39 protein-coding genes and 8 pseudogenes (2 of these 47 cut by a window edge) are annotated in these 57671 nt (G+C 62.8%); 28 read left to right on the top strand and 19 right to left on the bottom strand.

Annotation, left to right across the window (positions count from 1 at the left end; translation table 11 throughout):
• The 5 genes from LDP01_RS00515 to LDP01_RS00535 form a co-directional block, all read left to right on the top strand.
• Positions 1-1018, top strand: the 3' portion of a protein-coding gene (locus LDP01_RS00515; RefSeq protein ID WP_224089573.1) for a glutamine synthetase family protein. Its footprint begins 323 nt before the window's first position; only the last 1018 of its 1341 coding nucleotides appear in the window; the start codon falls outside the window, past its left edge; the stop codon is at positions 1016-1018.
• A gap of 9 nt (positions 1019-1027) precedes the next feature.
• Complete coding sequence (locus LDP01_RS00520; RefSeq protein WP_224089574.1) at positions 1028-4039, top strand: bifunctional [glutamine synthetase] adenylyltransferase/[glutamine synthetase]-adenylyl-L-tyrosine phosphorylase; 3012 nt, start codon at positions 1028-1030, stop codon at positions 4037-4039.
• A gap of 8 nt (positions 4040-4047) precedes the next feature.
• On the top strand, positions 4048-4620 hold the full coding sequence (locus tag LDP01_RS00525; protein WP_224089575.1) for a GNAT family N-acetyltransferase: 573 nt from the start codon (positions 4048-4050) through the stop codon (positions 4618-4620).
• Positions 4621-4682: 62 nt separating this feature from the next.
• A complete protein-coding gene (locus LDP01_RS00530) occupies positions 4683-4898 on the top strand; it encodes an AsnC family protein (protein ID WP_216923798.1) in 216 nt (71 codons plus the stop codon).
• A gap of 651 nt (positions 4899-5549) precedes the next feature.
• Positions 5550-5903, top strand: a complete 354-nt coding sequence (locus LDP01_RS00535; RefSeq protein WP_224089577.1) for a hypothetical protein — start codon at positions 5550-5552, stop codon at positions 5901-5903.
• A gap of 156 nt (positions 5904-6059) precedes the next feature.
• On the opposite strand, the gene glnA is transcribed toward LDP01_RS00535, so the two are convergent.
• The gene (gene glnA, locus LDP01_RS00540; protein ID WP_216923010.1) at positions 6060-7484 is read right to left on the bottom strand and encodes a type I glutamate--ammonia ligase; all 1425 of its coding nucleotides are present in this window, start codon (positions 7482-7484) and stop codon (positions 6060-6062) included.
• Positions 7485-7809: 325 nt separating this feature from the next.
• Here glnA and LDP01_RS00545 point away from each other — a divergent pair, with 325 nt between their 5' ends.
• Positions 7810-8247: an RDD family protein gene (locus LDP01_RS00545; RefSeq protein ID WP_224089578.1), complete on the top strand. Its 438-nt coding sequence runs from the start codon at positions 7810-7812 to the stop codon at positions 8245-8247.
• Positions 8248-8367: 120 nt separating this feature from the next.
• On the opposite strand, the gene LDP01_RS00550 is transcribed toward LDP01_RS00545, so the two are convergent.
• From LDP01_RS00550 to lipB, 3 genes and pseudogenes are all read right to left on the bottom strand, one after another.
• Complete coding sequence (locus LDP01_RS00550; RefSeq protein ID WP_224089580.1) at positions 8368-9129, bottom strand: DUF4191 domain-containing protein; 762 nt, start codon at positions 9127-9129, stop codon at positions 8368-8370.
• Positions 9130-9242: 113 nt separating this feature from the next.
• Positions 9243-10251, bottom strand: a pseudogene (gene lipA / locus LDP01_RS00555) (lipoyl synthase).
• Complete coding sequence (gene lipB / locus LDP01_RS00560; RefSeq protein WP_224089582.1) at positions 10248-10916, bottom strand: lipoyl(octanoyl) transferase LipB; 669 nt, start codon at positions 10914-10916, stop codon at positions 10248-10250. Before lipB ends, lipA begins: the two are co-directional and overlap by 4 nt.
• A 148-nt stretch (positions 10917-11064) precedes the next feature.
• On the opposite strand from lipB, the gene LDP01_RS00565 reads away from it, so the two are divergent.
• Positions 11065-12714, top strand: a complete 1650-nt coding sequence (locus LDP01_RS00565; protein WP_224089584.1) for a serine/threonine-protein kinase — start codon at positions 11065-11067, stop codon at positions 12712-12714.
• Between the two features lie 57 nt (positions 12715-12771).
• Here LDP01_RS00565 and LDP01_RS00570 read toward each other — a convergent pair whose 3' ends face one another.
• Entirely contained in the window at positions 12772-13671 is a 900-nt protein-coding gene (locus tag LDP01_RS00570) for a TIGR01777 family oxidoreductase (RefSeq protein ID WP_224089585.1), read from the bottom strand.
• Between the two features lie 97 nt (positions 13672-13768).
• Here LDP01_RS00570 and LDP01_RS00575 point away from each other — a divergent pair, with 97 nt between their 5' ends.
• The gene (locus LDP01_RS00575; RefSeq protein WP_224089586.1) at positions 13769-17278 is read left to right on the top strand and encodes a S41 family peptidase; all 3510 of its coding nucleotides are present in this window, start codon (positions 13769-13771) and stop codon (positions 17276-17278) included.
• 131 nt (positions 17279-17409) lie between these two features.
• On the opposite strand, the pseudogene LDP01_RS00580 reads toward LDP01_RS00575, so the two are convergent.
• The 5 genes and pseudogenes from LDP01_RS00580 to LDP01_RS00600 all read right to left on the bottom strand — a co-directional run bounded on the left by LDP01_RS00580 (position 17410) and on the right by LDP01_RS00600 (position 23691).
• Positions 17410-17840, bottom strand: a pseudogene (locus LDP01_RS00580) (OsmC family protein).
• Between the two features lie 186 nt (positions 17841-18026).
• Positions 18027-18380 (bottom strand): hypothetical protein, encoded by a 354-nt coding sequence (locus LDP01_RS00585; RefSeq protein ID WP_224089587.1) that lies wholly within the window; start codon positions 18378-18380, stop codon positions 18027-18029.
• 177 nt (positions 18381-18557) lie between these two features.
• Positions 18558-20370 (bottom strand): annotated as a pseudogene (sucB, locus tag LDP01_RS00590) (2-oxoglutarate dehydrogenase, E2 component, dihydrolipoamide succinyltransferase).
• A 114-nt stretch (positions 20371-20484) separates the two neighbouring features.
• A complete protein-coding gene (gene lpdA, locus LDP01_RS00595) occupies positions 20485-21867 on the bottom strand; it encodes a dihydrolipoyl dehydrogenase (RefSeq protein ID WP_224089588.1) in 1383 nt (460 codons plus the stop codon).
• Positions 21868-22166: 299 nt separating this feature from the next.
• Positions 22167-23691 (bottom strand): annotated as a pseudogene (locus LDP01_RS00600) (leucyl aminopeptidase).
• A gap of 334 nt (positions 23692-24025) precedes the next feature.
• Here LDP01_RS00600 and LDP01_RS00605 point away from each other — a divergent pair.
• From LDP01_RS00605 to LDP01_RS00620, 4 genes and pseudogenes are all read left to right on the top strand, one after another.
• Positions 24026-24964, top strand: coding sequence for a proteasome assembly chaperone family protein (locus LDP01_RS00605; RefSeq protein WP_224089589.1), 939 nt, complete (start codon positions 24026-24028; stop codon positions 24962-24964).
• Between the two features lie 35 nt (positions 24965-24999).
• Entirely contained in the window at positions 25000-26361 is a 1362-nt protein-coding gene (locus tag LDP01_RS00610) for an MFS transporter (RefSeq protein WP_224089590.1), read from the top strand.
• A 118-nt stretch (positions 26362-26479) separates the two neighbouring features.
• Positions 26480-27748: a DUF4192 domain-containing protein gene (locus LDP01_RS00615; protein ID WP_224089591.1), complete on the top strand. Its 1269-nt coding sequence runs from the start codon at positions 26480-26482 to the stop codon at positions 27746-27748.
• A 244-nt stretch (positions 27749-27992) separates the two neighbouring features.
• Positions 27993-29314, top strand: a pseudogene (locus tag LDP01_RS00620) (RNA polymerase sigma factor).
• 208 nt (positions 29315-29522) lie between these two features.
• Here the strand turns inward: LDP01_RS00620 and LDP01_RS00625 are convergent.
• Positions 29523-29744, bottom strand: a complete 222-nt coding sequence (locus LDP01_RS00625; RefSeq protein WP_021473125.1) for a DUF7455 domain-containing protein — start codon at positions 29742-29744, stop codon at positions 29523-29525.
• Between the two features lie 220 nt (positions 29745-29964).
• On the opposite strand from LDP01_RS00625, the gene LDP01_RS00630 reads away from it, so the two are divergent.
• Positions 29965-32073, top strand: a complete 2109-nt coding sequence (locus LDP01_RS00630; protein WP_224089593.1) for a DNA gyrase/topoisomerase IV subunit B — start codon at positions 29965-29967, stop codon at positions 32071-32073.
• An 18-nt stretch (positions 32074-32091) separates the two neighbouring features.
• Here LDP01_RS00630 and LDP01_RS00635 read toward each other — a convergent pair.
• A pseudogene (locus tag LDP01_RS00635) lies at positions 32092-33341 on the bottom strand (MFS transporter).
• A 34-nt stretch (positions 33342-33375) separates the two neighbouring features.
• Between LDP01_RS00635 and LDP01_RS00640 the strand changes: the two are divergent.
• Entirely contained in the window at positions 33376-33912 is a 537-nt protein-coding gene (locus LDP01_RS00640) for a Chromate resistance protein ChrB (protein ID WP_224089595.1), read from the top strand.
• 51 nt (positions 33913-33963) lie between these two features.
• Here LDP01_RS00640 and LDP01_RS00645 read toward each other — a convergent pair whose 3' ends face one another.
• Together LDP01_RS00645 and LDP01_RS00650 are read right to left on the bottom strand one after the other, a co-directional pair.
• Positions 33964-34965, bottom strand: a complete 1002-nt coding sequence (locus LDP01_RS00645; RefSeq protein WP_224089597.1) for a M56 family metallopeptidase — start codon at positions 34963-34965, stop codon at positions 33964-33966.
• Between the two features lie 5 nt (positions 34966-34970).
• A complete protein-coding gene (locus LDP01_RS00650) occupies positions 34971-35357 on the bottom strand; it encodes a BlaI/MecI/CopY family transcriptional regulator (protein ID WP_189016115.1) in 387 nt (128 codons plus the stop codon).
• Positions 35358-35637: 280 nt separating this feature from the next.
• Between LDP01_RS00650 and LDP01_RS00655 the strand changes: the two genes are divergently transcribed.
• From LDP01_RS00655 to LDP01_RS00670, 4 genes are read left to right on the top strand one after another with little or no spacing between them, the layout of a single operon-like run.
• Positions 35638-37233 carry a cytochrome ubiquinol oxidase subunit I gene (locus LDP01_RS00655; RefSeq protein WP_224089599.1) on the top strand — a complete coding sequence of 532 codons (1596 nt, stop codon included), beginning with the start codon at positions 35638-35640 and terminating at the stop codon, positions 37231-37233.
• A 17-nt stretch (positions 37234-37250) separates the two neighbouring features.
• A complete protein-coding gene (gene cydB, locus LDP01_RS00660) occupies positions 37251-38327 on the top strand; it encodes a cytochrome d ubiquinol oxidase subunit II (protein WP_224089601.1) in 1077 nt (358 codons plus the stop codon).
• A 7-nt stretch (positions 38328-38334) separates the two neighbouring features.
• Complete coding sequence (gene cydD / locus LDP01_RS00665) at positions 38335-41766, top strand: thiol reductant ABC exporter subunit CydD (protein WP_224089603.1); 3432 nt, start codon at positions 38335-38337, stop codon at positions 41764-41766.
• Between the two features lie 9 nt (positions 41767-41775).
• A complete protein-coding gene (locus tag LDP01_RS00670) occupies positions 41776-42798 on the top strand; it encodes a GNAT family N-acetyltransferase (protein WP_224089605.1) in 1023 nt (340 codons plus the stop codon).
• Between the two features lie 10 nt (positions 42799-42808).
• On the opposite strand, the gene LDP01_RS00675 is transcribed toward LDP01_RS00670, so the two are convergent.
• The gene (locus LDP01_RS00675; RefSeq protein WP_224089607.1) at positions 42809-43327 is read right to left on the bottom strand and encodes a DinB family protein; all 519 of its coding nucleotides are present in this window, start codon (positions 43325-43327) and stop codon (positions 42809-42811) included.
• Between the two features lie 128 nt (positions 43328-43455).
• Between LDP01_RS00675 and LDP01_RS00680 the strand changes: the two genes are divergently transcribed.
• Positions 43456-43839 carry a VOC family protein gene (locus tag LDP01_RS00680; RefSeq protein ID WP_224089609.1) on the top strand — a complete coding sequence of 128 codons (384 nt, stop codon included), beginning with the start codon at positions 43456-43458 and terminating at the stop codon, positions 43837-43839.
• 113 nt (positions 43840-43952) lie between these two features.
• On the opposite strand, the pseudogene LDP01_RS00685 reads toward LDP01_RS00680, so the two are convergent.
• Positions 43953-46479: pseudogene (locus tag LDP01_RS00685) on the bottom strand (DNA gyrase/topoisomerase IV subunit A).
• A 54-nt stretch (positions 46480-46533) separates the two neighbouring features.
• On the opposite strand from LDP01_RS00685, the gene LDP01_RS00690 reads away from it, so the two are divergent.
• The 4 genes from LDP01_RS00690 to LDP01_RS00705 all read left to right on the top strand — a co-directional run bounded on the left by LDP01_RS00690 (position 46534) and on the right by LDP01_RS00705 (position 52011).
• Positions 46534-49221, top strand: coding sequence for a bifunctional acetate--CoA ligase family protein/GNAT family N-acetyltransferase (locus LDP01_RS00690; protein ID WP_224089610.1), 2688 nt, complete (start codon positions 46534-46536; stop codon positions 49219-49221).
• 81 nt (positions 49222-49302) lie between these two features.
• On the top strand, positions 49303-50028 hold the full coding sequence (locus tag LDP01_RS00695; RefSeq protein WP_224089611.1) for a DUF5998 family protein: 726 nt from the start codon (positions 49303-49305) through the stop codon (positions 50026-50028).
• Positions 50025-51254 carry an alkaline phosphatase family protein gene (locus LDP01_RS00700; RefSeq protein WP_527249046.1) on the top strand — a complete coding sequence of 410 codons (1230 nt, stop codon included), beginning with the start codon at positions 50025-50027 and terminating at the stop codon, positions 51252-51254. The genes LDP01_RS00695 and LDP01_RS00700 overlap by 4 nt, the downstream gene beginning before the upstream one ends.
• Positions 51247-52011, top strand: coding sequence for a thymidine kinase (locus LDP01_RS00705; RefSeq protein ID WP_224089613.1), 765 nt, complete (start codon positions 51247-51249; stop codon positions 52009-52011). Before LDP01_RS00700 ends, LDP01_RS00705 begins: the two co-directional genes overlap by 8 nt.
• Positions 52012-52052: 41 nt before the next feature.
• Here the strand turns inward: LDP01_RS00705 and sepH are convergent.
• A pseudogene (sepH, locus tag LDP01_RS00710) lies at positions 52053-53445 on the bottom strand (septation protein SepH).
• A 305-nt stretch (positions 53446-53750) separates the two neighbouring features.
• Between sepH and LDP01_RS00715 the strand changes: the two are divergent.
• Entirely contained in the window at positions 53751-54050 is a 300-nt protein-coding gene (locus LDP01_RS00715) for a DUF4193 domain-containing protein (RefSeq protein ID WP_224089614.1), read from the top strand.
• 3 nt (positions 54051-54053) lie between these two features.
• Here the strand turns inward: LDP01_RS00715 and LDP01_RS00720 are convergent, their stop codons facing one another.
• Positions 54054-54545 carry a DUF3093 domain-containing protein gene (locus tag LDP01_RS00720; protein WP_497960800.1) on the bottom strand — a complete coding sequence of 164 codons (492 nt, stop codon included), beginning with the start codon at positions 54543-54545 and terminating at the stop codon, positions 54054-54056.
• A 79-nt stretch (positions 54546-54624) separates the two neighbouring features.
• On the opposite strand from LDP01_RS00720, the gene dut reads away from it, so the two are divergent.
• The 4 genes from dut to LDP01_RS00740 are packed head-to-tail and all read left to right on the top strand — an operon-like array spanning position 54625 to position 57107.
• Positions 54625-55134 (top strand): dUTP diphosphatase, encoded by a 510-nt coding sequence (dut, locus tag LDP01_RS00725; protein WP_224089615.1) that lies wholly within the window; start codon positions 54625-54627, stop codon positions 55132-55134.
• Positions 55135-55190: 56 nt separating this feature from the next.
• On the top strand, positions 55191-55958 hold the full coding sequence (locus tag LDP01_RS00730; RefSeq protein WP_224089616.1) for a DUF3710 domain-containing protein: 768 nt from the start codon (positions 55191-55193) through the stop codon (positions 55956-55958).
• Positions 55951-56328, top strand: coding sequence for a hypothetical protein (locus LDP01_RS00735; protein ID WP_224089618.1), 378 nt, complete (start codon positions 55951-55953; stop codon positions 56326-56328). Before LDP01_RS00730 ends, LDP01_RS00735 begins: the two co-directional genes overlap by 8 nt.
• Positions 56325-57107 (top strand): DUF3159 domain-containing protein, encoded by a 783-nt coding sequence (locus LDP01_RS00740; protein WP_224089619.1) that lies wholly within the window; start codon positions 56325-56327, stop codon positions 57105-57107. The genes LDP01_RS00735 and LDP01_RS00740 overlap by 4 nt, the downstream gene beginning before the upstream one ends.
• Here LDP01_RS00740 and LDP01_RS00745 read toward each other — a convergent pair.
• A protein-coding gene (locus LDP01_RS00745; protein WP_224089620.1) for a potassium channel family protein crosses the window boundary here: on the bottom strand, positions 57077-57671 show its 3' portion. The gene runs 140 nt beyond the window's last position; 595 of the gene's 735 nt are visible here — the last part of the coding sequence; the start codon falls outside the window, past its right edge; its stop codon occupies positions 57077-57079. The genes LDP01_RS00740 and LDP01_RS00745 overlap by 31 nt on opposite strands.

Here is a 57671-nt window from a genome sequence, read left to right on the forward strand (position 1 = left end):
GAACGTCCTCAAGCGGACCCTTGCCAAGGCCGCGGACATGGGTTTCACCTGCTACACGCACCCTGAAATCGAGTTCTACCTGCTCAAGTCAAAGGAGCTTGGCCCCAACGGTGCGCCGGTCCCTGTTGACGAAGGCGGCTACTTTGACCACGTCCCGGGTGGTGTCGCGCAGGACTTCCGGCGTACCGCCGTGACCATGCTGGAATCCGTGGGTATCTCGGTGGAGTTCAGCCACCACGAGGGCGGTCCAGGCCAGAACGAGATTGACCTGCGCTACGCGGATGCCCTGCAGACCGCGGACAACATCATGACCTTCCGCACGGTCATCAAGGAAGTTGCCCTGCAGCAGGGTACCTACGCAACGTTCATGCCCAAGCCGTTTACGGACCACCCCGGCTCCGGAATGCACACACACTTTTCGCTTTTCGAGGGGGACACCAACGCATTCTTTGAAGCCGGTGCGGAGTTCCAGCTGTCCAAGACTGCCCGCCAGTTCATTGCCGGTATCCTCAAGCACGCACCCGAATTCACCGCGGTCACGAATCAGTTCGTGAACTCCTATAAGCGGCTCTGGGGCGGCGGTGAGGCACCGAGCTATCTGAGCTGGGGCCACAACAACCGCTCCGCGTTGGTGCGGGTGCCGTTGTACAAGCCCGGCAAGGGCCAGTCGGCGCGCATTGAGTACCGCGGCATCGACTCCGCAACCAACCCGTACCTGGCCTACGCCGTCCTTCTGGGAGCCGGTTTGAAGGGTATCGAGGAAGGCTACGAACTTCCGGCAGCTGCCGAAGATGACGTTTGGTCGCTGACCACCGCGGAGCGCAAAGCCATGGGCCACGCTCCGCTGCCAGCCAGCCTCCACGATGCCATCCGTGCCATGGAGGAATCGGAGCTGGTGGCCCAGATCCTGGGTGAGCAGGTCTTCGAACACTTCCTGCGCAACAAGCGCGCGGAATGGCAGGACTACCGCCTCCAGGTCACGCCGTACGAGCTGCAGCGCAACCTCGGCATTCTGTAGGCAGGGCCAATGAGCCTTGCACGTCGGCTCATCTCAGCCGGATTCAGCGACCTGGAAAAGGGCGAGCGCTTTCTTGCTGCCCCCGAACTGGAAGGCATCGAACAGGATGCCCTGTTCGCCGGGCTCTCCTTGGCGGCGAGCCCGGATACAGCGTTGCAGTCACTCGTCCGGCTGATTGAGAAGAACCCCGGCCTCAAGAAGTTGGCGGGCGCCGACCCCGACACGAGCGAATCCCTGTACCGGCTGTTGGGGGCATCGGAGGCGCTGGGTGAGTTCCTCATGCGCAGGCCGGAGCACCTGGACGTTTTCGATGCCAGGGTAAGCCCGGAGCCACTCCCGGCATCAAGCGAAGAACTCAGGTCCCTGCTTCTTCGTTCGGTCAAGGCCGAGCCAGGTGCGCAGCGCCCGGTGGCTGGGTTGACGGGGCTTCCGGCGTACGCGGCCTTGCGGACGGCGTACCGCCGCGGCCTTACGGAGCTTGCCATAAAGGACCTCTGCGCTGCGTCGCCGCAAGACTTCATGCCCGCCGTGGGTGCAGAGCTTGCAGACCTCGCTGGTGCGGCCATTGAAGCCGCCCTTGCCGTTTCCCGGGCCGAGGCGGCGGCCCAGTTCGATGCCTCGGAGGTCGCCGACGTCGGACTCGCTGTCATTGGCATGGGTAAATGTGGCGCCCGCGAGCTGAACTACATTTCCGACGTCGATGTCATTTACGTCATCGAGGCAGAGGAGCTTGACGACGCCCGCGCAGCGACTATCGGGACCGCCCTGGCATCGGGCATCTCGAGGGCGATTTCCTCCTCCGCACCCGAGCCGGGTTTGTGGGAAGTGGACCCGAACCTCCGCCCTGAAGGAAAATCCGGGCCGTTGGTGCGGACCCTCCCTTCGCATCTGAGCTACTACGCCCGATGGGCTGAGAGCTGGGAATTCCAGGCGTTGCTGAAGGCCCGCACGATTGCCGGCGACAGGGAACTGGGCCAGCGCTATGAAAAGGCCGTTGAGCCTCTCGTGTGGGCTTCCGCCGGCCGTGATGGCTTCGTCGAGTCCGTCCAGGCCATGAGGCGCCGGGTCACGGATTACATTCCGGCCGCCGAGGAACAGCGGCAGATCAAACTTGGCCGCGGCGGACTGCGCGACGTCGAATTCACCGTGCAGTTGTTGCAGCTGGTTCACGGCAAATCGGACGAGTCTCTTCGCTGCCGCGACACCACTTCGGCCATCGCGGCATTGTCCGCCGGCGGCTACATCGGACGTGCCGACGCCGCCGGTTTCGATAACGCGTACCGCTATCTCCGGCTTCTGGAGCACAGGATTCAATTGTTCCAGTTGCGCCGGACGCACCTCATGCCAACGGCGGAAGATGCCCAGCGGGTGTTGGCAAAGGCTGTCCTGGGGCCCTTCTCGCTCGAACGCCCCCATCCTGACCAGCTGATGGCGACCTGGCAGAAGACCAAGCGGTCTGTTCGGGAACTGCACGAGCGTATTTTCTACCGGCCGCTGCTCAATACCGCCGCTAAACTCAGCAGCGAAGACGCTAAACTGAGCCCGGAAGCAGCACAGGGCCGTCTTGCAGCCCTCGGTTACCTCGATCCCAAGGGCGCAATGCGTCACATTGAGGCGCTGACTGCCGGTGTCAGCCGACGTGCGGCACTGCAGCGGCAACTGTTGCCCATTCTTCTTGGCTGGCTTGCCGAAGGCGTGGACCCCGACGCCGGGCTCCTTGCATTCCGAAGGGTCAGCGAAGCGTTGGGCACCACGCACTGGTATCTGGGGATGCTTCGTGATTCCCAGGCGGCAGCCGAACGCCTCTGCCAGGTACTTGCCAATTCCCGGCTCATTTCGGACCTCCTGGAAGTTTCACCGGAGTCCGTGGCGTGGCTTGGCAGCGACAAGGACCTGGCTCCCATCTCCTTTGAGGCGCAATGGCAGGAAATCCAGTCCAAATTGTCCCGGCATCCGGATCCGGAGAGTGCCATGCGGCTGATCCGGTTGATCCGTCGGCGGGAGATTCTGCGGACCGCGATAGCCGATAGTGCGGGTTTGCTTGACCAGGACGCAGTGGGACTGGCGTTGGCCGAAACAGACCGGGCGGCCGTTCTCGGAGCCCTGCATGTGGCAGAAGCCATAGCTACCCAGTCCGAGCCTCTGAAAACCGAGGTTCTGGTGGTAGCGATGGGCCGGCAGGGTGGCCGCGAAATTGGCTACGGCTCTGACGCTGACGTCATGTACGTTCACCGCGCCCGGCCTGGATTCAGTGACGAGGAAGCGCAGGAGCAGGCGACGACGATCGTCGCCAAGGTCTCCAGCCTTCTTACCCAGCCGCTCAAGCCCGCAATCATGGCCGAGCGGGTGTTGATGGTGGATGCGGACCTGCGGCCCGAAGGCAAGAACGGCGCCATGGTCCGGTCCTTGGAGTCCTATGCCGAGTACTACCGCCGGTGGTCATTGATATGGGAAGCGCAGGCGCTGCTGCGGGCGCGTCCCATGGCCGGTTCAGACGATTTGGCAGTGGACTTCCTTCGGCTTATTGATCCCATCCGCTACCCGGCTGAGCTCTCCGAACAGGATGTCAGGGAAATCCGGCGCATCAAGGCCCGCGTGGAATCGGAGCGGCTGCCTCGTGGGGCTGATCCGGCCCGCCACGTGAAGCTTGGCCGCGGTGGATTGAGCGATGTCGAATGGCTTGTCCAGCTCATCCAGTTGCAGCATGCGGGCAAGCAGCCTGCGTTGCGCACTACGTCTACCTTGGAGGCACTTGCCGCGGCCGAGAACCTTGGCCTTCTTGGCAAGGACGACGCCGGGCTCCTGCGGGAGGCGTGGAAGCTCGCCAGCCGCATCCGGTCGGCGAACGTCATCGTGACAGGCCGGGCCTCGGATGTACTTCCATCGTCGCGGAGGGACCTTGAAGCTGTGGCACGTTGGTGTGGCTATGCGCCCGGAGCCGCAGGTCAGTTCGAGGAGGACTACTTGCGCCTGAGCCGCCGCGCCCGGGCTGTCTTCGAAAAAGAGTTCTACGGCAACTGAGGACTGGAATGCCCGATGATGCCCCGGAGCTGAATCTCGTCCCTCGTGATGGTCGCGCGTTGGCGAGCGTTTGGCTTATACCGCTCAAGATGCTGGACGATGACGCGCGCGCCATCCACTTGGGGGCGGTGGCCGAAATGGCCGTGGCGGCGAATCAAACGGACTTCGTCGGCGACCCGCTTCGCATGATGCTGATCAGTCTTGAAGAGGAATCCCGCTCTCCCTATGTGATCGAGGCCAACGGGGTGGGTGTGGGAGTCCTGACCCTGCAACGTGGAGCTGCGGGCCTGGCTGGATGGCAGGACGACGATTCCGCGTGGCTTCTCAGGGGTTTCCTCATCGACTCGAAATCCCAAGGCCAGGGCCTCGGGGCTCTGGCGGCAAGGGCTGCAGTGGGGGAAGCCCGCAAACTGACGGCCAGGCAGGGCGGCGGCCAGACCGGCGTCGTGCTTTCCGTCAACGAGCGCAACCCCGCGGCCATTGCGGCTTATGCAAAGGCTGGTTTTGTGGACACTGGCCGCTACCTGGGCGGGAACTCCGGTCCGCAGCGCATTATGTACAGGGCCTTCGAGGGCGCTTAGGTCTCTCGGGTTGCCGTCAACGTAGGTTGACGGCAACCATGGCGTCAACTATGGTTGACGCCATGGAGGTGGACAGAATGAAAACACTTGTTGGATCGATGGACGGCATGGGGCCCGCGGAGGCGCTATACGCCGTCGCTGAACTTCACAAGGAAGTTGGCAGGGCCGAGGCTTCCCTTGTACGTGCAGCCAGACAGGCCGGTTTGTCGTGGGAGGCGATCGCACTTTGCCTCGGAGTCACCAAGCAGGCGGTACATAAGAAGTACGGGAAGCAGTAGGACCAGTTCCGGCGACCAGCGTTGGGGAGCATCCCTTGGGGTCTGTTCGTTCGGGCACGATGTCCTTTAGGATTCTCGCGTGACAGTCAAGCGGGATTCGGAGGGGGCGCCCTTCTCAGATGCGACGTGCTTCCGGTGTGAACAGGCGGGGCCGCACTGGGCTTCCCGGCACGGCAGTGGCGACGTCTATGCGTGCCGGCGCTGTTTCGCCACTTTTGCTGACGCCGAATGGCGGCAGGATGACGGGGGAGCGCAGGGCCTTTCACTCATGTCTTCTCGTGCCTCTGCCGCTGGCTCTGTCGTCGGAGAGGCTGCGGCCCCCGGAGGTGCTGGGCGTTTTCGAAACCAAGTAGTTTGCTGTGCCGGAAGGGTCAAAAACGAGTACACACTACTCGTGCGCTGACCTGCGGCCGGTAGGCACCATATCTGCTATGACAACCTATGTGATTGAACAAGCGGCATTGATTCACCGCTGTCAGTGCTGCGGTGAGGAAACTGATCGGGTCTTTTGTGCGGACTGCGCAGCCCCGCAGCAACCTGGGGAAGTCCCGAAAACCAGGCACTGAAGACCAAAGGCGAGATGCTGGTTCATCCGTTGAAGAGCCTTATAGACTCGGTTCCGTAACTACTCTCGATGCTTAGGAGAAGTACATGGAATACAACGGAAGTTCGTTTGAGAAGGCTATTCCCGCCGGAGAGTTGGATCGCCGCCACGTGGGTCAATCCATTAGCTTTCAGCCCAACGATTTCACGGTTGTCTTCGGGACGATCGCTGGCATCGCAAGAACTGAGGCGCTTGTATATTTGTCGCTCGATGGCGTTTCCGGCGGCACGCATCTGAAGGACGAGTACGACCTCCCGATCGATCAGCACGTCTACCTTCAACTCGATCCCCTGAGCACTGCGGAAAAGGGTCTTGCGGATGCCGCGAAGGCTGTCAGGGAGAAGCTGGACGAGTTCGGGAAAAACATCCGGGACCGTGATCAGGGCAAGGAATCCGAATAGGGCCCAGTTCGCCAGAGCCTGGGGATCTTGCCGACCCGGGCGGCAGCGGGAGCAAAAAGAAGGCCGGCAACAGGTACAAACCTGTTGCCGGCCTTTCTTAACCGGGAACCTCGATGGGTTCCGTGCGGACTAAACGTGGTTTAGCCGCCGGTGTTGCTAGACGCCGTAGTAGAGCTCGAACTCGTACGGGTTCGGGCGCAGCGACAGCGGGCGAATCTCATTCTCGTACTTGTATTCGATCCAAGTATCGATCAGGTCCTGAGTGAAGACACCGCCGGCCTGCAGGAACTCGTTGTCCTCGCGCAGGGCCTCGAGGGCTTCTTCCAGGGAACCCGGAGCCTTGGGGATGTCCTTGGCTTCCTCGGCCGGGAGCTCGTAGAGGTCCTTGTCGATGGGAGCCGGGGGCTCGATGCGGTTGCGGATGCCGTCAATGCCGGCCATCAGCTGGGCAGCGAAGGCCAGGTACGGGTTGGACGAAGGGTCCGGAGCGCGGAATTCGATGCGCTTGGCCTTCGGGTTGGAGCCAGTGATGGGGATACGGATACCAGCAGAGCGGTTGCCCTGCGAGTAGACCATGTTGACCGGAGCTTCGAAGCCCTTGACCAGACGGCGGTACGAGTTGACCGTCGGGTTGGTGAATGCGAGCACTGCCGAAGAGTGCTTCAGCAGGCCGCCGATGTACCAGCGGGCGGTGTCGGAGAGGCCAGCGTAGCCCTTTTCGTCGTAGAACAGCGGGTCGCCGTTGCTCCACAGCGACTGGTGGCAGTGCATGCCCGAGCCGTTGTCACCGAAGACGGGCTTCGGCATGAAGGTTACGGACTTGCCCCAAGCGTCTGCAGTGTTCTTGATGACGTACTTGAACTTCTGGAGGTCGTCAGCAGCTGCAGTCAGCGTGGTGAACTTGTAGTTGATCTCTGCCTGGCCGGCGGAGCCAACTTCGTGGTGGGAGCGCTCGACCTCGAGGCCGGCCTTGTCCAGTTCAACGCACATGGCGTCGCGGAGGTCAGCCTGCTTGTCGGTGGGGGAAACCGGGAAGTAACCGCCCTTGACGGGGGTCTTGTAGCCGAGGTTTCCGCCTTCTTCCTTGCGGCCGGTGTTCCAGTGGGCTTCTTCGGAGTCGATCTTGTAGAAGCTGCCCTGCGGGGAGGACTGGTACTGGATGTTGTCGAAGACGAAGAACTCGGCCTCGGGAGCAAAGAATGCCGTGTCTGCGATACCGGTGGAGGCCAGGTACGCTTCAGCCTTCTCCGCTACGCCACGGGGGTCGCGGTGGTAGGGGTCGCCAGTGCGGGGGTTCACGATGGAGAAGTTCAGCGCAAGCGTCTTCTCAATGCGGAATGTGTCGATGAAAGCCGAGGTCACATCCGGGATGAGCTGCATGTCGGACTCAGCGATGCCCTGGAAGCCGCGGATGGAAGATCCGTCGAAGAGCTGACCGTTCACGAAGAAGTCGAGGTCTACGCTCTTCGCCGGCACGTTGAAGTGCTGCTGGACGCCCGGAAGGTCGGTGAAGCGGATATCGACGAATTTGACGTCTTCGTCTTTGATGAACTTGAGGACTTCGTCCGCAGTCTTGAACATCTATGCTCCTTATGCATATCAAGTAACAGGCCCGGAAGGCCGCGTGAGCCAGCCCATGCCGGAGGCCCGGAGACACAAAAAATTCCCCTTGCCGCGGTGGCTGGCAACTCATACCACCATAGGGAGATGGGATTTCCCGGGAGTGTCAGTATTGTTTCGGGCAGGTTACAGAATGATCTGTTGTGTAAACGGTAGTCGGCTTTCCGGTGTCAGGTCCATGCGGGTCCAGTGGGCGAACACTTTGGCGCCATACAGGCGCACAGGCGGGCACGAAAGGCGGCCGCCGTCGTCGGACTGTCGGTCCGCCAGCCGTTAGGCTTGGAGAGTGGTTGATCGAAAAGACATAGGCTCCTGGTTGAGCGGGCCGGACACCTCCGGCATCTCCAAATATCCGGGCGAGAGACTCGGACTTCCTGAATCCGGACCAGGCTCCATGGCACGGGCCGGGCGACGAATTCTGGGCATCGTGATCGACTGGACGATTGCACTCGTCATTAGCAACTTCGCATTTGGGGGCAACCAGTGGGCAACGCTCGCAGTTTTTGCGGCTGAGCAGATTCTCCTGATCGGCACCCTCGGCTACAGCATCGGCCACAGGATAGCGGGCATTCATGTGGTCCGCTTAGGGGGAGGTCCCGCAGGCCCCCTGGCCGCTGTTGTGCGCACCCTGCTCCTATGCCTGGTTATCCCGGCAGTCATCTTTGATCCGGACCAGCGTGGACTTCACGATAAAGCCATGAACACCATCCTCATTCGGATGTAGCGTCTTCAGTCCTCACCGGTTGGAACCAACTCCAGAGCAAGCAAGCACCAATAAAAACCGCCCCTGTCTCCTTTGAGACAGGGGCGGTTTTCGTAGGGCCAAACAAACACCTACGGACAATCAGCGTCCGCGTGCAGCCTTGCGGTCCGGGCGGGCCTTGTAGGGATCGATGCCCTTGGGGATCGGCAGGCGGGTACCAAGGGAGTTGATGCGCTTGGACACCGCGTTGACCTCAACCTTGGTGAGTTCGTTCTTCATCTTGCCCATGGTCTTGGCGAGTTTGTTCAGAGGCACCTGGCCCTCGCCGCGACCGGATTCCAGCACGTGGATGGTGACGTTGGGCAGGATGCGCGTGAGGCGCTTGCGCTCCGCTTCCACCAACGGCTTGACGCGATGCGTGGGTCCTTCGGTAACCAAAACGACGCCGGGACGACCAATTGCCATGAACACGGCGTCCTGAGTGCGGGGGTTAACCGCGACAGGCTGGTCCTGGGTGACCCAGCCGCGACGTAGAGTACCCAAGGCCGCTCCGGACGCACCGGGCTGGTTCTCGATCTGCGCGAAGGCGGCCTTCTCTGCGCGACGGGAGAGGATGAAAACGGCGGCCAGGAGACCCAACGGAATACCGATGATGAGACCGGTAACCCAGTTTTCCAGGAGGTAGCCGATGAGGAAGGCCACGGCAACTACCGCCAGGAATGCCAGCAGCATGATCCACACGACCTGGGGATCATTGCGCCGCGTCATCTTGAAGACTTCAGCGATCTGCTTCAGCTGGCTCGGCTTCTTGGCCTTGGCTTCCTTGGGCTTGCGCTGGAACAGCCCACGCTTGGGGGCGTCGGCCGAGGGGGTCGATTTGCTGGAATCAGAGGAATTCGCCATAGTGCCTTAATTCTACGTGATGGACGTCGAAGGACCGGACGCCATTACGCTTGGCATCCGGCCCTTCGATACTGCTTCGTGGTGTTGCTGGTGAAGTGTTTACCGACCCGGGCTTAGGCGTGGGCGGCGAGGATGGTGGAGGCTTCCTGGCGGGTGGTGCCGGAGGACTCGATGTGGGCCAGGGCGGCGGGGATTTCCCAGCCCTTCTTGCGCATCGCGGTGGCCCACAAACGCCCGGCGCGGTAGGAGGAGCGGACCAGGGGCCCGGACATGACACCGAGGAACCCGATTTCCTCGGCCTCGTGCTGGAGGTCCACGAACTCCTGCGGTTTGACCCAGCGGTCCACGGGCAGGTGACGTTCGGACGGGCGCAGGTACTGGGTGATCGTGATCAGGTCACACCCGGCGGCGTGCAGGTCCCGGAGCGCTTCGGAGATTTCCTCGCGGGTTTCGCCCATGCCCAGGATCAGGTTGGACTTGGTCACCATGCCAAGGTCCCGGCCCTGGGTGATGACATCCAGGGAGCGTTCGTACCGGAACGCCGGGCGGATCCGCTTGAAGATCCGGGGCACGGTTTCGACGTTGTGCGCGAACACCTCGGGCTTGGAATCGCAGATTGCCTTGATGTGTTCGGGTTTGCCGGAGAAGTCAGGGATGAGCAGCTCCACCCCGGTGCCCGGGTTCAGTTCGTGGATCTTGCGGACCGTTTCGGCGTACAGCCAGACACCTTCATCGGCGAGGTCGTCACGGGCCACCCCGGTGACGGTGGCGTAGCGCAGCTGCATGGCCTGCACGGACCGGGCCACCTTGGTGGGTTCGAACATGTCCACCGGGGAGGGTTTGCCGGTGTCGATCTGGCAGAAATCACAGCGGCGGGTGCATTCGGACCCGCCGATCAGGAACGTCGCTTCCTTGTCTTCCCAGCACTCGAAAATGTTCGGGCAGCCGGCCTCCTCACACACGGTGTGCAGGGCCTTCCTTCTTCACCAGGTTCTTCAGACCGACGAACTCGGGCCCCATCTGGACCTTGGCCTTGATCCACTCGGGCTTGCGTTCAACCGGGACAGCCGAATTACGCTGCTCAACGCGCAGCATCTTACGGCCTTCAGGTGCCAGGGTCACTGGAGTGCTCCTTCTGGGGTGGAAACGAGTGCTTCTTCATGCTTGCGGAACTCTTCCACGAAGCGGTCAACGATGTCTGCCGGGTTGATGGTCCGGCCAGTCTCCAGCGACATGGTGGTGACGCTGGCGTCGGTGATTCCGCACGCGATAATCTGCGCATACGGCGCGAGGTCGTTGCTGCAGTTGATGGCGACACCATGCATGGTGACGCCGTCAAGGACGCGGATGCCGATCGCGGCAATCTTGCGGTCCGGGCCCTTGTCATCGGCGAGGATCCATACGCCCGCCCGGCCCTTCACGGTGACTGCCGGGATGCCGTAGTCCGTCATGACGGCGATCATGGTGGCTTCGAGCCGCTCGACATAGTCCCGGATTCCCGCGCGGTTCTTGAGTTTGAGGATCGGATAGGCGATAAGTTGGCCCGGCCCGTGCCACGTTAACTTGCCACCACGATCCACGGGGACCACGGGGGTGCCGTCAAAGGGGCGTTCGTGGTCTTCAGTGAGCTTGCCTGCCGTGTAGACGGCGGAGTGCTCAAGGAGCAGGACGGTGCTGTTTTTCTCGCCGGCAACAACTTTGTTGTGGATCTCGCGCTGTAGGTCCCAGCCCTGCACGTAATCAACGAAATCCGGGGCAAGACCCAGTTGTGAAAACTCAAGAGTCATGGGTTCAAGCTTAGACCCAGCAAGTCACTCACCATGATTTTGTGGTGAACCTCTCAGTCGCATCCGTCGGCGTAGCCCTTGCCCCGCAACCTGGACCTGCCTGTGGATAACTTCTGCGGGAAATCGGATCATCCGGTAGACCTTGGGTATGGAAACTACGGATGTTCCCGCCCCCTTGATCCCGCACATACCGGGATACACGCCATTACGCCCACTGGGCAGCGGTTGCTCTTCGACAGTCTGGCTTGCCAGCAGGGACAAGGACGGCGCCCGATTCGCCATCAAATGCGTCACTGGCGGTTCCGGTGGTTCGACGGGACCAGATTCCGAACATGGCTTCCGTGAGGGCCGGATCCTGTCCGGGCTCCAGCATGAGCACCTTATCCGCCTTCACGACGTCGTGAAGCTGCCCGGCGTGGGTACGGGCAGCGTTGGCCTGGTCATGGACTTTGCCGCAGGAGGTTCCCTTGCGAATCTGGTGGGCGGCCGGCGCAAGCTTGGAGTCGGAGAAGTCGTGACGATTCTGACCCCTGTTGCCCAGGTCCTGGCTTACCTGCATGCCCAGGGAACGGCCCACGGGGATATTTCCCCGGGCAACGTGCTGTTTACGGCACAAGGGAAGCCCCTTGTGGCAGACCTTGGCGTGGCCGGCGTCGTAGGTGAGAAGAATCAAAGCCTCGACGTCGGCACGGACGGCTTCGTTGATACGTCTGTCAGCGCCCGGGGCGCCCCTGGTAATGGTGCCAGAGAAGCCTTGCAGCCGGAACGGGATGTGTATTCGCTGGCGGCACTTGGGTGGTATTGCTTGACCGGCAGGGCGCCGGAAATCGCCAAGCACCGCCCACCACTGCCTCTCTTGGTCCCCGAGGTCCCCAAAGGGCTCGCCGCTGCCCTTGAAGCGGGACTGGACCCCGATCCCCGGGCGCGTCCCACCGCCCGGGAACTGGGAACAGCTATATATCGCAGCGCTGCGGCGCAGCCCGTGGACCTGGCTGGTTCCGTCCATTCCTCCGTGATTCCGGAGCTGCTCACGCGGCGGCAGGCCGGGGGCCGACCCCAGCGGAGGAATCCACTGAGCAGGATTTCACTGGGCAGGATTCCACAGACGGACGCTGTGTCGCGGCTTTGGCCCGTGCGGACAGCAATGACACCGCGCCCTGAACGCCGAAAGCGAAAAGGGCAACCGCAGCGGAGAAGGCAACCGCAGCGAGGGCCACGTTTAACTATCCGGGTCGGCTTGCTGGTGGCTGGCGTGGTGTCGGTTGGTGCGGTGGGGTGGGCCTTCTGGCTGGGGATCCAGGAGCCCGCGTCGGGTTCGACGTCCTTGGTAAATCCAGGGACAACGACCCAGGCCACGCAAACCACCCAAACCAACCAGCCCATTCCGGCAGCGCGTTTGGATGCGCTCCGCTCCGAGGATCCGACAATCGCCGTGCACGCGTTATCGGCCGTGCGCGACATGGCGCTGGGACTGGATCGTCTTGAATTGCTCGCAAGCGTTAACGCAGCAGGCTCACCTGCCCAAGCGGCAGATGAGACGTTGGGGGAGCAGCTAAGGGCTGACGGTATCCACTTTGCCGGACTCACCACCAGCTTGAGCAATGTATCGGTGCTGGGCCCACAGGAGGTTGATCGCGCCGTCGTTGCCCTGACCGCCACGACCTCCGGCTATGAGGAGCGCGACCGGTCGGATCGCCTGGTGAAGTCCCGGCCCGCCGGGGAGCCGCAGCAGTTACGCCTGGTCCTTGTCAGATTGGCTGGGCAGTGGAGCATCTCGGAGATTCTCGGTCCTGCTTAGCGGCATTGCCAAGGATGTTCGTTGACGTGGGTGTTGCCGTCCTGGGTTCGGAATGGTTTAGCTGGAAGGGTTACCCGTCAGCCACTCCATGGCTTCATCGAGCCCGGGGTGTTTCCAGTGAAAACCGGCGGCGGCAAGCTTTGCCGGCTCCATTCTTTGGTTCGCCAGGACGAGTTCGTCAGCAAGCCGGCCAAGGACGAGCCGGAGGGCGGGCCGGGGGACGCGCACGAAGGCCGGGCGGTGGAAGGCTTTCGCAAGCCGCCCGACGATGGTGTTGACGTCTGCGCTTTCCGGGGCGCACACATTAACCGCACTTTCCAGATCGGACTTGAGGAGGAAGGCCAGTGCAGCGGCTTCGTCGGCAAGGGTGATCCACGGCCAGAATTGTCGCCCATTTCCGAAGGGTCCACCAAGCCCAAGCCTGAGCAGGGGAAGCATCGGTCCTAGCGCGCCGCCGGAAGTGCTCAACACCACTCCGGTCCGGGGTGTCACTACCCTCACGCTGGAGGGAGCGGTTCTGGCGGTTTGCTCCCATTCGACACATAGCGCGCCCAGCACTCCTTGACCTGGACCCGAGTCCTCACGGAGCAGGCCTTGCCGGGAGGCGCCGTAGTAGCCGGACGCTGACTGGCTGACGAAGGACAACTCCGGCTGGCCAAGGCGACGCATGGCCGCCGTCAGTGTCCGGGTGGCCTGAAGGCGCGAGTCACGAATGACAGCAATCCGGTGCCCGGTCCAGGGTCGGTCCCCTATTCCGGCGCCGGACAAGTTGATCACAGCATCCGCGCCTTCCAGGACGGCCTCGTCCAAGTCTCCCGTGGCTGGATCCCATGTCCTTTCGTCCTCAGTCTTTGCAGGCCGGCGCACCAGCCGGATGACGTCGTCACCTGTACTTTTCAGATGCTCGGACACTGCCGTCCCGATCATCCCTGAGGCTCCGGACATTACGATTCGCATGACTCATCTCATCACGACCCAAGCATGAGTCAGAAACGGCGTGCGAAGCGCGGGGCGGGTGCCTCTTGCCACGGCGCCTCTTGACTATGATCGAACAATGACCTCCTCCAGCTACCTCCGTTTCCCGCATGTGCATGGCGAACTGGTCACGTTCGTGGCCGAAGACGACATCTGGATCGCCCCCGTCTCAGGTGGCCGCGCCTGGCGTGTCTCGTCCCAGCAAATGCCGGCAAGGAACCCCCGCTTCACTCCTGATGGCAAGCGGCTGGTGTGGACTGCTGTTGTTGGTACCTCACCGGAGGTTGTCACCGCGGACGTCGACGGTGGTGGGTACAAGCAGCTGAGCTACTTTGGACACGCCACAACCCGGGTCAAGGGTTTCACGCCTGCGGGGAACGTCCTGGTGACCAGCGCGTTCCAGCAGTCCGAGAGCCGGCACACGTACGCCTATAGCCTCCCCCTGGAGGGAGGTGCCGCCGTCGAACTTCCCTTCGGACCGGTGGAGGGCGTTGCCTTTGGACCCGAAATCGGTGACGAGAAGCCCGTCGTCCTGGCGAGCGTCCTTTCCCGGGAGCCGGCCTGGTGGAAGCGTTACCGGGGTGGCACTGGCGGCAAGTTGTGGATCGACTCAGACGGCAACGGTGAGTTCGAGCGCTTGATTCCCGACATTGAGGGCAACCTGACGGACCCGTTGTGGATCCAGGGGCGCATCGCCTTCCTTTCAGACCACGAAGGCTACGGAAACCTTTACTCCGTTCTTCCTGACGGGTCAGGACTGCGCCGCCACACGGACCATGAGGACTTCTATGTCCGGCACGCCAGCACGGACGGACAGCGGATAATCTTCGAATCCGCCGGTGAACTCTGGATTCTGCCCTCGCTTGATGCCGATGCTGAAGCGGTGAAGCTGGAGATCACACTCGGCTCCGCATCACCGGCGCGGCGTCCCGCCCCGCTGAAAGCATCCGCGCATTTGGGCGATGTATTTCCGAACGTTGCAGGAACAGCCAGCGCCGTGGAGTCACACGGCACCATCCACTGGCTCCGGCATAAGGACGGGCCATCGCGGGTGGTCGAAGCGACGCCGGGCGTCCGGGCCCGCCTTCCGCGTCCTTTGACGGATGGCCGGATCGCCTATGTGGCCGACCATGGGGGAGTGGAGGCTCTGTACGTCAAGCGCATCGCCGCACGCTTGTCCGGAGTTGTGGAAGTGCCGAAGGCCACCGAACCCGCTGTTGTTTCCGGTGAAGCCGACGGACTCCCCAAGCCGGTCTCTGCATCCAACGTCGTGGGGGAAAGTTCCCCGGCAAACCAGCCAGCCACCCAATCCGTTGAAACGGGCAAGGCGGCCGGACCCTCCGACGAAGCCGCCCACGCAGATCCCTCACCCGACACTGTGGGGGGAACGGCGGTAGCTGGCGCACCGGGCGGAGATGATCAAGCCGGCGATCTCCGGCTGGACTTCCCCGCACCTACAAGGACGAGCGCACTGGAGGCCAGCCCCGATGGCCGTTGGCTGGCCATCGGCACGGCTTTCGGCGACGTTTTCGTAGCCGACACCGCTTCCGGGGCATTGACTCGTTTGGTCAGTATTGGCGAAGGAAGCGTCGATCAATTCTCGTGGTCCGCTGATTCGCAGTGGCTTGCCTGGTCTGAGCCTGTGACGTCCTTCGGTTCCCGCAGCAAACTTCGCCTGGCAAGGCCCTCGGCATCCGACGCCGGAATCATCGATGCCACCGACGGGCGCTTCTGCGATGAATCACCCCGGTTCACCCCCGACGGGAAGTTCCTGGCGTTCCTGTCCAACAGGAGCTTCGACCCCGTCTATGACGGCCATTCGTTCGACCTTTCCTTCCCGAGCCCGATCAAGCTGTACCTGCTGGCACTGGCCGCTGATACACCGTCTCCTTTCGGGCCGTCCGTGGACACCCTTGAGGACGCGCAGGCTACAACAGCAAAGCACGACGGCGACGACGCGCCAGTTGTGCGGGTCGACGCGGAAGGCCTTGCACACCGGGTCATTACGGTTCCAGTGCCACAGGGAAACTACTCCGGGCTCGCTGCCGCCGACGGAGCGCTGCTGTGGCTTGATACTGAGCTATCCGGTGTCACCGGCGAAGGAAAGGGCACCCTGCAGGATAAGAAGACAGCCCCGTCGCTGGTGCGTTTTGACCTTGCCAAGCGCAAGGAGACCACCCTCGTCCCTGCTGTGGACAGTTACCGCTTGTCGGGTGATCGCAAGAGGGTTGTCTACGTCCTTGATAAGCAAATCATGTCAGTTCCCTCAGACAGCAAGGTGGACGAGGAATCCGGGGAACTGGTCAAAGTGGACCTGAACAGGATCCGCGTGATCCTGGATCCCGTGGCTGCCTGGGGCCAGGCCTTTGATGAAGCATGGCGCCTGCAGCGGGACTTTTTCTGGGCTCCGGACATGGCTGGCCAGGATTGGGATTCCGTCTACAAACGCTACCGTCCGATCGTGGACCGCCTAGGGTCCCACGACGACCTCGTGGACCTGTTGTGGGAGATCCACGGCGAACTGGGAACCTCGCATGCTTATGTGCGGCCCGCCGCTGTGGCTGAACCTGGCCGCAATGGTCAAGGCAGGCTGGGCGCTGAGTTGCAGCTCGGCAGCAAAGGCTGGGAGATAACCCGGATCCTGGCTGGAGAGTCTTCCGATCCCCTCGCAACCTCGCCCTTGACGCGTCCCGGCGCGGATGCGAAGGTGGGCGACGTCCTCCTGGCGATTGACGGCGTCGAGCTTTCCGCGGCGCTGACGCCTGCCATGCAATTGGTGGGGGCAGCAGGGCGAACTGTTGAATTGACACTCTTGAATGGGCCAGGGCATGGCGGAGCTGCGGGTGCCCAGCGCCGCGTTGCCGTTGTCCCCATCCCGGACGAGGAGCGGTTGCGCTACCAGGACTGGGTCCGGGCCAACCGGCGCACGGTGCGTGAGGCATCCGGCGACAAGTTCGGCTACCTGCACATCCCGGACATGATGGCCAATGGTTGGGCACAGTTGCATCGTGACCTCGACACCGAAACGGCCTTGGACGGGTTGATCGTAGACGTACGGCGTAACCGTGGGGGCCACACCTCGCAACTCGTGGCTGAGCTCATTGGCCGGAAGGTCACTGGGTGGAGTATGCCGCGTGGCGAGAAGCCACGGACTTATCCCCACCATGCTCCGCGGGGTCCAGTGATTATCCTGGCAGACGAATTTGCCGGATCAGATGGCGACATCATCACCCAAGTGTCCAAACTGAGGGGCATCGGTCCCGTGATTGGGGTACGGACATGGGGTGGCGTGGTGGGCATTGACAACCGTTTTGCGCTGGCCGACGGCACCGGGGTGACGCAGCCCCGCTACGCTACGTGGTTTGGCGGTGGGATCGGCTGGGATGTTGAAAACCGCGGTGTGGAGCCGGACATCGAGGTGATCTTCCCGCCGCACGCCTATGCCGCAGGCAGCGATCCGCAACTCGAGTATGGCATTGGCGCCCTTAAGGAGATGATCCAGGAGCTGCCTACTGACCGCCCGCCGCTGCGTGAAGGCTATCGTCAGGTGCGGCCCGCGCCGTTGCCCGCCCGTCCGCAGGAGGGCTAGCAGCGCGCCGCTACATCCGGTTGGCTTTGCACCAGGCCGGCAACAGCAAAGGCCTCGCAGCCTTCCCTGAAGGGAGGCCGCGGGGCCTTTGCTTGTAATGGGGTCTCTGTGCCGTGAAGCGAAGCCCGAGGCTATGCTTCGAGCGTTGCGTCCAGCGTGATGTCGATGCTGGCCAGCGCACCGGAAACCGGGCAACCGGTCTTTGCCGCTTCGGAGATACGGCGGAAATCCTCTTCGGAAATGCCGGGGATCCTGGCGGTCATCGTCAGGTGGCTGCCGGTGATACCGGTGCCGGGGACGAAGGTCACGTCGGCCTTGGTCTGGATTTCCTCAGGGGTAAAGCCCGCCTGTGCGAGCTCGTTGCTGAAGGCCATGGAGAAGCACGCGGAGTGCGCTGCAGCGATCAGTTCTTCCGGGCTGGTCTTGCCGCCGGACTGCTCGGTACGTGCCTTCCAGGTGACATCGAACGTGCCCAGGGCCCTGAGCTATCCAGCGTCGTGTTTCCAGCACCCTCGATCAGGTTGCCGTTCCAAACCGTGTGTGCGGTGCGTGTTGCTGCCATGTCCACTCCTTGGGGTCGTTTGTGCGTCGGCAACCAGCCATCGCCGGGTGCCACCGGGATCAATCCTATGGATTTGCCGGCTGCGCTGCACTGTCATTCCGCTGAGAGTGGATTGTGACCCCTGGCTTGCCTTGAAGAAAGCAGCCTACCCGCCTGACAAAGGGGGGAGGCTGCTTCTGCGTAGGTTCAGTTCCAGAGCGTTGCGATGGCGATGTTCACCAGGGCCAGTCCGCCAACACCGTGAGCCAAGCCGGTGGAGACGGGTTCGCCGTTCTTGACCTTGCGGGAGCCGATCACGGCAAGAACAGCAACAGCCACGCCGATGGCGAACTTGATGCCGAGCTTGAAGTAGTTGGGATCGGCATCCGGCATCAGTGGCAGGAGGCCCATCATGGCAATGCCTGTGAGCAGCTGAAGGAATGCGCCATCCCGCTGGCGGGGGTGGACGGTAGGTGTCTTGATGGTGGCGATCCAGTAGCCCACAATCATGGCTGCGCCGACGATGTGCAGGAACACCAGGATGCTGAAGAGAATACTCATGGCCCCAGCTTATCCAGTTGGTTCTACGTCCCGTAGCAAAGCCACGCTTAGGTGGGCAAACAGAGCGACTGACACAACGGACAACGAAGCGGGGCAGGCCGCCGGGTTTCCCCGGAGCCTGCCCCGTTTGGTTGATCAGGCGCCCTCCGTACGGAGGGCGCCTGCTAACGCTTTGGCCTAGAGACCAAGATCTGCTTCGAAAGCACCTTCCTCAAGGCGGGCCCTTGAGTGTCTGGAGGAAACGGCCGGCGTCCGCGCCGTCCACCAGGCGGTGGTCGTAGGTGAGGGACAGGTACATCATGGAGCGGATGGCAATCGAGTCGTCGCCGTTTTCGTCGGCCACCACTACTGCGCGCTTGACGATTGCGCCCGTACCCAGGATGCCTACCTGCGGCTGGTTGATGATCGGGGTGTCGAACAGTGCGCCAACAGAACCGATGTTGGTGATGCTGAACGTACCGCCGGACAGCTCATCCGGGCCGATCTTGCCGTCGCGGGTGCGTCCTGCGACGTCGGCGATCTTACCGGCGAGGCCTGCGAGGTTGAGGTTGCCGGCGTCGGAGATGACCGGAACCAGCAGGCCCTTGTCGGTGTCTACCGCAATGGCCAGGTGTTCGGCGTTGTGGTAGGTGATTTCCTGCTTGGACTCGTCGTAGGCAGCGTTCAGCTTGGGGTGCTGCTTCAGTGCTTCAGCCACAGCCTTGGCGATGAACGGCAGGAACGTCAGCTTCACGCCGTTCTGGGCCTGGAACGAGTTCTTGGCTTTGAGGCGGAGCTTGGCGATCTTGGTCATGTCGACCTCGTGCACCTGGGTCAGCTGGGTGGAGACTTCCAGCGACTCGCGCATGCGGCGTGCGATGACCTGACGGATACGCGGAGCCTTTTCGGTGGTGCCTCGCAGGGAGGAAGCAACAACGGGTGCAGCGGACTTGGCGGCGGGAGCTGCGGCAGGAGCCGGGGCCGGCGCTGCTGCGGCGGCCTGCTTGGCTTCGGCAGCGGCCAGGACATCCTGCTTGCGGATGCGGCCACCGACGCCGGTGCCGGACACGGATGCGATGTCCACGCCCTGCTGGTTTGCCAGCTTGCGCACCAGGGGAGTGACGTAACCGGACTCGGAGGACGAGCCTGCTTCTGCCGGTGCAGCAGCAGGTGCGGGTGCGGCGGCGGGAGCGGGTGCGGCAGCTGGTGCCGGCGCAGCAGCCGGAGCGGGTGCAGCAGCCGGAGCGGGTGCAGCGGCAGGTGCCGGTGCGGCGGCAGGTGCGGGTGCAGCGGCAGGTGCCGGTGCGGCGGCAGGTGCGGCCGGAGCTTCAGCGGCAGGAGCGGCGGGAGCCGGAGCCGCAGCGGGGGCTGCCGCGCCGGAACCGATAACTGCCAGAACCGATCCCACTTCGGCGGTTTCGTCTTCGTTGACGCGGATCTCCTGCAGGGTGCCTGCAACCGGGGAAGGAATCTCGGTATCGACCTTGTCAGTGGAAACCTCAAGAAGCGGCTCATCGACCTCCACGGTGTCGCCAACAGCCTTGAGCCAGCGGGTGACGGTGCCTTCGGTAACGCTCTCGCCCAAGGCCGGGAGGGTTACTTCGTGGCCTTCGCCACCGGAGGCGGCAGGAGCTTCAGCAGTGGCTTCCTCAGCAGGGGCCTCCTCAGCAGCCGGCGCAGCCGGAGCCTCTTCGGCGGGGGCAGCCTGCTCGGCAGCAGCGGGTGCTTCCTGAGCGGCGGGTGCTTCCCCAGCAGCCGGTGCGGCGGAGCCGGAGCCGTCGCCGATGCGTACCAGTGGGGCACCAACCTCTGCAGTCTCGTCTTCAGCGACGAGGATTTCTTCGATGACGCCTGCGATCGGAGAAGGGATTTCGGTGTCTACTTTGTCGGTGGAAACCTCGAGCAACGGCTCGTCGATCTCTACCCGGTCACCAACCTGCTTGAGCCAGCGGGTGACGGTTCCTTCGGTGACACTCTCACCGAGGGCGGGCAAGTTAACGGATTCAGACATGTCGTCCCCGTTCTCCTTATTGATCTTTTGTGCGGATGAATTCTGCTGGTCCGGGCAGGGTGCATGGGGCAGATTCCGCCGCATGCACCCTATCCGTTTGTCTTGGGTAAAGACTTAGCCGTGGAGCGGCTTGCCCGCGAGGGCGAGGTGGGCTTCGCCCAGGCTTTCGTTCTGGGTGGGGTGGGCGTGAACCAGCTGGGCCACGTCCTCCGGGTAGGCTTCCCAGTTCACGATGAGCTGGGCTTCACCGATCTGCTCACCCATGCGGGAACCGATCATGTGGATGCCGACGACGGGGCCATCCTTCTGGCGGACGAGCTTGACGATGCCACCGGTACCGAGGATGGAGCTCTTGCCGTTGCCGGCCAGGTTGTATTCCTGCGTCTCCACTTGGTCGTCCCCGAACTTTTCCTTGGCGCCCTTTTCGGTGTAGCCGACCGTTGCGATTTCAGGCTCGCAGTAGGTGACCTTGGGGATGTTGATGTCTTCGACGATCGCGGGGTTCAGGCCGGCGATTTCCTCTGCAACGAAGATGCCCTGCTGGTAGCCGCGGTGTGCGAGCTGGACGCCGGGTACGATGTCGCCGACTGCATAGATGTTGCCTACGCCTGTGTGGAGGCGCTCGTTGGTAATGACAAAGCCGCGGTCGATGGTCAGACCTGCTTCTTCGTAACCAAGGTTCGCGGTGACGGGACCACGGCCGACTGCAACGAGCAGGAGTTCGGCTTCGAACGTCTGGCCGTCCACAAGGGTGACCTTGACGCCGTCGTCGTTCTGTTCCACGCCCTGGAAGAAGATGCCGGTGGTGAACTTGATGCCGCGCTTCTTGAAGGCGCGTTCGAGGTTCTTGACGATCGAGGCGTCCTCGTTGGGAACCAGGGACGGCAGGCCTTCGATGATGGTGACGTCCACGCCGAAGGACTTCCAAACGGAAGCGAATTCGACGCCGATTACTCCGCCGCCCAGGACGATCGCACTCTTGGGGATGTAGTCCATGGTGAGGGCCTGGTCAGACGTAATGACCCTGCCGCCGATTTCCAGGCCCGGGAGGGAGCGCGAGTACGAACCGGTTGCCAGGACAATGTTCTTGCCCGTGTACGCGGTGCCGTTCACGACGATGGTGTTGTTGCCCTGGAGCTTGCCTTCACCCTCGATGACGGTGATGCCCTTGGACTTGATGAGTCCCTGGAGGCCCTTGAACTTGCCGGCAATAATGCCGTCCTTGTACGCGTTCACGGCCGACATGTCGATGCCGTCGAGCGTGACGTTCACGCCATACTTGGCGGAATCGCGTGCGTGATCGGCCAGTTCAGCCGAGTGCAGGAGTGCCTTGGTGGGGATACAGCCGTTGTGCAGGCAGGTTCCGCCGAGTTTTGCCTTTTCCACAAGGCCAACGGTGAACCCAAGCTGTACGGCCCGCAAAGCCGTGGCGTAGCCGCCGCTGCCGCCACCGAGTACCAGGATGTCGAATTCTTGCGCAGTTGCCTGATCGGCCACTAAAACGCTCCCTCGCGTGAATGATGACACGGGACTGCGTGTCATCGGGTCTTTGGAACTTGTTCTGCCGTGATTATGCCAGCACCTAAGTTCTCTTGCATTTGTGACTATCGAGTTCACCTTAGCGAACCACCTACCCATGCTCCACCCTCCACGGGCGTTTGTGGAGCGCTTGTGTCCAGACTCACGTTCACTTGTGACACAGCGCTACACACCGCATAATTCCGGGGTTGTGCGGGTAGCGCGGACCCATCCGCCCTACCCGCACTGTCCGTCTTAACCGCAGTGGAGTGGGTTGCTTACGCGGAGGCTGCCAACAGATCCTCTGCGTAGGCCACCAAGGTACGGACTGTGCATCCGGTTCCTTGTTTCGGGGTGTACCCGTAGGGGCTGCCGTTGTTGAACGATGGGCCGGCAATATCGACGTGGGCCCAGGGGATCTGCTGGCCGTCGCCGTTCTTACCCACGAATTCACGCAGGAAGACGGCGGCCCGTCATCATTCCGCCGTTACGTTCGCCGATGTTGGCAAGGTCCGCGACCTGGGAGTCCAGGCTGGGGCGCAGTTCCTCGGGCAGCGGCATCGGCCAGACAAGCTCGCCTGCCCTGTCAGCGGCGGACTTCAACGCTGATGTCACGGAATCGGAACCCATCACTCCTGCCGTGCGCAATCCGAGCGCGATGAGCTGGGCACCTGTGAGTGTTGCGACGTCGATGATTGCGTCCGGCATTTCCAGGCTCGCGGCCACCAGGCCATCGGCCATGACCAAGCGGCCCTCGGCATCGGTGTTCAGGACTTCGACTGTCTTTCCGCCATAAACGGTGAGGACATCGGCGGGCCGCTGGGCGGCGCCGGAGGGCATGTTCTCCGCAATGCAGAGCCACGCGGTCGCCTTGATGGGCAGGCCGAGCGAGGCGATCGCAAGGACCGTATTAAGAACGACGGCGGCGCCGGCCATATCGCTCTTCATGTCACCCATGCCGAGGGCGGGCTTGATGGAGATACCGCCGGTGTCGAAGGTAATGCCCTTGCCAACGAGCGCGATCTTCCGGGTGGCCTTCGCCGGAGCGTATTCGACCTTGACCAGGCGTGGCTGGCGGGTTGAACCCTTTCCAACGCCGAGGATGCCGCCGAAGCCTTCCTTTTCCAGGCGCTTTTCGTCCCAGACGGTCACCTTTACGGGAAGACCCTTTGCGAGTTCCTTGGCAGATTCGGCGAACGACTCGGGGTACAGATGGCTGGGCGGCTGGTTCACGAGCGTACGCGTTGCGTTGACGGCCCTGCCCAGTACTGATGCCCGGTCAAGTGCAGGTTGGGCAGTTTTGGCGTCAACGCCGGTGAAGATCAGAACCTTGGCAACCGGGTCCTTGAGCCCGTCCTTGCTGGAACGGTGTTCGGTGTAGGAATAGGCGCCCATGGCGGCACCTTCGGCGACTGCTGCGACGTCCGTGACGGACGCCGTCGGGAACGCCAAGGTAGCTGAGGGGACTCCGGCAAGTTGCCTGACCGCGGACCCTGCCGCCCGGCGCAGCGCTTCTTCCGGGATAGTGCCGTCCTCGGACAATTTGCCCACACCTGCCAGGACCAGGATCCCCGAGCCCGTTTCCGGCAGACCCGGAAGGCGGTGCGATTGGTCGGGGGCACCCGAAACTCCAAGGAGTTTCAGTGATCCCTGCACGGATTCGGCGGCCTTGGCACTCAGCGGGTTCTCCAGCAGCACTGGCCCGTCCGAGCCCTGGGCAACTCCGATCACAAGTGCGTCGCTGGGTGACTTTTTCAGGTCCTTGGCGATGACGCCGAGGATGATGTCAGTAGTCTTGACCACGAGGATGTTTCCTCACTTCTCTCTGCATTGCATGGCGGGGCCGCATGTTTGGCGGGCCTGCCCCGGTACGCGCCCGACGTCCTGTACCGACGGCGGCCTTGGTCTTCAGGTCCAGCGTCGCAAAGGACGTCGGCCCGTTTCGATCGTAGTCTCTCGCAGGCTGCTGACAGCAATTAAATGAGAGCTGCGGCACACCAAGGGCAGGAATGCCTACTGGAGGTGCAGCGTTGTACAAAGAGACACAGAGTCCCCACACCACATTCATGGAGTCAGCGACGCCATGACCAGTGGCGCATGGGGGCACCGAACTTTGCCACTGCGAAAGGAACATGCCGTGTTTGAACGGATATCCGGCTCCCTCCTGGACCCCGAGGCGCTCTACGCGAGCAACATCGAGATATTCCACAGCCCGGAACTGCGGGGGCTGAATATGGTCATGGGTTTCACGGGCTTTGCCGATGCCGGTCATGTGGTCAGGCAGATCAACGCGGAACTCCTGGACCAGCTCGACGCTGAAGTGGTAGCCATGTTCGACGCCGACCAGCTCATCGACTACCGCTCGCGGCGTCCCCACATCAGCTTCGTCGAAGACCATTTGCAGGACTATCAGGCACCCAAGCTGGCGCTCTACAAGCTCGCCGACGGGCTGGGCCAACCGTTCCTCCTGCTCGCCGGTTTCGAACCCGACTTGCAGTGGGAGCGGTTCTCCCGTGCCGTCGTCGGAATCGTGGAGAAGCTCGACGTCAACCTGGTCACGTGGATTCATTCCATTCCCATGCCCGTACCGCATACGCGGCCAGTGGGAGTCACCGTCCACGGCAACCGGCCCGAACTTATCGAAGGCATTTCGAGTTGGAAGCCAACGGTCGAAGTTCCGGCCGCCATTGGCCATATCCTCGAACTCCGGCTCACCGAGGCCGAACGCCATGTGGCTGGTTACGTCATTCACGTGCCCCACTACCTCGCCGAGGCCGAATATCCTCCAGCGGCGGTGGCGGGGCTGGAGTACCTCGGGGCGGCAACCTCCCTGATGCTTCCCACTGACCGGCTCCGGGAGGCCGGCAGGGAAGTAGGCCGCCAGATTGCGGAACAGATTGAAGCCTCGGAGGAAGTGCAGGCTGTCGTCGCCAACCTGGAGGCCCGGTACGACGAGAAATCCGAGGGCATCGTCCGGCGTTCGCTGCTCGCCGATGAGAACGACGAACTGCCCAACGCGGAGGACATCGGGGCGGCAGTGGAGGCATACCTGGCGCGTAAAGACTCGCCTCAATAAATCAGCTTTGAACCGTTGGCGGGCATAATTGAGGAGTGACTGCTCCCCGCGCCTGGCTCATCTGGACGATCGGCGTCTTTGCCTATCTGGTGGCCGTAGCACAGCGAACCTCATTTGGTGTCGCGGGTTTGGAAGCAACAGAACGCTTCCATGCCAGTGCTTCGGCCATCTCCTTTTTCACCGTATTGCAGTTGCTTGTCTACGCCGGCTTGCAAATTCCGGTAGGCGTCCTGGTGGACAGGTTTGGATCACGGGTCATGATTGCCGGCGGTGCCATCCTGATGGGACTGGGGCAATTGCAGCTCGCTTTCGCCGACAGCATCCCTGGAGGTGTTTTGGGGCGTGTCCTTGTGGGAGCCGGGGACGCTATGACATTCATCTCCGTCATCCGTCTGGTTCCCTTGTGGTTCAGTCCGGCCAGGGTCCCCGTGGTTACCCAGCTGACCGGAATGTGCGGGCAGTTGGGCCAGCTCTTCAGCGTGGTGCCTTTCGCCTTGCTTCTACACTCTGCCGGCTGGACGCCGGCATTCATGTCACTTGCGGCGATGTCCGTGCTGGCTGTCATCCTGGTCCTCGTGCTGTTGCGGGACCAGCCTCCCGGTCATCCGCCGCGGGAAACCGGGCAGGGTCTTCGGGCTACCGGAGTTTCCCTTTCCCGCGCTTGGAAGCAGCCAGGCACCCGGCTTGGCTTGTGGAGCCATTTCACCGTCCAGTTCAGTGGCAACCTCTTTGCGATGACATGGGGTTATCCGTTCCTTCTCTCCGCCCAGGGACTTGATGCGGGAACGGTCTCAGCTTTGATGGCTTTGTTCGTAGCAACCGCCATCGTCTCGGGGCCTGGATTTGGGCGGTTCGTCTCCAAACACCCAATGCGCCGCTCAGCTATGGTCCTGCTGATCACGGCGTCCACTGCGCTGGCTTGGGCGGCAGTCCTCATCCTTCCTGACCGGGCGCCGCTGTGGCTCCTCGTGATCCTGGTGGTGGTGTTGGCAGTTGGCGGCCCGGGCTCCATGATTGGCTTCGACTTCGCGCGGACCTTCAATCCTTCCCACCGTATTGGTACCGCGACAGGGATCGTCAACGTGGGTGGGTTCATCGCTGCCTTGGTGGCGATCTACCTCATTGGCCTGGTCCTGGACGTCCTGAACGCGAGCGGATTCTCAGGCGGGGATTTGTACGGCCTTGATCCCTTCCGTGTAGCCCTCAGCGTCCAGTTTGTCCTGCTGGGCATCGGGACGGTCCTCATTATGCTGACCCGCCGGAAGGTGCGCTTGCAGATGGCCGAGCAGGGCGTCCATGTGCCCCCGTTGGCTGCAACCCTGGCCCGGCAGCGCCGCGAAAGGATTGAGCGCCGGCGTGCCGCCCGTGCACAGCCGGATGAAGGAAACAAGGCATAACGGCAAGGACCAAACTACGGTACGGGGCAGCTTTGTGTTTGCCCGGATGTGGCCACCTTTATCCACATAAGCGTGATGGTCCCTGTTTTCAACCATTGGCGTTGCCCAAGCTTGAACCATGACCACCAAAGAGACGCTGAGCATCCATCAACCAGAGGACATCCTGGGTTACATCCCGCATTTGTTGGGCTATTGGCCCGAGGACAGCCTTGTGGCTATCACGATGCAGGGGAATACGCTCGGGGCCGCTCTCCGCGTCGACCTGCCGGCCCGGGCTTCGGGCCGCGTGCTTGCTGCCTTTGCGGAGCATGTACGTCGTTACCTGGCGTCGGACACCCTTGCCGACGGCGTGGTGCTTGCCCTTTACACCGACGACGGTTGGGACGACGGCATGGTTGTCCACAGAACACTCCCGCTGCTGGCTGAACTTCACGAAACACTTGACCACGCTGATTTGCCTGTCCGGGATGCGTGGTTGGTTGGTCCTGAGTATTGGCGCGGCGCATTCTGCGCCGACCAGGAGTGCTGCCCGGTGCCGGGCCTGCCGATAGAACGCATCAGGAACAGCCGGCTCAGTGCAGAGATGGTCTATCGAGGCAGCACCATCGGGGCTTCTCCGAGGAGCAGGCAAAATCCACCCGTTCCCGGACGTCCCGGTGCCCTGGACCCCGCAGTGTCGGAAGCCGAATCGGATTTTGCACAGCGCATGAGGACGTCCTGGCGAAGTGGGAAATGCCTTGATGCCGTACTGGAGGTGTGGAGCCAGGTGCTGGATGACGCCCGGATCCATCCCGACAGTGAACCGGCAGATTTGCCAACCCCGCAACTCGCGGGTTTCCTCAGGTCGACCCTCGGCGTCCCCGGATGGCGGGACGCCGTAATGATCATGGCGGCTGCTGGCATCGGTTCCGCGAAGGCCGGGGCAGCAGCGTTCGGATTATGCAGCAGGAACGATGATTCCGACCCACTTCCTTTCGACGCCGGAGAGCTGGCATTGCCGCCGACGGACACCCGGGAAGGGGCTGGCAAGGCCTATGAAGCAAAAGGGGTGCTCAGCATCTTTGCTTACGCAGACGTCCTTCTAGGTGTTGAACCAGCTGTTCCTGACTGGGGGCAGCTTGATGCCCTGCACCGCGTCCTGTCGTACTTGTGTGTCCAGGGAGAAATGGGGGACGTAGCTGCTGCTGCCTTGACCCTGCAAGGCTGGATTGCCTGGTGCAAGGGCAGTGGATCCGTCGCACACGCCTGCCTGACGCGCGCCAATTCGGCCAGCCCTGGCTACAGGCTCGCCGAATTGCTGGACGAGGTTCTCGGGCAAGGAAGCATCTGCGCTTGGGCAAGCCGTCCAGAGTCCGCATGGGGAACCTACAAAGGATCCCTTCGGTAGCCATTACGCTTCATCAAGCGTGGGATTCATAAAACCGTGAGACAATGGATGCCGAGACCCGGTTGGGTCCGCGTTTGAATGCCTGTAATGAGCCCGGAATCCGGGAACATTACGGTGTCGTTGGCAGTTGTACATAGTGACTCTGCAGACGGCGATCGCATTTGAAATTGATCGCGGACTTGACAGGGTCATAGTGGTGTTGCCCGCATGGTGATTCCACAGACCGCCGCTAGAAAGGTTTTCTGTGACCCCGTCTTCCGTCGAGAAGGAACCCGCCGCCCAGGCCGAACTGTCCGCTGAGGAAAACAAGGCGGCCACTTCGGCAAAGCGTGCGGCGACACGTGTTGCCACCAAGGCCTCAGAGGACACCTCTGACAAGCCGGCACCAAAGAAGCGTGGACCCAAGCCCGGCGCCAAGGCCGCGGCCGAAGCCGCGAACCAGTCTTCAGACCCCGAGGCCGACGCCGAAGAAGTGGTTGTCGAGGACGAAGATTTCGATCCCGCAGCAGCTGAGGAAGTTGAAGTCGGAGACGACGATGTCGAGGACGGCGCCGGAACCGGCAAGGACAAGGCAGCGCCCTCCGGATCCGGATTCGTCTACTCGGACGCCGATGACGACGACGCCCCTGTCCAGCAGGTCATGTCGGCCGGTGCCACGGCTGACCCCGTAAAGGACTACCTGAAGCAAATCGGTAAGGTCGCCCTGCTGAATGCTGAACAGGAAGTCGATCTGGCGCTTCGCATCGAAGCCGGCCTGTTTGCCGAAGAAAAGATCAACGCCGACGACGGTTCCATGGACCCGAAGCTCAAGCGTGAACTTGAATTCGTTATCCACGATGGCAAGCGGGCCAAGAACCACCTGCTCGAAGCCAACCTTCGCCTCGTTGTTTCCTTGGCCAAACGCTACACCGGCCGTGGCATGCTCTTCCTGGACCTCATCCAGGAAGGCAACCTGGGCCTCATCCGCGCCGTGGAGAAGTTCGACTACACCAAGGGCTTCAAATTCTCCACGTACGCAACGTGGTGGATCCGCCAGGCCATTACACGCGCCATGGCTGACCAGGGCCCCGCACCATCCGCATCCCGGTGCACATGGTGGAAGTCATCAACAAGCTCGCCCGTGTCCAGCGGCAGATGCTTCAGGACCTGGGCCGTGAACCTACGCCGGAAGAATTGGCGCTGGAGCTGGACATGACGCCTGAGAAGGTCGTGGAGGTCCAGAAGTACGGCCGTGAACCGATTTCGCTCCACACGCCGCTGGGAGAGGATGGCGACTCCGAGTTCGGTGACCTCATCGAGGACTCTGAAGCTGTTGTCCCGGCTGATGCCGTGAGCTTTACGCTCCTCCAGGAGCAGTTGCACTCGGTTCTGGACACCCTGTCCGAGCGTGAGGCCGGAGTCGTAGCAATGCGCTTTGGCTTGACCGATGGCCAGCCTAAGACTTTAGACGAAATCGGCAAGGTCTACGGCGTTACCCGTGAGCGCATCCGCCAGATCGAATCCAAGACCATGTCCAAGCTGCGGCACCCGTCCCGCTCGCAGGTCCTGCGGGACTACCTGGACTAAAAAGAGGTCCTGGTGGACTAAAGAGGTCCACTGACAACGGTATTGGCCCGGTCGGAGTATCCGACCGGGCCAATGCTGTTTCGGGCACTTTGTCACTAATGCGGATCAATGGCTTCAAACGAAACAGGGCCCCTCCCGGATGGGAGGAGCCCTGTTCTTGCTCGAAGTGATGTGGCTGGATAGTGTCCGGCCTTACCGCCAGTCCTGTCTAATCGACCGGGACGGGTGCCTTCTCGTTGAGGCGCTCGGTCTCGTCGTGCCAGTCGGAGGTCAGGGGCCGGAGCGTGGCCTCAACTGCGCGTGCGTGGTGGCCGCAAAACAGCAGCTCACCGCCGGAGGACTCGAGTACAACGCGGACATATGCTTGAGCCCCGCAACGATCGCATCGGTCAGCTGCGTTCAGTGTGCGGTCTGCAACTGCTGTTGTCATGTCGGCCTCCTTAGTAGTTCTGTACATCCATATAACCAGTATTCGGAGCAGAACCATGGCAAGGATGGATCACTTTCGCTGTCCGCGTATCACATGTGCGTAACGTAACGAAGTAGAATGCCGGTTTCCGGGAGTGGCAACCGGTGCCGATGGGGGACCGCGACTAGCCTAAGATGGGCAGTGTTTGCCTTGAGATATACCCCGAAGGAGCACACCGCGAGTGGCACCGAGTTCTGAATACAACGCCCGGCATCTATCTGTCCTGGAGGGCCTGGAGGCCGTTCGCAAGCGCCCGGGCATGTACATCGGTTCCACCGACTCCCGTGGCCTTATGCACTGCCTGTGGGAGATCATCGACAACGCTGTTGATGAGGCACTGGCGGGCTTCGGCCATGACATCAAAGTCATCCTGCATGCGGATAATTCGGTCGAAATCCATGACGACGGCAGGGGCATCCCTGTTGACGTCGAACCGAAGACGGGACTTTCCGGCGTCGAGGTTGTCTTCACGAAGCTGCACGCAGGCGGCAAGTTCGGCGGCGGTTCTTACACCGCCTCCGGTGGCCTCCATGGTGTGGGCGCCTCCGTGGTCAACGCGCTGTCCAGCCGGCTGGATGTCCAGGTCGACCGCGGCAGCAAGACGTACCAGATGTCCTTCCGCCGTGGCGAGCCGGGACGTTTCATTGATGCCGGCGCCAAGCCCAGCCCCAACGCGCCCTTCGAGCCTTTCGTTGAAGACTCTGTATTGGACGTGGTTGGCAAGGCCAAACGCGGGGTCACCGGCACCAGGGTGCGTTACTGGGCCGACCGCCAGATCTTCACGCCGGACGCCAGATTCTCTTACGATGACCTCGCCTCGCGCGCACGCCAGACGTCGTTCCTGGTCCCCGGGTTGAAGATCACTGTCCGCGACGAGCGCAAGCTCGCGGGCACCCCTGGCGAGAACGGTGTGCACGAGGAAGTCTTCCACCACGACGGCGGTATTTCGGAATTCGTGGAGTTCCTCGCGGCCGACTCCGGAGTCACCGACGTGTGGCGTCTCCACGGTTCTGGGAAGTTCAAGGAAACCGTCCCGGTCCTGGACGAAAACGGGCACAGCAAGATCGCCGAAGTTGAACGCGATTGCGAAGTCGATATCGCCTTGCGCTGGGGGATCGGTTACGAGACCACGATGCGCAGCTTCGTCAACATCATCGCCACGCCCAAGGGTGGCACGCACCAGGCGGGCTTCGAGGCAGCCCTGCTGAAAACCTTCCGCAAGGCCGTGGAAACTAATGCCAGGAAGCTGAAGGCAGGCAACGACAAAATCGAGAAAGACGACGTCCTGGCCGGCCTGACCGCTGTGCTCACCGTCCGCTTGGCCGAGCCACAGTTCGAAGGCCAGACCAAGGAAATCCTTGGCACGTCCGCTGTTCGCGCCATCGTCGCAAAGGTGGTCGAGCAGGAAATTTCCAGCAGGTTGTCCTCGGCCAACCGCAATGACAAAGCGCAGTCGGCGTTGTTGCTGGAAAAGATCGTTGCGGAGATGAAGTCGCGCATTTCGGCCAGGGTGCACAAGGAGACCCAGCGCCGGAAGAACGCACTGGAAACCTCCTCGATGCCCACCAAGCTTGCCGACTGCCGTACTGATGATGTGGCGCGATCCGAGCTCTTCATCGTTGAGGGTGATTCCGCCCTCGGTACCGCCAAGCTGGCCCGGTCTTCGGATTTCCAGGCCCTGCTTCCTATCCGGGGCAAGATCCTTAATGTCCAGAAGGCGTCGGTAGGGGACATGCTCTCCAACGCAGAATGTGCTGCACTCATCCAGGTTGTCGGCGCAGGCTCAGGCCGGAGTTTCGACCTCGATGCGGCGCGTTACGGCAAGGTCATCCTGATGACAGATGCCGACGTCGACGGCGCGCACATCCGCACGCTGCTGCTGACGCTCTTCTTCCGCTACATGCGGCCCATGGTCGAGGCGGGCCGGGTGTTCGCGGCAGTTCCGCCCCTGCACCGCGTGGAGGTCATCAACCCGGGGCAGAAGGCCAACGAGATGATCTATACGTACTCCGAGGCAGAATTGCATGTTCTCCTGGCCAACCTGGCCAAGGAAGGCAAGCGCTACAAGGAGCCCATCCAGCGTTACAAGGGCCTGGGCGAAATGGATGCACAGCAGCTCGCCGAGACCACCATGGACCCGCGTCACCGTACCCTTCGGAAGGTCGGCATCGACAGCGCCCAGCGTGCCGAAGAGGTTTTCGATCTCCTCATGGGCTCGGACGTCGCGCCCCGCAAGGAATTCATCATCGCAGGGGCAGCGACCCTGGACCGGGAACGCATCGACGCCTAGGAGACTGCGTAATAGCGTTCAGACCCGCGGTTTCCGGCCTGGCTTCGTGACGGAGCCGGAAGCCGCGGAAGCTGGTGCAGCAAAGGCCGCTGCTCCTACGGCCAGGGCCAGTGCTCCCAGGGCCCCCACGGGAGACCCGCCGCTACGGCAACCCCGCCCACCAACAATGGCCCGCCGGCGTCGCCAAGCTCCCGGCCAAGTTCAGCTGAACCCATCGTGCGGCCGAGGCGTTCGGCGGGAGTCGCATCGGCCAGGTGCGCGAAGGCCAGTGGGGTGGCAACGCCAATTCCCAAGCCGATAAAAATGGCAGCACAGTAGATCGGCACGGCGCGATAGATGGAAACGGCGCCGTCCATGGCCAATGCCGCGGGAAGAAGGCCCGCGATGAGTACGCCAAGGACTATGGCCAGCAAACCGGCCACCATGCCGGGCCGGTCTGCCAGGACTCCGCGATCCCGCAATCGTCCGATCCTTGGCTGGACGAGGGATGACGCCACGGCCAATACCGTAACGACGGCGACACTGCCGGCGGTGCCCATCCCTTCCCTTGCCGCCAGCGCAGGGAGGAAGCCCACTGCCGCGCCCAAGGCGCCGGTCGACGCAGCCAGCACCACGGTAGGTCCAAGGAATGATCGCTCGGTACTTTGCTTCCAGACATCAACGATGGTGTACCTGGGCCGGGGCAGGGGAGCCAGTCGCGGCACCGAAATGGCCGCCCAGACGGCTACTGCCAAGCCCAACAAGGAGAGGATGAGGAAGAGCAGGCTGAATCCGCCTGCGATGATCGCGACAGCTCCCAAAAGGGGACCGATCGCGTAGCCAAGACCTTTCCATGAGCCGTAACGGCCAAAGTAGCGCCCGGTGTGTTTGCCTGCCAGTCTGGCAACGCCGGCAGAAGATGCCGGCGAGAATGCCGAGGCAGCCATGCCTTGGCCAAGACGCGCTGCGGCCAGCATGAACGGTTCATCGGCCCACAGTCCGATCAGGGACGCACCGGAGAAGGCAAGGAGCCCTCCGATGATCACCGGTTTGGGCCCGATGCGGTCGCTGACAGCCCCAAACACCGGTTTGAGGAAGATTTCCGCGATGTCGTACAGGGCCAACAGGATGCCCAGGCCAAGCAGGCTCAAGCCGATGTCCGCGCTTTCGGCGCCAAGTCCGGCGGCTACTGCGTGGGCTCCAAATGCGGTGGTGAAGCCGGCCGCATAGAGGGGCCATCGGCGGCTCGGGGAGATGTCTGCACTCAAGCGTGACTTGTGGTCGTTCACGCTTCTCAATGTAACAGCTGCTACATTCAATCTTGTGACTGATGACGAATTGGGATGGTTGCTGATCCTGGTCCACGTGCCATCGCAACCCTCCAAGCACCGTGTTGCCGTGTGGCGGGAGCTTCGGCGGACGGGGGCGGTTCCGTTGTCCCCCGGAACATGGCTGGTTCCGGCCCACCCCGCTTTTGACGCCGGCCTGGCCAAGGCCCGTTCCCTTGTTGCCAAAAGCGAGGGCAAGTGGACCTTGATAGATGCTTCGCCTCGAGATGGCGCGGACACCTTCCGGGCGGCGTTCGAGACGGCCCGCGCCGAGGAGTGGGCGGAATTCATGGCGGATTGCGCGAAGTTTGAGCAGGAGATAGCCAAGGAGATTTCGCGGAAGAAGTTCACATTCGCAGAGCTGGAGGAGGAAGAACAGAGCCTGGAGCGCTTGCGGCGTTGGTATCGCGGGTTGAAATCCAGGGATGTATTACGACTCCCGCAAGCCAGTGAAGCTTCAGAGCGCCTGGCTCGCTGCGTGACCGCTTTGGAGGAGTATTCGTCCTTGGTCTATGACGCCACTCTTCCCTAAGGATCAGCACGTTCCACGGGCAGCTTTCGGCCTTAGCCAAGCCAAGGGATTCTAGCCGAGCAACCCGGGGACAATGAGGAGCCCTGTGGGCACGGCGAGGAGCAAGGCTGAGGTGGCCAGGACCAGGGCGCGAAGAGCGGTGGCGAGTGGGGGCTGTGGTGAGAGCAGGCGGCTGACGCGTGACGCCGTCGTGCGCGGTGAATCTGCCCCGCCGGTGGCGCTGATGCTGCCGCCCTCGACGACGGCGCCCCCGCCGCTGAGCGCCCGCGGGCTGAGTGAATGGCCGCCCGGCTCTGGCGTTGAGGACCCGCTGGAGACTATGGCGATGGCCTTGATCAGCGTGCCTTTGCTTTCGGTCCTGAGCGCGACGTCGTCCGCCAGCATTTCGATCAGGGAGTTCACGGCTGTTTGAGCAAGCCGTGTGGTGGGGAACCAGGGGAGTGCCTGCCGCCATGCAGCGAACGCCCAGAGCAGGAGATCGTGACGCTGCGACAGGTGGGCGTTTTCATGGATGAGCACCGCCCGCAGTTCTGCAGGTTCCAGTGCAGCCATGAGGCCGTCGGACAAGACTGTCACCGAACGTGCGCCGCCGGGCAGGCAGTAAGCCACAGGGGAGTCGTGGTTGATCACTACGGTGCCAGGGCCGTCGTCGGAGGGCGATGCCAGAAGCGTGAGCAGTTCGCGGTGTCGCCTGCGTTGCCGTTCAATCTTGTAGTAAGTCAAAAGCAGCGTGAACACCAAGTGCGCCGTCAGGAGTGCGGCCGCGGAGAGGGCAAAAAGGTGCCAGAAGCCAAGCGCGGTGGTTGGCTCGTTGTTGAAAACCATTCCCGCCAGGCTCCTGAGCCCCGCGATCAGGTTGTCGCCGATCGGTTCCAGTCCGTAGACGAGCATGGCGCCGATCATGGACAAACCACCCGCGAGGGCAATCGCCTGCCACAGGACCATGGCCGTGAAAGGGGACCGGGCAGGCCATTGCGCCCGCGAGAGAAGAACGGGTACCGGCCACGCCAGTATCAATGCCAGGACCGCCAGGAAGTATGAGGTCCAGAACATACTGGCTAATTGTAGCCGAGCAGTTTGCGCAGGGTAGCGGCTTCACTTTCGGAGACGGAGCCAATGAAGCGGGCCAGGACCGCTTCGCGGTCGGGAGCCGAGCCAAGGACTTCGTGCATCAGTTCCGCAGTGTGGTCAGCGCGGCTCGAAACAGCCTGGTAACGGTGCGGCCGGGTTCCGCGTTCGCGTTCCACCAAGCCCTTCTTCTCCAGCCTGGAGAGCACGGTCAGGACTGTGGTCACTGCCAGGTCTTTGCCCTGGTGTCCTGCTGTGCCGTCGCCGGCTTCGGAGTCCTGCGCGAGAAGATCACGCAGAGTGTTGGCAGTTGCAGCCTCTTGGCCCGCCCAGAGCAGGTCCATCACTGCCCGTTCCAGTTCCCCAAGACTCGCCATCAATACGTCCCTACCTTCCGCGTCCCGGTGGCATAAGCCGCAACCCGGGAGCGATGATCCAACATTCCACAATAAATCTACCGCTTTTCAGCCCTTCATTCTACGTGAGGTAGAACTATCGGCGCGCCGCGGATGCCGATTCACCCTTGCAGGTGCGTAACGCCACTTGAAGAATGGGCATGTGGCTGGGCTATTTGTTCTACACTGTGTAGAAGAATAGATTTCTACACAATGTAGAAGTAAGTACACCGCACTTCGGGCCGCCGGACAAAGGACAGCCATGGACGCCTTGGAAATCGCACGCTGGCAATTCGGGATCACCACCGTCTACCACTTCATGATGGTTCCCCTTACTATCGGCCTCGGCCTGGTGGTGGCCGTGATCCAGACCCTGTGGTACCGCACGGGAAAGCCGGAGTATCTCCGGATGACCAAGTTCTGGGGCAAGCTCTTCCTCATCAACTTCATCATTGGTGTGGCAACCGGCATCGTTCAGGAATTCCAATTCGGCATGGCCTGGAGCGAATACAGCCGGTTCGTTGGCGATGTCTTTGGTGCACCGCTTGCCCTCGAAGCCCTCCTCGCCTTCTTCGTCGAGTCCACCTTCCTTGGGCTTTGGATCTTTGGCTGGAAGCAACTGAAGCGCGGTGTCCACCTGGCATGCCTATGGATTGCCGTGATTGGTTCTGTCTTCTCCGCCTACTTCATCATCGTGGCCAATTCGTGGATGCAGCACCCGGTGGGCGTTGAGATGGTGGACGGCCGGCCCGTCATGACGGACGCCTGGGCGGTCTTCACCAACAACACTGCATTGGTTGCCGTGCCGCACACCCTCTTCGGTGCCCTTGGTGTTGCCGGCGCCTTCCTGCTCGGCATCGCCTGGTATCACCTGTGGCGCCGCCGCCATGACGGCATTGACGTGGTTGGCGCGGACGGCCGGCTGGTCGCAGGCGAGGCCGACATCCCGGGCCGCGACAAGGGCGACTACACCGTATGGATGCGTTCCCTCCGGATCGGCGCCGTGGTGGCGATGATCTCCTTTGCCGGCACCGCCCTCACGGGAGACCTGCAAGGCAAGCTCATGTTCGAACAGCAGCCCATGAAAATGGCTGCAGCGGAGGCAGCGTGCCACGATGGCACCGGTTTTTCCGTACTGAGCGTCGGCAACCTGGGTGCCAAGAACTGCGACGACATCGTGGCGGTCATCGAAGTGCCCGGGATCCTTTCCTTCCTCGCCAAGGGCGACTTCACCACCGAGGTGAAGGGCGTGAACAGCCTGCTTGGGGAGTACAAGGAGAAGTACGGCACGCACTTGCCGGACAACCCGCTGTACGGCGACCGCGCCGGCCAGGAAATCCAGTACGTGCCCGTCATGGAGGTCACCTACTGGGGCTTCCGGATGATGATCGGCTTCGGGGGCGTCGCCGCCTTGGCCGCGTTGATAGCCCTGTGGGTCACCCGCAAGGGCGTCGTCCCTGGGTCAAAGTGGCTCATGCGCCTTGCCGTCTTCGGAATCCTGGCACCGTTCGGGGCCAACGCCGCCGGCTGGATCTTCACGGAGATGGGCAGGCAACCCTTCGTCGTAGCCCCAAACCCTGACATGAACGGCATTGACCAGGTCTTCATGTTCACCGCCGCTGCCGTTTCACCCGGTGTCAGTGCCGGCGAGCTCATGACCTCCCTGGTTGTCCTGACCGCAATCTACGCCGTCCTGCTGGTGGTGGAAGTCAAGCTCCTGGTCAAGTACGTCCGTGGTGGTGTTGCCTCAGCCATGCCCGAACTTGCGCACGGCCAGGAGAAGCAGCCCCGCGACAAGAACGACGACGGCGCACCCGGCCCCGACAAAGCCGACGACGTCCTGGCGTTCGCCTACTAGAAACAGAGGAATAGACAATGGAATTGTTGCCAACCATCTGGTTCGTGGCCATCGCAGTGCTGTGGACCGGCTATCTCTTCCTTGAGGGCTTTGACCTCGGGGTTGGCATGCTCATGAAGCTGTTTGCGCGTAACAACACGGACAGGCGCGTACTGCTCAATACCATCGGCCCTGTCTGGGACGGCAACGAGGTTTGGCTTCTCACAGCAGCCGGAGCCACGTTCGCAGCTTTCCCCCTCTGGTACGCCTCCTTGTTCTCGGCGCTCTACCTACCGCTCCTGTGCGTCCTGGTGGCGTTGATCTTCAGGGCAGTCGCCTTCGAATACCGGGGCAAGGTGGACACTGAACGCTGGCGCACCACGTGGGACTGGGCAATCGCTGTTGGATCCTTCGTGGCCGCCTTTGGCATCGGCGCAGCGCTGGCGCTCACCACCACGGGGCTGCCGCTGGACGCCAACGGGGACCGAAGCGGTGGACCGTTCGCCTGGTTCAGCGGTTACGCACTCCTGGGCGGTTTCGGTGTTGTCGCGTTCGCCTTGGTTCATGCCCTGGCCTTCCTGGCGTTGAAGACCGACGGCGAGGTGCGGCTGCGTGCCCGCCGCTGGTTTGTGCGGCTGGTGCCGGTTGCCGTCCTGCCCATGCTCGCCTGGATGGTCGCAGTGCAGTTCCTGAGCGGCAAAGCCTGGACCTGGGTCATTGTGGTGGCAGGAGTCGCGGCAGTTGTTTTGGCATGGCAGTGGGCCCGCAACGGTTCCGAGGGCCGGGCGTTCGCCGCGATCGGAGCTTTCGTGCTGTGCGCCACGGCATCGATCTTCGGGGCCGCGTTCCCGGTGGTTATCCCCTCAACCATGGATCCCGCGTTCAGCCTGACTATTTCCAATGCTTCCTCCTCCGACTACACGCTGGGCCTGATGAGCATCGTGGCGGCGGTCGGCCTTCCCTTGGTTATCGCCTACCAGGCCTGGACATACTGGGTGTTCCGGCGCCGTGTCAGCGCAGCGCACATTCCCCAAGCCCACGGTTTCCTTCCGGCCATCGCCGCCAAGGTGCTGGTTGCCAAGGAAAACACCGGCCCTTCCAACCCGGGAGCATAGCCGCGCCATGAAGCCCGTGTTCCCCTCCGGCCCGGCCACTCGATCCGCCCTCTACGGAATAGGCCTGCTCTCAGCCCTCAAGGCACTTTCGCTGGTTCTCATGGCGCAGGCTGTGGCGGGTGCGCTGGCCGGGTTGGCCGGAAGTCCGTCCGATTGGGCCAGCGGGCTGGTGTGGGGCGCCGTCGGCGCGGTGCTGCGGTCCCTGGCTGTCTGGGGCCAGGGCGTTGCGTCGCGGCGTGCCGCGCTGGGGGTCAAGGAGGAACTGCGGGCGCAGCTCCTCAAACGCTCACTGGCCGAGGGCGGTACAACGGCGGTTGAGGGCACGAACGACGGCGGGCTGGCTATCCTCGCCACACGGGGCCTGGACGCACTGGATGACTACTACACCCAATACCTGCCGGCCCTGGTGAACTGCGCCACCGTTCCGCTGCTCATCGGTGCCCGGATACTGTTTGCCGACTGGGTAAGCGCCGTGGTCATCGTATTGACCGTTCCCTTGGTGCCGCTGTTCATGATCCTGATAGGCCGCCACACGGAAGATAGCGTCAGGGACGCCCAAACCACGCTGCGCAGATTGTCCGGGCACATCCTTGAACTTGCCAAAGGCCTGCCTGTGCTGGTGGGTTTGGGACGGGCCAGCGAGCAACGCGCAGCACTTGAGGACATTTCCGAGCAATACCGCAGCCGAACCATGGTCACGCTCCGGACGGCATTCCTCTCCGCCCTTGCCCTGGAACTCATAGCAACCATCTCGGTGGCTGTCGTAGCGGTCTTCATCGGCGTGCGGCTGGTTGCCGGAGACATGGCCCTGGAAGCCGGGCTTCTGGCACTGATCCTTGCTCCTGACTGCTACTTGCCCCTGCGTGAACTCGGTACCGCCCACCATGCCAGCGATGACGGCAGGGCAGCCTTGGAAACTGCCAACACCGTATTGAAGGCGCCCACGCACCATCGTCTTACCGATACCGAGCTACTTACCGAGAACCAGGCCTACCGGGCCGGGCTGGCTGACATTGTGGTCGCAGGCCTCACGGTGACCTACACCGGACGGTCCGCACCCGCCGTCGAACGTTTGGGCTTTACCGCCCCGGCAGGCTCCGTTACGGCGCTGGACGGAGAGAGCGGCGCCGGAAAAAGCACAATCCTGGGTGTCCTGGCGGGCCTTATCGGGCCTGGCCCCGGCGCATCCGTGACCGGCACCGTAACTGGCGTATCAACGGGTACCGTGGCCTGGGTACCGCAACACCCTGTGATGGTGGCCGACACCGTGCAGGAGGAAATGGAGCTGTACCTTGGCGGGGAAGGGACAGCGGATACTGTAGTCAACATCCTGCGGAGAGTCTCGGCTGACCACCTCGCCGCCAAGCACCCTGCCGAGCTCAGCCCGGGGGAGTTGCGCCGTGTGGCTCTTGCGCGGGGTCTGGCCCGGCTCGAGTCCGGTGCCACCGTGCTGCTCCTGGACGAGCCCACCGCACATTTGGACCACTACTCAGCCAGCGTTGTCCGCTCGGCCATCACGTCCCTTCGAGGCTCTGCCACCGTACTCCTGATAGCACACGACTCCGGCACCAGGGCGCTCGCCAACCATGTAGTCCGGGTGGAGCACTTACCTGCAGCGAAGCGGCCCGCCGCCGTGGCGGAACCAAGTGCTGCCTCTACCGCCACCGTCGTTTCAACCCCCGCCTACCAGTCCGCCCTTGCTGTCAAAGCCGGGGCGAACGCACCCAATCCGGAAGCGCAGAACGCGGCCCTCCACACATCCGTGAACCAGGGATGGCTTCCCAACGTGCAACGCCTCGCGCTGGTCCTCCGGCCGGTCCAGGCCAAGTTCGCCGCGGCGGGCGTGGTCGGAGTCCTCGCCGCACTCTTCGCAGTTGCCCTTTCCGGCCTGTCCGGCTGGCTCATCATCCGGGCCAGCGAACAGCCACCCATCCTCTACCTCTTGGGAGCGATCGTTGGTGTGCGTTTCTTCGGCATCGGCAGGGCCGTCCTTCGCTACTGCGAGCGGCTCCTGACCCACGACGCCATCTTTGCTGCGATGACACGCCTGCGCGGGGCGCTCTGGGCCACGCTGAGCCGCCGTGCACTCTCACTTCGCCGGCTTTTGCAGGGCGGCAACGTCCTGGGCTCGATCGTGGACGACGTTGACACACTCAGGGACCTCCTCCCAAGGGTCGCCCTCCCTCCGTTAACTGCCTTGGGCGTAGGCGCTGCGGCCATCACTGCAACTGCCATGGTGTTGCCCGTTGCCGTGCCCGCCGTTGCCTCTGCCACCTTGGTGGGACTCATTGTTGCGCCGCTCCTTGCCGTACTTGCTGACCGGAACGCTGCCAAGGCAGAGCAACAGCTGCGCTCGGTGGTGCTCCGCGGTGTTGCGGCCGCCCTCGATGCCCGCGCCGAACTAACCGCCAACGACGTGGCCGGACGCATCCTGACCGCACTCAGCGACAAGGACCGTGCCGCTACTGTTTCGGCGCAACGTTCTGCCTGGGCCGAAGGTCTCGGCCAGGCCGTCACCGTCCTCGCCTGCTCGCTCGCCGCCCTGTGGGCGGCGCTCCTGGGCGCTGAATCCGTTCAGGATGGCTCCGCCGCTCCTGCCTTGGTTGCCGTGATCGTACTCATGCAACTGGCCCTCGTGGAGCCTTTTTCCGCAACCGTTTCCGCCGTCCGCCAAGGCCCTGCTCTCGCAGACATCCTGGGTCGCGTAGCAGCTACCGGGGCGTTGTCCGCCTCCGCCGATGCGGACAACGCAGATCACGACGCCGGTACGCACCCTTTGCCTGACCGCGATGGCAAGGCGGGGCTGGAGTTGAACGGAATTGCGGCTGCATGGCCCGGTGGCCCCACGGTGTTCTCAAGGGTTACCGCTGAGGCAGCGCCGGGGCGATGGCTGGCAGTCACTGGCCCGTCGGGAGCCGGCAAATCGACGCTGCTTTCCGTCCTCCTTGGCTTCCTTCCCGTGAAGGAAGGCAGGGCCCTGCTCACGGGGACGGCGGCGTGGTGCCCGCAGGAAGCCCACCTTTTCGACTCCACCATCCGGGGCAATCTCCTCCTGGCGAGGCCCGCAGGGAAGAAGCCCAACGAACAGGAAATGCATGAGGCCCTGCGCGACGTGGGGCTTGACGTGTTGGTGGAGACTTTGCCCGACGGGCTCGACACGCATATTGGATCAGCCGGGGCATTCCTCAGCGGTGGTGAGCGGCAGCGCCTCGCCATGGCCAGGACACTCCTGACCGGCGCGCGGGTGCTGTTGCTGGATGAGCCTACGGCGCACCTGGACGCTGCTGCCGCTCGTGAAATGATGGCCACCCTTCGCCGGGGTTTGCGGAACGTCACGGTGGTCTTGGTGACGCACAACCCGGAGGACATCGATCCAGCAGATGCCAGGCTGGAGCTCCCCAGCGCGGCTGGGCTGGTGAGAGTGCCTACTCCCCAGTAGCCTGTTGGCATGCCTTCTGAGGTTCCACCCCTGATCCAACCCGATGCCAGCCAAACGGGCCTTCAGTGGCGGCCTGCCACAACTGCGGACCTCGGCAACTGGGCGGACCTGATCGCCCGGACTGCCGCCGTCGAGCATCCCGTCTGGTTCGAAAAGCGTGGCGACCTTGTCCACGTCCTGGAGTCAACCAAAAATGATCCCGGGACCAACACGCTTCTGGGATTCGATGCGGATGGAGTTGCCCGCGCGTACGGAAGAATCACAAAAAACCCCGAAGGGGACAAGGCCACAGGCATGGGCTGCGTAGACCCGGACTGGCAACGCCGCGGCGTGGGGTCGGCTGTGCTCGCGTGGCAGGAAGCACAGACCCGGAGAAGGTTTGACGCCGACAACGCAGCAGGGCGCAGTACTGCGCGGCCCCTCCTCCGCATCCAAACGGAAGAACAACACCCGCACCAGGCGGCGCTGCTCCGGGCCAGGGGCTATGACATTGTGCGCTGGTTCAACGAAATGCATCGGCCGTTGTCAGGGCCTGCTTCCATGCCTGCTCCAGCAGCACCGCTTGAGCCCGGACTGGAACTATCCACGTTTGACCCATCCCTGCACGAGGCTGTCCGCCTGGCCCACAACGATGCCTTCAGGGACCACTGGGGAAGCGAGCCACGCGACGAAGAGACCTGGCGGTTCACCGTTGAGGAACCCACGGCAAGGCCTGATTGGAGCGCCGTAGTGGTTGACGCCGCCACGGGTGAAGTGGCTGGATATCAGCTGGCCAGCCATGATCCCGACTCAGCAGCCGTCCGCGGCTTCAAGGAGGGCTACACCGAGCTGCTTGGAGTCCGGCGGGCTTATCGCGGCCGCGGAATAGCGCAAGCACTGCTGGCAGACGCCCTTCGGCGATTCACCGCCGCCGGGATGGACGTTGCATCCTTGGACGTCGATTCTGCAAATCCGACAGGGGCCCTGGCACTCTACCTCGGCATGGGATACAGCCCGGTGAACCGGAGCATGACGTGGGAAAAGACGCTATAGCCAGGCGCGCTTAGCCGTCAACGTCGTGGAGGTGATGGACAACATCATGCAGGAAGTACTGCGAGAACGTGAGCACGGTGAATTCAGAACCGTTGCTTCGCCGCCCTGTCCGCTGCCATTCATCCTGCACCACCCGTGCGAAGGACTCAGCGATCTGCTCCCCTTCCGCGATCAACTCGTCAGCGACGGTGCGGGGGTCCGAACGTCCATATTCGCCATCGATGGCCGCTTGGTCCTGGTCCCAATTGGCAAATTCGGCGTTGTCATCACTCAGCATCAGGTTCAGCCTCTTATCGAAAAGGCTGAAGACATCTCGCACGTGGCATGCATATTCCAAGGGCGACCACGTGTGATCATTCGGGCGTACCGCGACGTCCTCGCGGCGCAGAACGGCGCGCCACCTCGGAAGCATGTTGAGCACAGTGCCCGGGACCGTGGACGGCGTCACGGTGGAGGCGTCAAAGCCGCATTCGGGGCAGGGCTTTGAAAGCACCCACGTCCAGTCTTTTTCGTCAGGGATGATCGGCATGCCGCCAGTCTAAGGGGTCTCCGCCGGCAATCTCAGGCAAGGGCTAAAACCTGCGTCTGTTTGCCACTGACTTCGTTGCCGCCCAGGAGTAAAGTTCGCTCCGGGGAGAGAGTCGGAAAGAGAAAAACATGCTCAAGGATCAGCAAGTGGGTGCCGTTCTTCCGGCATCGGATATTGCCCGGGCCCGCGCTTACTACAGCGAGAAACTCGGACTCGAACCAGAAAATCCAGACGCCGACGACAACCTTCAGTACAGGTGCGGAGACGGGACCGGATTCTTCATCTACCAAACATCCAATGCAGGGACCGCCAAGAATACCCAGATGGGCTGGATGGTCAGTGACGTCGCCGCCACGATGGAGGAACTCCGCGGGAAGGGTGTCAAGTTCGAGGACTACGATTTCCCAGGCCTGAAGACTGAAAACGGCATTGCAACGATGCCGGACGGAACCGCAGCAGCCTGGTTCCTGGACTCAGAGGGAAACATTCTGAGCATCAACCAAAACGGCTAACCCAGCCGGACACGGCCTGACAGGGCAGCCTGCCAAGCCAGGGCAACAGGCAGGGCCGGCGGTCTGCAACCGCCGGCCCTGCTGTTGTTCCCTGCGCTATTTTCGGCGGTGGCCTACTCGGTGGACACAGCCATTTCGTCCCAGGCCATGCTCGGCCCGATCGCCTCAACCGGCTGGGACAGCGGCACGCCGGAGCCGTCCCTGCGGCCGTGCTCGTGGGGCAGTGCCCTGGCTACACCGGCAGCCGATGACGCCTTTGCTGGTCCGTGCCCGGCCCACGCAAGGAGCAGTGTGTCTTCACCCTTGAGGAATCGGTGGACGCGGACGCCGCCGGTGGCCCGGCCCTTCGCGGGATACTCGTCGAAAGCCGTCACCTTCGCGGTTCCGGGCGCGGTGCCTGGCAGGGCGCCGTTGGTACCGGCAATGGTCACCACGACGGCGGCAGGATCGTCGGTGCGCACGGTGCCGAAGTGAATCACCTCGTCGCCAGCGGCGAGCTTGATCCCCGCCATACCGCCCGCCGTTCGTCCCTGCGGACGCACGTTGGACGCACTGAACCGCAGCAATTGGGCCTGCTTTGTCACGAAGACGAGTTCGACGTCGTCCTCCTGCGCGGGTTCCACGGCCAGAACGGTGTCCTTGTCCTTGAGCGAAATGATTTCCCAGTCCTCACGGTTCAGCGGATACTCCGGCTGAACACGCTTCACTACGCCCTGCACGGTACCAACGGCAAGAATGGCATCCAGCGGAACCAACGCAACCAACGTCTCGCCCTTGACCAGAGTGATGAAGTCCTTGGCCGGCACTCCACCGGCCAGGTTTGGAAGGCCGCCGACAGGGGGCAAGGCGGGCATATCCATGACCTGCAGGCGCAACATCCGGCCCAGGGAAGTGACGGCGCCGATCTCACCACGGGCCGTGGTCTTCACCACTGAACGGAAGACGTCGTGCTTCGCCCGCGGACCAGCCTCGGCCAGCGGTTCCTGGTTGGTTGTCCGTGCGATCTGTCCCGACACGCTGAGGAGGGCCCAGCAGGGGTCGTCCGGGATTTCCAACGGAAGGGCCGCGGCCTTGCCCTTGGGTCCAGGTACCGCAGCGGCAAGGGCTGCGGCGACAGTGGGGGAGACTGCCTCGGACTCCAGGAGCACGGTGCGCCGGGGAGTACCGTACTTCGTGGCGATTTCGGCCAGCTCACCCGAGACGAGGTCCCGGAGCAGCTCGTCGGAGCCAAGGATGGCCTCCAGGGCTTCGATCTCGCGGCGCAGCTCGTCCTGCTCCTTCTCCAATTCAAGGCGGGAGTACTTGGTCAGCTGCCGCAGGCGCAGTTCCAGGATGTAGTTGGCCTGGATCTCGGTGAGGTCATAGATGGACATCAGCCGCTCACGGGCTGCGGAAGCTTCATCGGAGGAACGAATGATCTGGATGACTTCGTCGATATCGACGATCGCGATCAGCAGGCCTTCCACCAGGTGCAGGCGGTCCTTCTTCTTGCCCAGCCGGAAAGCCGTCCGACGTCGAACCACATTGAGACGGTGGTCCACGTAAACCTGCAGGAGCTGCAGCAGGCCAAGAGTCTGCGGCTGGCCGTCAACCAAGGTGACATTGTTGATGCCGAACGAATCTTCCATGGGCGAATAGCGGTACAGCTGCTGAAGGACGGCGTTGGGGTTGAAGCCGTTCTTCAGCTCAATGACCAGCCGCAGGCCATGGTTGCGGTCCGTGAGGTCCACGACGTCGCTGATGCCGGTCAACTTCTTGGCGTTGACGGCGTCCTTGATCTTTTCGATGACCTTTTCCGGGCCAACCATGTAAGGCAGCTCGGTCACCACCAGGCCGGTCCGGCGGGCAGACAGCTGCTCCACTTCCACCTTGGCGCGCGTCTTGAAGGAACCGCGGCCCCGTGGCATAGGCATCGCGGATGCCGTCCAGGCCCACGATGCGGCCACCCGTGGGAAGGTCCGGGCCCGGAACGTACTTCATGATGTCATCCAGAGTGGCGTCCGGATTCGCGATCAGATGGCGTGCGGCGGCAATGACCTCAACGAGGTTGTGCGGAGCCATGTTCGTCGCCATGCCGACTGCAATGCCCGTAGTGCCGTTGACCAACAAGTTGGGAAACGCTGCCGGAAGGACGTCAGGCTGAGTCAACTGGTTGTCGTAGTTGGGGACGAAATCCACAACGTCTTCGTCGAGGTGGTCCGTCATGGTCAGCGCAGCCGCTGCCAGGCGCGCCTCGGTGTAACGCGGGGCGGCAGGACCGTCGTCGAGCGATCCAAAGTTACCGTGGCCATCGATCAACGGCAGGCGCAGGGAAAAGTCCTGGGCCATGCGGACCATGGCGTCATAGATCGCGGCATCGCCATGCGGGTGGAGTTTTCCCATGACTTCGCCCACGACGCGCGCACTCTTGACGTGGCCCCGGTCCGGGCGCAAGCCCATGTCCGCCATCATGTAGAGGATGCGGCGCTGAACCGGTTTGAGGCCATCACGTGCGTCAGGAAGGGCTCGCGAATAGATCACCGAGTAGGCGTACTCCAGGAAGGAGCCCTCCATCTCGGAAGTGACGTCGATGTCGACGATGTTCTCGGTGAAATCGCCGAGAGGCTCGCCTTTGCGTGCGGGAGTTTGGCTGCGGGCCATGGGGTCGGTGGATCCTTAAAGATGTACTGCGGATGTTTTAGCTAGGCTAAGCCTATGGTGGATCAGCCCGGCGTCGGCATTTATCCGGAATATTGGGAGGCCGATGTCGTCCTGCGTGACGGCGGGACAGCCCATCTCCGCCCCATCCGCCCCCAGGACGCAGATGCCCTGCAGGCCTTCCACGCCGGTCAATCCCAGGCTTCCATCTACATGCGGTTTTTCTCCTTCAAGCCCAAACTGTCCGGAAAAGAAGTGCGGCGCTTCACTGAAGTCGACCATGTGAACCGGGTGGCGTTCGTCATCACGATCGGTGGCGAAATCATGGGAGTGGGCCGCTACGACCGGCTGGAGGACCCCGACGAAGCCGAGGTGGCCTTCAACATTTCAGACGCCCATCAAGGCCGCGGCATTGGCTCAATCCTCCTGGAGCATCTAGCCGCAGCCGCCCGCGAGAACGGTATTCGTCGGTTCATCGCCGAGGTCCTCCCCGAAAACCGCAAGATGCTCATGGTGTTCGCCGATGCCGGCTATGACCTCAAGCGCGGGTTTGACGACGGCGTTGTGAGCGTCGAGTTCAATATCGACCCCACCGAAAAATCGCGGGCGGTGATGGAGTCCCGCGAACACCGCGCAGAGGCCCGCAGCGTGCGCGACCTGCTGGCGCCGTCGTCGGTGGCGGTGATCGGTGCCAGCCGCAAATGGGGGACAGTAGGCTACCAACTCCTGGAACACATTATTGAGGGTGGCTTTGAGGGTCCGGTCTATGCGGTGAACCCTGAGGCCTTCGAGCTCGCCGGCATGATCTCCTTTGCCCGCTTATCGGAAATCCCCGGGCCCGTTCAACTGGCGATCATCGCAGTGCCTTACGAGGAAGTGCCCAAAGTAGTGGACGACTGCGCAGCAGCAGGCGTCAAGGGCATCGTGGTGGCAACCGCCGGATTTGCCGACGACGGCGAAAGGGGCCTCGCGCGCCAGCACGAGTTGGTGCGGCGCGCCCGGGCCAATGGCATGCGGGTTATCGGGCCGGAGTCACTGGGAATACTGAACACCCATCCAGCCGTATCCCTCAACGCCTCCATGGCGCCGAGCATGCCGCCCCGAGGAGGCCTGGGCCTTTTCAGCCAGTCAGCGGCCGTGGGCGTGGCCGTCTATGCCGCGGCCAGGCGGCGCCGGTTGGGCCTGTCCACATTTCTCTCCTCCGGGAACCGCGCAGATGTCTCGGGCAACGACGCCATGCAGTACTGGGAGGACGACGCCGATACTTCCGCCGTAGGGCTCTACCTGGAGTCAATCGGGAATCCCCGTAAATTCTCCCGGCTTGCCCGCAGGTTGTCCCGGAGCAAACCGGTGATCGTCGCCAAATCCGACGTCACGGGCCTCCGCCTTCCGCCCGGACATGAAGTCCGGACCACCCAAGCACCCGCCGCAGCAGTGGACGCAATGATGAGGCAGGCAGGGGTCATCAGGGTGGGAACCATTGAGCAATTGATGGACATCGCCCAGATCGTCTCCTCCCAGGCATTGCCCGCAGGCCCCGGCCTGGCTGTCTACTCCAATTCAGTTGCCTTGGCGAAAGTCGTCGCTGACAGTGCCGGGCCCCTTGGGCTGGATGTCAACCGGTTGGTAACGGACGTCGACCTCGACGCCGGCATGTCAATCGCCCTTCCAGCGCTACGGGCAAGCCTGCAGGCAAGCCTCGCGGACGAATCCGTCAACGCCATCGTGGCTGCACTCCTGCCTGCACGCGGACTCACGGTAGAAGCGCTCGCCGGTGTCCTGGCCGAATGTGCGGCAGAGGCCGGCAAGCCCGTGGTGGCTGTATTCACAGGCATACTCGACCCCTCCATCCCCGTGGAAGGAATGGTAGGCGGCTCCGATGGTCCGTTACTGCCCTGCTATTCCAATGCAGGCGCCGCAGTCAGTGCCATGGCCGCGATCGTCCGCTACGCCCAATGGCTGGATCGCGACCAAGGTCTTTTCGTCGAGCCCGGTGGCTGCGACGTCGAAGGGACCAAGGCAACACTGGCCAGGATGCTGACCGGCGTGACGGGCGAGAAACTCCGCAAGCTCGACGCCGGTGCTGCCGCGGAACTACTCGCCGGCTACGGTATCGCCGTGGTGCCGACAATCGGCTTCGGGACGCCGGAGGAAGCTGTTGAAGCAGCCGAACGCGTGGGCTGGCCAGTGGTTCTGAAGACCACTGACCCCACCCTGAGGCACCGCCTGGACCTGGGCGGCGTCCGGCTGGACATCCAGGATGCAGAGTCCTTGCTGCAGAACATCGCGCAAATGAAGCGGGCACTGGAACCCTACGGTTCGCCGTCCCTCGAAGTCCAGGCAATGGCCCCGGTAGGCCAGGCGTGCACCTTCCGCGCAATGGAGGACCCCTTGCTGGGTCCAGTGGTTTCTTTCGGCTTGGCAGGGGACGCAGTGAATCTGCTGGACGATTGGGCACACCGGGTACCCCCGTTGTCCGCGGCAGACCTGCACGACCTCATCCGCTCACCGCGGGCTTCGAGGAAACTGTTCGGCTATCAGGGGCTTCCCGCCGTGGATGTTCCTGCTCTTGAGGACATCGCCGCCAGGCTGGCCAAACTCAAGGATGACCACCCCGGAATTGCCCTGGTGGAGTTCAACCCTGTGCTCGGAGGCCCTGAAGGTGCAACGATTCTGGGTGCCGATGTGTGGATCGGTAACGCGGCCAGGCGCACCGACAGCGCTCGCAGGGCAATGCGCGGCTAGGCGCTTCCTGCACGCCGGCGACAGGCCCAGTGGCCGGGCACGCAGTTAGGAAGTCCCCAGTGGATCTGTGAAAATGGGGGAATGAGCACCCAGTCTCCGACGCCTCAGTCCCGTCCGTCCAACGCCGGGCACCACAGCGCCCATAACCACAGCTTGCAGGGACAGAGCCTGGACCAGGCGCTGCAACAGGCTGGTTTCTACCCCCGGCTGGTGGCCGACGTCGTGGATGACGCCTTGGATGGCCGCGACTGCCTGTCACACCTGGTGCACCTTGAGACGCACTTCGATCGCGCCGAGGTTCGCCGCCACATCACAGTGCTGGTGCTCACCGAAGACATGCTGGTGATCACCCACGTTGACGATCAGCAACTGGATGAAGCCGGGGAGCAGATCGTCGCGCAGATTTCCACGGAGTCCGTACCCGTGGCACAGATCCGTTCCGTGGTCCTCAGCTACATGTATTCGCAGCCGCAGGACTACAAGCCGTCGGATCCCGTTCGGGAAATGACGGTGTCCATTGCCTGGTCCGGCGGGCAGCGCCTGGACATGGGCCCGGCAAGCTGCGGTGATCCACAGTGCGAAGCGGACCACGGCTACAGCGGAACCATCGCCCAGGAGGACATCGTCCTGCGCATCAGTGCCGAAGCGGACGGCCTCCAAGCGGTCCAGGATGCCAAGGTCTTCGCACGCGCCCTTCGTGCCGTGAACACGGCAAATCCCACACCCGTCCCACACACCGGCATCCCCGCGCCGCGGCCACGTTCGGGGGTCTTCAGCAACCGCTTGAGCCGCGGACACCAGCGTTGAGGGTGACTGCACAGGAGCACACGCAGCCAACGTCCGGTACGACGCCGGCCCTGGACCTCCCTTCGCCCCCGCTCTTTGGGAGCAGATCGATCGCCGAAGTCTTCACCAGTGCGGCCGCGAGCATGGGCATCCCCGGATTTGCCAACCAGCTTCACCTGCCTGCCGCGCAGCGTGTCTGTGTAGTCCTCGCCGACGGGCTGGGCCGCAGCCTGCTCAAACAGAAGGCTTCGCACACACCATTCCTGCGGTCCATCCTGTCCAGCGGACAGGGCAGCGTCCCCAACTGGATTGATTCCGCTTTTCCAAGCACCACAGCGGCTTCCCTCGCCAGCCTGGGCACAGGGCTTCCTGCCGGGCAGCACGGCATGGTGGGCTATGACGTCCTGGATCCTTCCCAGGACAAAGTAGTGAACCTGCTTGGCAACTGGGACGCCCACGTGGACCCTGCGCTTTGGCAGCCGCACGCTACCGTGTTCGAACGCATTGGTGCCGAAGCCGACGTCGTTACCGTGAGCCTCCCGCAGTTCGGCAATTCCCCCATGACCCAAGCAGCCCTCCGGGGCAGCCGTTTCGTAGGCGGCACAAGCCTGCATGCGCGCACAGCCGCCGCAGCAGAGGCAATGTCCGGCGGCGGCCCATCCCTGATGTACTTCTACGTCAACGAGTTGGACAAAGCCGGTCACCGCTACGGCTGCCAGTCCGACCGCTGGGAACACCAACTTGAAGAGCTCGACTCCACCGTCAAGAGACTGTCCGCGACGCTGCCCCCGGGAACCACTATCGTGCTGACCGGGGATCACGGAATGCTGGACGTTCCCGAGTCCCAGCGGATTGACTTCTCAGCTGATGCCTCACTCGTCGCCGGGGTCCGCCACACTGCAGGCGAGCCCCGCATGGTGCATCTCTACCTTGAGCCCGGCCTTCCTGAAACCCAGCGCGAGCTACTGATCTCTGCCTGGCGGGCAAGGTTTGGCGAACGTATCTGGGCTTTCACCCGTGAGCAGGCGGTAGGCGCCGGGTTGTTCGGTGACGTCCAGCCGGAGGTGGCGCCGCGCATCGGCGATGTCATGATCGCCGCCCGGGATACCCTTGCCCTTTACGACACCCGCAGGGTCCGTCCGGCATCGTTGGAAGTCGTCGGCCAACATGGTTCCTTGACGAAGGCGGAGCGCGAAGTGCCATTCCTTTGCTTCCCGGCGGCCGGCAAAAAGGGCAAACGTGGCTGAACTCGTCTTCTTCTCGGGCACCATGGACTGCGGTAAGTCCACCTTGGCTTTGCAAATGGACTACAACCACCGCGCGCGGGGCAGGGGCGGGGTACGTTTCAGCTGCAACGACCGCGCAGGTGATTCGACGATTTCCAGCAGGTTGGGCCTCCGGACAGACGCCGTTGAAGTCCGTGCGGACACGGACTTCTGGGACGAAGTGGTTGTACGCCGGACCAGTGGGCTCCGTGTGGACTATCTGATCTGCGATGAAGCCCAGTTCTATTCCGCTGCCCAGGTGGAGCAACTGGCACGCCTGGTGGATGAGATGGAGGTGGACGTCTTCGCCTTCGGGATCACCTCGGACTTTCGAACCACCCTGTTTCCCGGCTCCCAACGTCTGATCGAACTCGCTGACAAAGTACAGGTGCTACGGGTCGAGGCACTGTGCTGGTGCGGGCGCCGGGCAACTCAAAATGCCCGAACCGTGGACGGCATCATGGTGGTGGAAGGGGACCAGGTCATGGTTGGCGATGTTGCTCCCCAGACCGCCGGCGACGCCCAGGCCATGAGCAATGAAGTTCGGACAGGGGAAGCTGCCGGCCATGAACCGGTGGTTGGCTATGAGACGTTGTGCCGACGCCATTACATGCGCCGCGTGACAGCCCACGGGGCCAACCTGATGGCCGGCGGAGACCAAACTCTGCCGTTCGACGTCGATGCCTGCCTGTGGCCCGGAGCGGGCTCCGGCACTGGCTCCGGCCTGAAGCCAAGCTAGGTGCTGGTCGCCGCGCTGGATGCTAGTCGCCGCGCTGGGTGCTAGTCGCCGCGGGCGCCGAAGACGATCTCGTCCCAACTGGGGATGCTTGACCGCTTTGGACGGGAGGGCTGGCGCTCTACGGGTGCCTCAGCATCCTTGTGGGTGTTATGGTCCCCGGCCTCAACGCTTGCCTTGTCCTGCGCGGCTGGCTCTGTACGCGAGACAGCACGATCGGACTGTGTTTGCGGGGTCGTGGCGCCGCCAAGCAGTTCGTCCAACCCTGCCCGTTGCGTTTGGCTGGCCCCGGAATCAATTCGATCCGCATCCCTGGGATCATGAGCGCCGGCCGCCCCCGGCTTGCGGTCGGTTAAGGACGTCACGGGCCTCAGTGGGCTGGCCACAACGGTGATTTCCCGTGTTTCCGTGCTGACGCCATCGTGGAGCTTCAGGGAGTCGTCGTCGTTTGAGTCATGGTTCCGGGGCGCGAGGCTAAGCCGGGACAGCATGGACGGGCGTCCGTCCTTCCGCGCAGGCTCGGCCACGGGAGAAGCTTCCGGTTCCGGTTGATCTGCGGCGGGTTCCTCGGCCGGGTGTTGATCTTCACCGGCTGAACGCGGGTGGGCTGCAGGGACGTTGCTGAGCAGGACGGCCAGAGCGTCATCGCCGTCCTCGTCCACGCCCAGGCGCTGCCCGCGGCGTGAGCGGAGCATTTCCAAGAGGCTGTCGGACTCTTTCGCAGACGCGCGTGCCGCGGTTTCGGCGTCCGTCTCAAAGTCGAAAGGACGATCCGAGACAGCGGCAAGCCGGCGCGTAGGAACGGGGCCCGTCCAGTGGCTCCAGTTCACTGAGCTGCTGGGCCCAGCGGTTGGCGTTCTGCAGGGATTTCCGCTGCGGACTGAACGTCCACATCGCGGGCGGCTCCTCGCCGATGCTGCCGTGCGTACCGGGGACCGCCTCAAAGCGCGCGACGACGGTCCAGGAACCATCCGAACGGCGCCACGAGTCCCATTCAACCGTTGAAGAATCGATGCCGTGCGCGGACAGGCGGTGGGCTACCATTTCGCCGAGTGTCGCTGGATTGTCGCCAAAGGCGGAACGATAGATGTCCTGGCCCGGGGCCGGGGAAGCTACTTCAATGTTCCTGGCCTGCTGCGCAACGTACTCACGCTCGGCCAGGACGGGGCCCTCGTAACGTCGCACGTTGGCAAGGGGCAGCCCGGACAACTCCGCTACCTCGGCCGCCGTCGCTCCACTGCGGATTCTGGACTGAATATCCCTGGGGGACATGGCAATCGGGGTGTTTGACGCCCGCGCAGCAACCTGTGCGGGGGTCCTGCTCGTCGCGGCACGAAGTGCCTCGTCGATCGGAAGCTGGAACATCGCACCGCCGGGTCCGCTCAGGAGCAGATGCCCGCCGTCGTCGTGGACGCCTACCAGCCGTAGATCCTGCATAACACCCTCCACCACATGGCTAACTGACATTCGAAACTCTGCCACCCCCATTGCCCTTTTCCTACTAGGACAAAGGGCGTGCCGTGATATTCCGGCGAAAATGGCAGATTACCGGCTGGTTCCGTCCCTGCAATCCGAGCTCAAATTGCTGCCTCTGGACAATCGCTGGACAGGGGAGGACAATCTGGCCGATATCGGGCACAAATCCGGGGCGTCCGGCGTTACACCCTTAGACCGGCGGCGGGCAGGAAATCCGCCAGGCCGGAATCCTACCCGGAGCAAGTACGACAGGACGAAGAAGGACCATGGCCACGGATTACGATGCCCCTCGAAAGACCGAGGAAGACGTCAGCGAGGACTCGATTGAGGAACTCAAGACGCGCCAGTCGGGGAAGCAATCCTCTGCGGTGGATGTCGATGAGACCGATCTTGCCGATGGCTTCGAGCTCCCCGGAGCGGACCTCTCCGGAGAAGAGCTCCTTATTCAAGTCATGCCACCACAGCCTGACGAATTCACGTGCTACAACTGCTTCCTTGTGAAGCACCGCTCCCAGATTGCAGCTGAGAGGAACGGGCACCTGTACTGCACGGAATGTGAGAGCTAGCAGCTAGCGCGCGCCCAGCGCAGCGACGAGTTCGTCCGGGCGGCGCGAAGACACCAGCCAGTAGGGTGTTCGATCGGCGGGATCGGTGATCTCGATTTTCACGACGGCATCGATCCACCCGCGGAAGCACATGTAGGCGAGGCCATTGAGGCGGGTTCCACGTTCGGCGGTGGCCGCCTCTTTTTTGAAGGCCTCGACGCTGCCGACGAATTTACGGTCGATAGTGGCCCGTCCCACCCTAAGGCTGTCCCGCGTAACGGTGATGGTGGGTGTTGAAACCACCAGCAGGGTGGTCATGACGGCCAGAAGCACCAGGGCGGCCGTGATACCCGCGGCGGCACTGATGGGTGCGAACATCAGGATTCCGGCGCTCGAGAGGCCCACGACGACAACCCAGATCCAGATGGTCGGCCATAATTTCTCGGTGAACAGCACCTGGGAGGCGGAGGGACTGTTCCGGGCAGGCATGGGGACGGACTGGTCAGGCGTAGGCATGGGTCCAGCTTATCGGCCCTTGGGCCGGCTATCTGCCCGGAGTGCCCGCAGGGATGTGCCCCACGTAGAATGGTCCACTGTGAGCAACGAGACCGCAGTATTCAGTAATGACACCACCGCAGCGTATGGCGCGCCCACTTTGGACGTTCAGCTGAAAATGCTCGACGCCGGGCTGGAAGCACCGTCCTACGCGCACCCGGGCGATGCCGGCGCGGACCTGCGGGCCCGCGAGGACGTGAAACTTGCCCCGGGTGAACGGAAATTGGTTCCTACGGGCGTTTCGATTGCCCTCCCGGATGGCTTTGTGGCACTGATCCACCCGCGGTCCGGGCTCGCCACCAAACATGGCCTCACCGTTGTCAATGCACCCGGGACTGTGGACGCAGGTTACCGCGGCGAAATCGCGGTCACCTTGTTGAACACTGACCTGAACCACGCCATTGAGCTCAAGCGCGGCGATAGAATTGCCCAAATGGTGATTCAGCGCGTCGAGTACGCGCGCTTCGTGATGGTTGATGATCTATCCGACTCCGCCCGCGGCACGGGCGGCTTTGGTTCCACTGGCGGATTCAACGCACCGGTGGCCTGATAACCCACGGGGTTGCGGTTTACTTGGGGATAGACCACTACTAAGGAGACAACCCAATGCTTTTTGGGCGCGGCAAAAAGTCCAAGGCCGAGCGGCTGGAAACCGCTGGCACCGTCGAGGAAAACGACGCCGTTGAGGCAACAGCCCCTACAACCGGCGCATCCGGTACCAAGGGTGATTTCCGGCTTGGCAAAGGTCCCTGGGACATCGATGAGATCGAGGACCGCGACGGATATGTGGATCTCGGCGCACTGCTGATCGCACCTGCCGACGGACTCCAGCTGCGGCTGGAAGTGGAAGAAGCTACCCAGCGCGTGGTGGCAGTGACCATGGACCTGGCTGGCTCAAGCCTTCAGCTCCAGGCGTTCGCCGCTCCGCGTTCGGAGGGCCTGTGGGACGAGATCCGCGAGCAGATCGGCCAATCCGTAGCCAGCCAGGGAGGCGAGACGGAAGAAGTATCCGGAACGTTTGGCACAGAGCTCATCGCCAAGCTTCCCGCGGAAGCTACTGACGGCAGCCGGGGTTTCCGCGCCGCCCGCTTCATGGGCGTGGACGGCCCCCGGTGGTTCCTGCGTGGAGTCCTCGGTGGCGAAGCCGCACTGGACCGGGAGGCCGCCGCCGCCCTGGAGGAGCTTTTCCGGCGCGTCGTTGTTGTCCGCGGCGACAACCCGATGCCGCCGCGGGAACTGCTGCAGCTGCGCCTGCCCAAGGACGCTGCCGCCCAAGCCCCAGCCCAAGCCCAGGTTCCCGATCCCGATGCGCAGCAGGCCGGGCCTGCCATGCAGCAGCCGGAGCGGGGACCGGAGATCACCCAGATTGGCTGATACGCCCGGCTCTACAGGACCGTCCAGCCAGCAGTCCCAGCAAGTCGCTATCCGTGATCTCCCTTCCCGCGGCAGGGCCACCTGCACTGGGTTCATCGAGTCCGTCACGCATCAGCCGCCAAGTGAGCAACCCTTCTTTTCAGCAGTGGTGGTGGACGCGTTGGAGCACAGTTTCCAGCCGTCGGTTGGTGGCGGGGGAGTGAAAAGGCCCTATGCGCGGTTGCGCGTCATCTGGTTGGGCAGGAACCGTGTACCTGGGATTGAAGCAGGAGTTGAGCTGCGCCTGAACGGCATGGTGACGCAACTGGACGGCTTGCCTGCGATGTTCAATCCACGCTACGAAATACTTTCCCGTCAGGAGCACCTATGACCGTGGCCAACGGATCAGAGCCGAAGGATTCCGCGCAGCCTACGCCAGGCACGAGTGAGACCCCGGCCACTGGGTCAGCCAAGACCCCGGCAGCCGAAACCCCGGGGGTGGCGGAGTTGGCTGCGGGCTATGCAGAAAAGGCAGGGCTTCAGCGCAACAGTGCCGGCCATGTAGACATGTTGAAGTCTGCCGGGGGAGTGCAAGGCATCGCGGAGAGTATCCTGCCGGGCCTCGTTTTCCTCGTGGCCTTCACCATAAGCCGGGACTTGACGGTTTCCCTGGTCGCGGCGTTGGCGACGGCAGCAATCTTCACTGTTGTCCGCCTGATCCAACGACGCCCGTTGACGCAGGCACTTGCCGGTGTGGTCGGCGTCGGGATTTCTGCCTGGTTGGCCAACACCACAGGGAAGGCCGAGGACTTCTACGTTCTCGGCTTCTTCACCAACATTGCCTATATCGCGGGCATGGTACTTTCCATCGTCCTCAAATGGCCCATTGCAGGGTTGCTGTTCGGATTCGTCCGCAACGAGGGTCTCGAATGGCGCAAGGATCCCGAACGCCTGCGGGCGTACCAGCTTGGTACCTGGATAGTTGTGGCCGTGCTTGCGCTGCGGCTGGTGGTGCAGGTACCCCTGTACTTCTTGGGTGAACCAGGCTTGACGGCGTTGGCGACTACCCGGCTCCTCATGGGTGCACCGCTGTACATCCTTGGCCTTTGGGTGGCCTGGCTTGTGACCAAGCCGGCACCTCAGCCGTCGAAGCCGTCGTCCTCGGCCTGATCCGCAACGCCGGCATCGCCGTCGCGGGGTCCCTGGCCTGCCATCGACGCCGGCGACAACAGTGCCCGCAGGCCGTCCTCTGCCTGGATGGTGGTGACGAAGAACAGTTCGTCGCCACCATCGAGGACATCGTCCCGGCTTGGGGTGATGGGTGCCTGGTCGCGCAGGATGGCTACCAGGGTGGCGTCTTCCGGCCACTCAATGGCGCCCACTGTGCTGCCAATGACGTGGGAATCGTGCGGAACGGTAAATTCCACGATCGAGGCGACGCCGGTCTGCAAGGTCAACAGCCGGACGATATCGCCGATTTCTACGGCTTCCTCAACCAGGGCAGTCATGAGCTGGGGAGTGTTGACGGCGACGTCCACACCCCACGAGTCGTTGAACATCCAGTCGTTCTTGGGGTTGTTGACGCGCCCAACAGTGCGGCCCACAGCGAATTCCGTCTTGGCCAGCAAGGAAACCACCAGGTTCACTTTGTCATCACCCGTCGCTGAAACCACGACGTCGGCATCCTCAAGTTTGGCGTCCTGCAGCGTACTGAGTTCGCAGGCATCGCCCACC

Origin of the sequence: Arthrobacter sp. StoSoilB13 (assembly GCF_019977255.1) — a bacterium.
Classification (GTDB): Bacteria; Actinomycetota; Actinomycetes; order Actinomycetales; family Micrococcaceae; genus Arthrobacter.

Bases quoted from the DNA above. Each gene is read 5' to 3' on its own strand.
- LDP01_RS00520 (WP_224089574.1), top strand. From the start codon at position 1,028: ATGAGCCTTGCACGTCGGCTCATCTCAGCCGGATTCAGCGACCTGGAA.
- LDP01_RS00525 (WP_224089575.1), top strand. From the start codon at position 4,048: ATGCCCGATGATGCCCCGGAGCTGAATCTCGTCCCTCGTGATGGTCGC.
- LDP01_RS00530 (WP_216923798.1), top strand. From the start codon at position 4,683: ATGGAGGTGGACAGAATGAAAACACTTGTTGGATCGATGGACGGCATG.
- LDP01_RS00535 (WP_224089577.1), top strand. From the start codon at position 5,550: ATGGAATACAACGGAAGTTCGTTTGAGAAGGCTATTCCCGCCGGAGAG.
- glnA (WP_216923010.1), bottom strand. From the start codon at position 7,484: ATGTTCAAGACTGCGGACGAAGTCCTCAAGTTCATCAAAGACGAAGAC.
- LDP01_RS00550 (WP_224089580.1), bottom strand. From the start codon at position 9,129: ATGGCGAATTCCTCTGATTCCAGCAAATCGACCCCCTCGGCCGACGCC.
- lipB (WP_224089582.1), bottom strand. From the start codon at position 10,916: ATGACTCTTGAGTTTTCACAACTGGGTCTTGCCCCGGATTTCGTTGAT.
- LDP01_RS00565 (WP_224089584.1), top strand. From the start codon at position 11,065: ATGGAAACTACGGATGTTCCCGCCCCCTTGATCCCGCACATACCGGGA.
- LDP01_RS00570 (WP_224089585.1), bottom strand. From the start codon at position 13,671: ATGCGAATCGTAATGTCCGGAGCCTCAGGGATGATCGGGACGGCAGTG.
- LDP01_RS00575 (WP_224089586.1), top strand. From the start codon at position 13,769: ATGACCTCCTCCAGCTACCTCCGTTTCCCGCATGTGCATGGCGAACTG.
- LDP01_RS00585 (WP_224089587.1), bottom strand. From the start codon at position 18,380: ATGAGTATTCTCTTCAGCATCCTGGTGTTCCTGCACATCGTCGGCGCA.
- LDP01_RS00615 (WP_224089591.1), top strand. From the start codon at position 26,480: ATGACCACCAAAGAGACGCTGAGCATCCATCAACCAGAGGACATCCTG.
- LDP01_RS00625 (WP_021473125.1), bottom strand. From the start codon at position 29,744: ATGACAACAGCAGTTGCAGACCGCACACTGAACGCAGCTGACCGATGC.
- LDP01_RS00645 (WP_224089597.1), bottom strand. From the start codon at position 34,965: ATGTTCTGGACCTCATACTTCCTGGCGGTCCTGGCATTGATACTGGCG.
- LDP01_RS00650 (WP_189016115.1), bottom strand. From the start codon at position 35,357: ATGGCGAGTCTTGGGGAACTGGAACGGGCAGTGATGGACCTGCTCTGG.
- LDP01_RS00655 (WP_224089599.1), top strand. From the start codon at position 35,638: ATGGACGCCTTGGAAATCGCACGCTGGCAATTCGGGATCACCACCGTC.
- cydB (WP_224089601.1), top strand. From the start codon at position 37,251: ATGGAATTGTTGCCAACCATCTGGTTCGTGGCCATCGCAGTGCTGTGG.
- cydD (WP_224089603.1), top strand. From the start codon at position 38,335: ATGAAGCCCGTGTTCCCCTCCGGCCCGGCCACTCGATCCGCCCTCTAC.
- LDP01_RS00670 (WP_224089605.1), top strand. From the start codon at position 41,776: ATGCCTTCTGAGGTTCCACCCCTGATCCAACCCGATGCCAGCCAAACG.
- LDP01_RS00675 (WP_224089607.1), bottom strand. From the start codon at position 43,327: ATGCCGATCATCCCTGACGAAAAAGACTGGACGTGGGTGCTTTCAAAG.
- LDP01_RS00680 (WP_224089609.1), top strand. From the start codon at position 43,456: ATGCTCAAGGATCAGCAAGTGGGTGCCGTTCTTCCGGCATCGGATATT.
- LDP01_RS00690 (WP_224089610.1), top strand. From the start codon at position 46,534: ATGGTGGATCAGCCCGGCGTCGGCATTTATCCGGAATATTGGGAGGCC.
- LDP01_RS00695 (WP_224089611.1), top strand. From the start codon at position 49,303: ATGAGCACCCAGTCTCCGACGCCTCAGTCCCGTCCGTCCAACGCCGGG.
- LDP01_RS00715 (WP_224089614.1), top strand. From the start codon at position 53,751: ATGGCCACGGATTACGATGCCCCTCGAAAGACCGAGGAAGACGTCAGC.
- LDP01_RS00720 (WP_497960800.1), bottom strand. From the start codon at position 54,545: ATGCCTACGCCTGACCAGTCCGTCCCCATGCCTGCCCGGAACAGTCCC.
- LDP01_RS00730 (WP_224089616.1), top strand. From the start codon at position 55,191: ATGCTTTTTGGGCGCGGCAAAAAGTCCAAGGCCGAGCGGCTGGAAACC.
- LDP01_RS00740 (WP_224089619.1), top strand. From the start codon at position 56,325: ATGACCGTGGCCAACGGATCAGAGCCGAAGGATTCCGCGCAGCCTACG.